Genomic DNA, 56124 nt, shown 5'->3' with positions numbered 1-56124 from the left:
GCGTTCATCGGCATGCACTGGCTGGGCTTCTCGATCAACGTGATCACGCTGCTGGCGCTGTCGCTGGTGGTGGGCATTTTGGTGGATGACGCCATCGTGGAAGTGGAGAACATCGTGCGCCACCTGCGCATGGGCAAGACGCCCTACCAGGCGGCCATGGAGGCGGCCGACGAAATTGGCCTGGCCGTGGTGGCCACCACGTTCACACTGATTGCGGTGTTTTTGCCCACCGCGTTCATGAGCGGCATTGCGGGCAAGTTCTTCAAGCAGTTCGGCTGGACGGCGTCGCTGGCGGTCTTTGCCAGCCTGGTGGTGGCGCGGGTGCTGACACCCATGATGGCGGCCTACATCCTCAAACCCATCGTGGACACGCACAAGGACCCGCGCTGGATGACGGTGTACCTGCGCTGGGCGGCCTGGTGCATCAAACACCGCTGGATAACCTTCATTGCCACAGCAGCGTTTTTCATCGGTTCGCTGGCGCTGATCCCGCTGCTGCCCACGGGCTTCATTCCGGCCGATGACAACTCGCAGACCCAGGTGTACCTGGAGCTGCCACCTGGCGCCACGCTGGCCCAGACCCGCGCCGTGGCCGAGGATGCGCGCCAACGCATCGCCAAGGTGAACCATGTGCAAAGCGTGTACACCACCATCGGTGGGGGCTCGGCCGGTGGCGATCCGTTCATGGGCAGCGCCAATGCCGAAACGCGCAAGGCCACGCTCACCATCTTGCTGGCCGAGCGCGGCGACCGGCCGCGCAAGCAGGGCATCGAGAACCAGATCCGTGCAGCGCTGGAGACGCTGCCGGGCGTGCGCAGCAAGGTGGGCCTGGGGGGCTCTGGCGAGAAGTACGTGCTGGTGCTCTCGGGCGACGACCCGCAGGCGCTGACCTCGGCCGCGCTGGCGGTCGAGAAGGACCTGCGCACCATCCCGGGCCTGGGCAGCATCTCTTCCACCGCCAGCCTGGTGCGCTCCGAGATCGCGGTGCGTCCGGACTTTGCGCGCGCCGCCGACCTGGGGGTGACCAGCAGCGCGATTGCCGAAACGCTGCGCATTGCGACCGTGGGCGACTACGACGTGTCGCTGCCCAAGCTCAACCTGGCCTCGCGCCAGGTGCCGATCGTGGTCAAGCTGCAGGATGACGCGCGCAAGGACCTGTCGCTGCTGGAGCGCCTGTCGGTGCCGGGCAGCAAAGGCCCAGTGATGCTGGGCCAGGTGGCCACGCTGGAGTTCAGCGGCGGACCGGCCGTGGTGGACCGGTATGACCGCGCGCGCAATGTCAACTTTGAGATCGAGCTGTCAGGCCAGCCGCTGGGCGACGTGACGAAGGCGGTCGAAGCGCTGCCCTCCATCCAGAACCTGCCGCCGGGCGTGCGCCAGATCACCATTGGCGATGCCGAGATGATGGGCGAGCTGTTCGCGAGCTTCGGCCTGGCCATGCTGACCGGGGTGTTGTGCATCTACATCGTGCTGGTGCTGCTGTTCAAGGACTTCCTCCACCCGGTCACCATCCTGGCGGCGCTGCCGCTGTCGCTAGGCGGGGCGTTCGTGGGCCTGCTGATCGCGCAGAAGAGCTTCTCGATGCCCTCGCTCATCGGGCTGATCATGCTTATGGGCATTGCCACCAAGAACTCCATCCTGCTGGTGGAATACGCGATCCTGGCGCGGCGCGAGCATGGCATGACGCGCTTTGAGGCACTGATCGATGCTTGCCACAAGCGCGCACGGCCCATCATCATGACCACGCTGGCCATGGGCGCGGGGATGATGCCGATTGCGCTGGGCATTGGTGCGGCGGATGCCAGCTTTCGCTCGCCCATGGCGGTGGCGGTGATTGGCGGGCTGATCACGTCCACGCTGCTGAGCCTGCTGGTCATCCCCGCCGTGTTCACGGGGGTGGATGATCTGGGGCAGTGGTTTGGTCGCATGCTGCGGCGCTTGCGGGGTGCCCACCCGGTGCCCGCCCCAGAGGCGCCCGCTACACCCCCAGCGGGATGATGGAGACCGGTGGTTGCTTGAAAAAGCAGGCAATCCCCGGGGTTGCCCCGGCTTAGCCGGGCGTGTGGCCGTTAGATAATGTAACGACCACCATGAACCTCGTCAGCCTGAACATCGAATCCATCCAGCTGGGCCACCCTCTGCCGTTTGTGCTGCGGGGTGCTGATGGCGTGTTGCTGGCGCAAAAAGGCTATGTCATCCGCACCCGGGAAGAGCTGGCCAAGATGGTGGGCCGGGGGCGGCAGCTGTGTGTGGATACCGATGAGTCCGGTGACAGCCACCGGGCCTATCTCGCGCAATTGCAGCGCATGCTGATCGCCGACACCAACCTGGGCGAAATTGCCGCGATGAAGATGACGGCGGCCGACGACGCAGGAGGGCGGGGCCGCACTGGCAAGACGCTGCCTGACTGGCCCGAACTGCAGTTGCGTGCCACACAGTTGCTGCGTGCACCTTCGCCCGCTGATTTTGGCGGGCGCTTCCAGACGCTGCACGACGAGCTGGCCCGCCACTGCGAGCAGACGCCCGACGCGACGCTGCTGGGCCTGATTTACCTGTCTGCGCAGGAAACGCGCATGTACAGCGCCACGCATTCGATGCTGGTGTGCTGTGTGTGTATGGTGGTGGCGCGCGAGATGCTGCGCTGGCCCGCCTCCCGCGTGCAGCAGCTGGGCCACGCGGCGCTCTCTATGAACATAGCTATGTCCGAGCTGCAGGACCAGCTGGCCCAGCAGACCCATCCGCTCACCGCCCAGCAGATTGCGGCGGTCGAGAGCCACGCGGAGCGTTCTGAGGCGCTGCTGCGCACGCTCGGCGTGGCCGACCCGGTGTGGCTGGAGGCGGTGCGCTGCCACCACCACCGCACCCCCGGCCCGCTGGCCAAGAAGACGGAGGCCCAGCAAATGGCCCGCCTGCTGCAGCGTGCCGACATTTTTGGCGCCCGCATGGCACCTCGCGCGGCCCGGTTGCCCATGCCCGTCACGGCGGCCATGCAGGCCAGCTACTACGACGAAGAGCACCAGGTGGACGAGGCTGGTGCTGCGCTCGTCAAGACCCTGGGTGTATACCCGCCCGGGGCCTTCGTGCGGCTGGCCAGCCAGGAGGTGGGCGTGGTCGTTCGCCGGGGCACCACGGCCACCACGCCCAAGGTGGCGGTGGTGACCAACCGTGAAGGCATGCCCACGGGCGAGCCCATTCCGCGTGACACCGGCATGCCCCCCTGGAAGGTCACGGGCGTGGTGGCTTTCAAGGACGTGAGAGTCAAGTTCTCGCTGGACCGTCTGCTCAACCTGGTCTGACCCCGCGCCGGGCTGCGGGCGCATCCCCCCACCTGCAGTGGGTGGGCTGGCACAGGCCCACGCCACCCAACGGCGCCCAGCGCCACTGGCGGGCAGCTTGTGCCCAGAATTCTCCCTCTCTTGCCACCACGACGGCAAACCTTCAGCCGTGCGACGCCTGTCGCCCCGTTCCCGTGCGCGCCCGCAATACCCCTTTCTTTTGCAGGACTTTGAATCCGAGCGGTTCGCATTCTCGTAAACCAATCAGTCCAAATAAAAACTCATGTGGACAAAAAATGATGGAATGGTTAAATTGCCCATACCCACTGCGATCCCAAGTCCTATGAACACCTCTAACAGACGCTTTCTTTCGGCCGCCAGCCTTCTGCTGCTGGTCGCGGTGGCGGTCGGCTATGCCCCCCCGGTCCGCGCGGCGGGTTCCGAAAGCTGCCCGGCCACGCTGCAGCACACGTTTGCGAGGTTGCAGGACGAAAAGCCTCAGTCGCTGTGCCAGTACAGCGGCAAAGTGGTGCTGGTGGTGAACACGGCCAGCTTCTGTGGCTTTACGGGCCAGTACAAGGGGTTGGAGGAGCTGTACGCCCGCTACAAAGACAAGGGCCTGGTGGTGCTGGGCTTCCCGTCCAACGACTTTGCCCAGGAAAGAGGCAGCAACAAGGAGATTGCTGACTTCTGCGAAAACACCTTTGGCGTGAAATTTCCGATGTTTGCCAAGAGCAGCGTGAAGGGCCCCGAGGCTTCGCCGCTGTTCCAGCAACTGGCGCAGCTGTCGGGCACAGCGCCGCGCTGGAACTTCCACAAATACCTGCTGGGCCGCGACGGCAAGCTGGTGGACAGCTACTCCAGCCTGACCGCCCCAGACAACAAGGGCCTGGTGCGGGCCATCGAACAACAGCTGAACCAGCCTGTGCCCCGGTGACCGCCATGACTTCTTTACATTTCTTGAAAAAAAATACAGTGAGCCTCTGGAACTTCGCCAGCGTGACCCCACTCTATCCATTGCGCAAGACGATTGCGCAGCGTACAGTTTTAACGTTGCGAAGCCTTTCGGGCCCCCGGGTTCCGACTGACCTCCTGGAGCGCTTCTCCTCCCTCCCTCTCTTATTCGTTTCGGGACGCTTCGCAACCTTTTTATTCCGTGCACCGGCCAGAGGGAGCCGGTCATGAAAATCGCCATCATCGGCTCCGGCATCTCGGGGCTCTCGGTCGCGCACCAGCTGCGCGGCCAGGCGGACATCACACTGTTTGAGGCAGGCGACTACTTCGGCGGGCACACCCACACGGTCGATGTCACGCTACCCGATGCCTCGGGCACCCCCGTCACCCACGGTGTGGACACCGGCTTTCTGGTGTTCAACGAGCGCACCTACCCCCACCTGATCCGCCTGCTGGCCGAGCTGGGCGTGGAGACCGCCAAGTCGGACATGTCGTTCTCGGTGCAGGTGCCGGGCGCCCTGAGCGGCCGTGGTGGTGGCCGCGCGCTGGAATGGAGCGGCACCAACCTCAGCACCGTGTTTGCCCAGCGCTCCAACCTGGTCAACCCGCGCTTTCTGGGCATGCTGCGCGACCTGCTGCGCTTCAACAAGCTTTGCACGCGCATTGCCGAAAAGCAGGCCGAGGCCGCGCTGATGCAGCCCCTGGGAGACTTCTTGCGCGAGCACCGCTTTGGCGACGCGTTCCGCGACTGGTACTTCTTGCCCATGCTGGGTTGCATCTGGAGCTGTCCCACCGACCAGATGCTGAAATTCCCCGTGGCCACCATGATCCGGTTCTGCCACAACCACGGCCTCATCCAGGTGAGCAACCGCCCGCAGTGGTGGACGGTGTCCGGTGGCGCACGCCACTACGTGGACAAGATCGTGGCTGGCATTGCCGACAAGCGCCTGAACACCCCCGTGCGCCTCATCGAGCGTGACGCCGCCGGTGTGCGCGTGGTGACTGCAGGCCACACCGAGCACTTTGACAAGGTGGTGCTGGCCACCCATTCGGACCAGTCGCTCGCCCTGCTGGCCCAGCCCACGCCGCACGAGCGCGCGGTGCTGGGTTCCATTCGCTACCAGGCCAACCGCGCTGTCCTGCACACCGATACGTCCGTGCTGCCCGAGCGCCGCGCCGCCTGGGCCGCGTGGAACTACGAACGTGCGCCGCAACGCAGCCGCGAGTCGGCCCGCGTGTGCCTGCACTACCTCATCAACCAGCTGCAGCCCGTGCCCTTTGCCCAGCCGGTGGTGGTGTCGCTCAACCTGGTGCGCGACATTGCACCCGAACAAGTGATCGGCAGCTACGAATACGCCCACCCGGTGTTCGACATGGCCGCCATCCGCGCGCAGCAGCAGGTGGGCAAGCTGCAAGGGCAGCAGCACACCTGGTTCTGCGGCGCCTGGACGGGCTACGGCTTCCACGAAGACGGCCTCAAGTCCGGCCTGGCCGTGGCCGAGCAACTGCTGGCGGCCCTGCCAGCGCCTTTGGCGGAGGCTGCGTGAGCCACGCCGCAGCCCCACCCGCAGCGCCCCTCATCGGCTTCGGCCAGGTGCGCCACACGCGGCTGCGGCCCCGGCGGCATGCGTTTGCCTACCCCACGTTTTTTCTGATGCTGCCCATGCGCAGCCTGCCCGGCCTGGGCAGCGCGCTGGCTGTTAACCGGCGTGGCGCCATCAGCTTCCATGATGCGGACCACGGCGACGGCCGCAGCGCCGCGCAGGGCGGGGCGCTGGCCTGGCTGGACGAGTTGCTGCGCACCGAAGGCATCACCGACGCCACGGGCGAGGTCTGGCTGCACAGCTACCCCCGTGTGCTGGGCTACACCTTCAAACCCGTGAGCTTCTGGTACTGCCACCGTGCCGATGGCCACCTGCGCGCCATCGTGGTGGAAGTGAACAACACCTTTGGCGAGCGCCACTGCTACCTGCTGGATGCGCCGCAGTACGGCGTGGAACAGCAGGCACGCAAGGTGTTCCACGTGTCGCCGTTCTGCGAGGTGAGCGGCGGTTACCGCTTTCGTTTCATGCGCACCGAGGCCGGTGCACAGGACGCAGGCCGCACCGTGGTGCGCATCGACCACGACGACGACACCGGCCCCCTCATCCAGACCAGCGTGAGCGGCACCCTGCAGGCCATCACCGCACAGACCCTGCGCCAGGCGCTCTGGGGCTACCCCGCCATGACGCTGGCCATCATTGCCCGCATTCACTGGCACGCGCTGCAGCTGTGGCTCAAGCGCGTGCGTTTCCACCGCAAGCCCGAGGCGCCTGCATCCATCGTGACCCGCTGAATTCCATGACGAACGAGAACGCCGCCATGAACTCCACCACCGCCCCCCGCACCGCCCTGGCCCTGCCCGCTGGCACCCCGGCTGCCGCCCGCACGGCGCTCAAGCTGCTGCAGCGCCTGCAGCATGGCCACCTCACGGTGCAGCTGCCCGACGGCACGCTGCAGCACTTCGGCCACGGTGATGGCCCCTCGGCGGCCATCACGCTCAAGAACTGGAACGTGTGCAGTGCCGCACTCCGGTCGGGCGACATCGGCTTTGCCGAGAGCTACATCGCAGGCGACTGGACCACGCCGCACCTGACCGACCTGCTCAAGCTCTTCATCGCCAACCGCCAGCAGGTGGAAGGCGTGATCTACGGCACCTGGGCCGGGCGTCTGCTGTACCGCATCAAGCATTTGCTCAACCGCAACACCCGCGCCAACAGCCAGAAGAACATCCACGCCCACTACGACCTGGGCAACGCGTTCTACGAACTCTGGCTGGACGACACGATGAACTACTCGTCCGCCTGGTTCGAGGGTGATGCAGGCGGCGACATGCGCATTGCCCAGCACGCCAAGGTGCGCCGCGCGCTGCGCATGGCGGGGGTGGAGCTAGGTGCCCGGGTGCTGGAGATTGGCTGCGGCTGGGGTGCGCTGGCCGAGATGGCGACGGTCGAGTTTGGCGCAAACCTCACGGGCGTGACACTCTCCACCGAGCAGCTCGCGTTCGCGCAACAGCGCATGGTGCAGCAGGGCGTGGCGCCATACGCCGACCTGCGCCTGCAGGACTACCGCGACATCCAGGACGGTCCGTACGACGCGATCTGCTCCATCGAGATGGTCGAGGCCGTGGGCCGCGAGTACTGGCCCACCTACTTCCAGTCGGTGCACCGGCTGCTCAAGCCCGGTGGCAAGGCCTGCATCCAGAGCATCGTCATCGACGACAGCCTGTTCGAGCGCTACATCAGTTCCACGGATTTCATCCAGCAGTACATCTTCCCCGGAGGCTGCCTGCCGTGTCCGCGCGAGTTCCGCCGAGAGGCCGAGGCGGCAGGCCTGCGCGTGGTCGACGAGTTTGCGTTTGGCCAGGACTACGCCGAAACCCTCAAGCGCTGGCGCGAGCGCTTTCTGGCGCAGCGCACGCAAATCCTGCAGCTGGGGTTTGACCAGCGCTTCCTGCACATCTGGGAGTTCTACCTGGCGTACTGCGAAGCGGCATTTGCGATGAGCAACATCGACCTGGTGCAGTACACGCTGGTGAAGGATTGAATGCTATGAAAAACATAGCTATTACCGCTTTATGGATAAGCGCTGGAGCCTTTTTTTATTCAAATTCCGCTATCGCGCAGGCCGTGCCAATGGCCCAGGCGGCAGAGTCGGCCACCGCCACGCCCCTGTCAGGCGTGCGCCTGGCGGGCCAGGGCGTGCTCCGGTTTCTGGGCTTCGAGATCTACCGCGCCCGCCTGTGGGTGCAGCCCGGCTTTGACGCCGACAACTACGGCGCCCAGCCGTTGGCGCTGGAGCTGACCTACCACCGCGACTTCACGGCCGAGGCCATCGCCAAACGCTCACTGGAAGAGATGCGCCGCGTGGGCAGCTTCACGCCCCAACAGGCCACGCGCTGGCAGCAGGCGCTGCAGGCCGCGTTGCCGGATGTGAAGTCGGGCGACCGCCTGCTGGGCATTCACCAGCCGGGCGTGGGTGCGGTGTTCAAGATGGCGGGGCGTGTCGTCGGTGAGGTGCCGGACGCCGAGTTCTCGCGCCTGTTCTTTGGCATCTGGCTGTCTCCGCAGACCTCCGAACCCGGGCTGCGCCAGGAATTGCTGGCCGCCACCCGCACTGCAGGCCAACCATGACCTCCACGCAGCCCATCCGCGCCAGCGCAGGCCTGGCCTATGGGCTGCTGGGCCTGCCGCTGGCGTTTGTGGCGCTGCCGCTGTATGTGCTGCTGCCCAACCACTATGCGCGCGAATTTGGCATGCCCCTGGCCACGCTGGGCTCGATGCTGCTGGCAGCGCGGCTGTTTGATGCGTTCACCGACCCGCTGCTGGGCCGCCTGTCTGACTACCTCTTCGGCCGCTCGGTGCGCGCCGTGCTGGCGGTGGGCGCGGTGTCGGCGGTGGTGCTGGCACTGGGGCTGACCAGCCTGTTCTTTCCCCTGGTGCGCGGGGCCGATGCGCTCATTGCCTGGGCACTGGTGGCATTGCTCATCACTTACACCGCCTATAGCCAGCTCAGCATTGCACACCAGTCCTGGGGCGCGCGCCTGGGCGGCGACGAGCTGCAGCGTGGCCGCATCGTGGCCTGGCGCGAGGGTGCTGCACTGGCCGGCGTGGTGCTGGCATCGGTGCTGCCCGCGCTGCTGGGCCTGCCGGTGATGCTCAGTGTGTTTGCCATCACCCTGCTGCTAGGCTGGTGGGCCTGGACCAGAGCCCCGCGCCCCGCAGCGCATGCGGGTGTCGCCGTGGCCGGTGTGTACCGCCCCCCGCAGCGCGCCAGCCTGTGGCGGCCCTGGGGCCGCCCTGCCTTCCGCCGCCTGCTGGCGGTGTTCATGCTCAACGGCATTGCCAGCGCCATACCGGCCACGCTGGTGCTGTTTTTTATTCAGGACCGGCTGCAGGCCCCGCCCGCGCAGGAGCCCATGTTCCTCGCGGCCTATTTCGTGTGCGCTGCGCTGTCCATCCCGCTGTGGCTGCGTGCCGTGGCGCGCTGGGGCCTGGCGCGCACCTGGTTGGCGGGCATGCTGCTGGCGATTGCCGTGTTTGTGTGGACTGCGTTTCTGGGCGCGGGTGATGTGGTGCCGTTCCTCGTCGTCTGTGCGCTGTCCGGCGTGGCCCTGGGCACCGACCTGGCCCTGCCCAGCGCCTTGCTGGCTGGCGTGATTGCCGCCGAGGGCGACAGTGGCCAGCACGAGGGCGCGTACTTTGGCTGGTGGAACTTTGCCACCAAGCTCAACCTGGCACTGGCGGCAGGCCTGGCGCTGCCCCTGCTGGGATGGCTGGGCTACAGCCCCGGAATGCGAAGCGATGACGGTTTGCAGACCCTCGGCCTGGCCTATGCAGTGCTGCCCTGCGTGCTCAAGTTCACCGCTGCGGCCGCGCTCTATCTCCTCATCCTGCGCCGCCCGCGTGGCGCGGCGATTGTCTGAATTCGAACCGACCAAGGCCCACCACCATGATGCAAAGACGTCTCCTCCTTTCGGTCGCTGTGGCCGCACCCGTGGTGTTGTCTGGCTGCGCCAGCCAGAACCTCGATGGCTACGCCAGCGAAAAACCGGTGCTGGACCTGGCCCAGTATTTCAACGGCAAGATCGACGCCTACGGCATCTTCCAGGACCGCAGCGGCCAGATCGTCAAGCGCTTCACCGTGGTCATGGACTGCAGCTGGAAAGGCAATGAGGGCGTGCTCGACGAAGCCTTCACCTACTCCGATGGCACCACCCAGCGCCGCATCTGGCGGCTGACGAAGCATGCCGACGGCCGCTACACCGGCACCGCCGACGATGTGGTGGGCACGGCCAACGGCCAGACGCGTGGCAACGCCTTCCGCTGGAACTACACGCTGGCCCTGCCTGTGGATGGCAAGGTCTACAACGTGGACCTGGACGACTGGATGTACCTCATTGACGACCGCGTGATGCTCAACCGCGCCACCATGAGTAAGTTCGGATTCCGCCTGGGCGAGATCACCCTGTCCTTCACCAAACGCGCACCATGAGCCTCAATCCTCCCCTGCGCGACTGGCATGGCCGCCGGGCCTGGCTCATCGGGGCCAGCAGCGGCATTGGCCGGGCCACAGCGGCTGCGCTGCATGCGCGCGGCGCGCAGGTCATCGTGTCGGCGCGCAGTGGTGATGCGCTGAACGCCTTTGCCCGGCAGCACCCCGGCAGCACGGCGCTGGCTTTTGACACCGCCGAACCGGCACAGGTACAGGCCGCCGCCGCGCAGGTGCTGGCGGGTGGTGTGCCCGATATGGTGTGCTATTGCGCGGGCTACTACCGCGACATGCGCGCCACCGACTTCGACCTGGACGTGATGCTGCGCCACGAGCAGATCAACTACAACGGCGTGCTGCATGTGCTGGCTGGCGTGTTGCCCGCCATGCTGACCGCAGCGCAGGCCGGGCGCCCGGGCCATGTGAGCCTGATCAGCAGCGTGGCGGGCTTTCGGGGGCTGCCCAAGAGCCTGGCCTATGGCCCCACCAAGGCGGCCCTCATCAACCTGGCCGAGGCGCTCTACCTGGACCTGCATGACCTGGGCATGGGCGTGAGCGTGATCAACCCGGGCTTTGTGGCCACGCCGCTCACGGCGGGCAACGACTTCACCATGCCGGCCCTCATCTCACCCGAAGCTGCGGCGGCTGCCATCGTGCAGGGCTGGGAGCGGGGGCATTTCGACATCCACTTTCCCAAGCGCTTCACGCGGGTAATGAAACTGCTGCGTGTGCTGCCGTATCGGTGGTACTTTCCGGCGGTTCGCAAATTCACAGGTCTTTGAACGGTATGCACCCACCGGAAACCACGATTGCTACGGAAGAAGCCGTTACGCGCGTCATTGCGTTCTTTGAAAACCTGTCGCCCGCCGATGTGGCGACCATCGGCCAGTTCTATGGGCCTCAGGCGCGCTTCAAGGATCCGTTCAACGAGGTCGTGGGCGTAACTGCCATCCAGGGCATTTTTGCCCACATGTTCGAGGCACTGGAGCAGCCGCGTTTTGTGGTCACGGGCCGCGTGGTGCAGGGGCAGCAGTGCTTTTTGACCTGGGACTTCCTGTTCGCCTTCAAGGACTTCCACAAGGGCGTGACGCAGACGGTGCGCGGCGCCTCGCACCTGGTGCTGGACGAACAAGGCCTGGTGAGCTTGCACCGCGACTATTGGGACGCCGCCGAAGAACTGTACGAAAAACTGCCCGTAGTGGGCGCGCTGATGCGCTGGCTCAAGAAGCGCGCCAACAGCTGATCGTTGGCCGCTGACGCTTTGACGCGTTGGTCACGCCAGGGTCTTGATGCGCGGGTGTCCGGGCAGCGGCACGGCGCGCTGCAGCACCCCCTCCGCCAGCCACAGCGCACTGTTCCACGCGCGTTGCGCCACATAAGGCAGCGGCAGCTGCTGGTAGTCGTCGTTGAAAACCTCGAAGCTGTAGTCGCCCTGGTAGCCCATGCCATCGAGCGTGCGCACCAACTCGGCCAGCGCCTGGCTGTGCACGCCCTCGCCGGGGAACACGCGAAAGTGCCGCGCGGTCTCGATGCGCTCCTGTACCGTGCGGGTCTCCTGCCACATGAAGTCTGACAGCTGCACCAGATAGATCTTCTCGGGGTCCACATCTTCCAAGGCCGAGAGCGGCGTGCTGGTGGCGAACTGGTGGTACGAGTCGATGGCCAGACCGAGGTTGGGGCAATCGGCCTGCTCCACTGCGGCCCAGGCCTGGTGCACTTCGTTGATGTGGCGGCCCCACGAGAGGCCTTCAAACGCCACACGGATGCCATGGGGCAGCGCCAGCAGCGCAAGCTTGCGCAGGTCGCGCGCAATCGCCTCGGCATCGGCCGTGGCGTGGGATGAGGTGGAGCTGCAGGCCAGCAGCACGGGCGCGCCCAGGTCGCGCGCCATCAGGATCATCTGCTTGGCAATGTCCACCTTGTAGCTGTGCAGGTGGCCCGACAAGCCCTCGAAGTCGCGCAGCACCTGAAAGCCCGTCACGCGCAGGCCACTGTTGCGCACCGCGTGCACAGCGGCTTCGATGCCCTCAGGATGGCCCACGATGTCGCGCGCGGCCAGCATGATCTGGCCGAAGCCGGCGGCTTTCACGGCGGCCAGCTTGGCCTCCAGTGGGCCCGCCAGGCTGATGGTGTCCATGCCGAAATCGGCGACGTTGCGTTGCATGGTGGATTGGCGCATGGGCGGTCTCCAGGCTCAGCGGGCGTCGAGCACCAGCTCGAAGCTGGGCGATGCGGTGTCGGCGCGCGTGAGGGCACCGCGCGTGCCGGTGTGCACGCCCGTGGGCGACTCGACAAACTCCACGCCGCGCGCACGCAGCGCTTGCACCGTGGCCAGCACGTCGGGTGTGCCAAAGGCCACGCGCTGCAGCAGCTCCTCGGGGTCGGCATCCAGCGCATCGACCAGCGGTTCAATCAGCTGCCAGTGCAGCGTGCCGCAGGGGCTGGCCAGGATGCGGCCATGGGTGAGCACGCCAAACGACTGGTCGGGTGCCAGCTCGGCAAAGCCGAACAGCTCGCTGTAGAAATGGAGCCAGTCCGCCGCGCGGCCCAGGCCGATGTATTGCACCACGCCAAACAGATGCAGACCCTGCAGTGCGGGCGGGCGCGGGCTGACGGTCGGGATGGGCACAAAGTCCACGTCGTAGATCGAGAACTCCTTCCAGCGGTCCACAAAGTAGATGCGGCTCGCGCCCACGCCGTGGATGGCGGGGATGTTCAGCTCCATCACCTCGACCTCGGTGTGCACGGCCCACGCGCCCAGTTCCAGCACGCGGCGAAATGCTGCGGCTGCATTGCCCACGCGGAAGGCGATGGCGGCCAGCACCGGTGTTTCCGTGAGTGCGGGCGGCGCATGCACACCGGTGCGTTCGGTGTCCTGGTGCGCGTTGACGATGATGTTCATGTCACCCTGGCGGTACAGCAGCACTTCGCGCGAGCGGTGGCGCGCCACGGGCTGAAAACCCATGCGCTCCAGCGCCTGGCCCAGCGCCTGCGGGCGGCTGGTGGCGTATTCGATGAACTCGATGCCCTGCAGGCCCAGGGGGTTGGGCATGTCGCCCAGCGCTTCGCGGGTGGCCACCATCGGGGTGCTCATGGGTTCAGCTCCTTGTGTTGTCGTGCGCGGAAGGGGTCAGCTGGCGCTGCTGACCAGGCGGCGGAAATGCGCGTCCATGCGCGCCGCATCCGGGGCCTCGCCGGTGAACAGCTCAAACGCCCCCACGGCCTGGCCCACGGCCATGCCGCCGCCGTCCGATACCCGGCAGCCCAGCGCGCGCGCAGCCTGCACCAGGGCGGTGTCGAGCGGGAAATACACGACTTCGGACACCCACATCGCGGGGCGCAGCAGGCCCACGTCCAGCGGCAGGCCGGGCAGCTTGTCCATGCCCGTGGGCGTGGCGTGGATCAGCCCGGTGGCGTGGGCCATGGCCGAGCGGATCTCACCGGCCTCGGCGCGCGCGCCGTAGAGCGCATTCACGTCGGCGGCCAGTTGTGCGGCGCGTTCAGGTTGTGCATCGACGATGCTCAGATGCTGTGCACCCAGGCGCAGCACTGCGTGTGCAATCGCAGCGCCCGCGCCACCCGCACCCAGCAGCACCACGCGGCGCAGGTCAGCGCCGGGCAGTGCGCGGGTAAAGCCCCAGGCCCAGCCCGATCCATCGGTGTTGTGCCCTACCAGTTGTCCGTCGCGGATGACCACCGTGTTCACGGCGCCCATGGCGCGCGCTTCCTCGGACAGGCTGTCGAGGTGAGGGATCACGGCCTGCTTGCAGGGGTAGGTCACGTTGCAGCCCGCATAGCCCATGATGCGCGCCGCAGACAACAGCGTGGGCAGATGCTCCGCCGACGAAGCAGAGCGGTCCAGGTCGATGAGCTGGTAGTGCAGACGCATGCCGTGGTGGCGCGCCTCTTCCTCGTGCAGGGCCGGCGACAGCGACTTCTGGATGCCGGCGCCGATCAGCCCGATCAGCACCTTGCGGGGGCTAGTGGAAGACATGGTGGACGTGGTGGGGATGACCGGGGGATCGAGGAGCTGGAGGCTCATGGGGCGGGCGGAATGCGGGGTGAGCGCGCTGCCGGGTTGGTGGTGTGTTCACCGCACGGCAGCGCAGGGGTTGCAGTGGTGGCTTACTTGCCGCCGCGCAGTTTGGCCAGCGTGGAATAGACCTCTTGCACGGTCTCGGCGCCCACCTTCTCGCTGTGTTTTTCAACGACGGGTTTCACCTTGGCGCGCAGCTTGTCCAGCTCGGCAGGCGAGAACTCGGACACCTGCATGCCCGCCTTCTTGAGGTCTTCGAGCGCCACGTTGGCCTGCACGCGCGACACGCCGCGCTGGAAGGTCGTGGCTTCGGCCATCGCGTCGTTCAGCGCCTTCTGGTCAGCGGGGTTCAGGCTGTCCCAGAACTTCTTGCTCACGATCACGGCCTGGGGGTTGTACATGTGGCGCGTGACGGTGAGGTACTTCTGCACCTCGGCAAACTTGGACGACAGGATGGTGGAGAACGGGTTCTCCTGGCCGTCCACGGCCTTCTGTTCCATGGCGGTGTACAGCTCGGGGAAGGGCATGGGCACGGCGTTGGCGCCCAGCGCGTTGAAGAGGTCGATGTAGATCGGCGACTGGATCACGCGGATCTTGAGTCCCGCAATGTCCTCGGCTTTGGTGATGGGCTTCTTGCTGTTGGTGAGGTTGCGGAAACCCAGCTCCCAGTAGCCCAGACCGACCAGGTTTTTGGCTTGCAGCTTGTCGAGCAGTTTCTTGCCGAAGGGGCCGTCGGTCACGGCGTCGGCCTCTTGGGGCGTGGCGAACAGGAACGGGAAGTCGTAGATGCCGAATTCCTTGGCCTGGGCCGACAAGATGCCCGCGTTGAGTACGGTCATCTCCACCGTGCCGCCCTGCAGGGCCGACACGGTCTGCAGGTCACCGCCCAGCGTGCCGCCGGGGAAGAGCTTGACGGCAATGCGGCCGTTGGTCTTGGCCGCCACCAGGTCGGCAAACTTTTGCGCGCCCTGGGCCTGGGGGTGGTCCTTCTGGTTCTGGAAGGCGAACTTGATGGTGCGCTCCTGGGCGTGCGCGGCGTGCAGCAGCGACGCGGCAACGAGGGCCGTGGCGAGCAGGGTTTTGAGCAGCTTCATGGAAATGTCTCCTTGGGTTTTAGGCGGGGCAGAAACGGGGCGGAAAGAAAAAGGCCGGGGCGCAGACGGGGGTCAACCACTCAACCAGCGCAGCGGCACCATGACGATGGAGGGGAACAGCACCAGCAGGAACATCACGGCCAGCTGGGCCAGCATGAAGGGCGTGACGCCGCGTGTGACTTGCGACATGGACATGCGCCCCACCCCGGCCACTACGTTGAGCACCGTGCCCACCGGCGGGGTGATGAGCCCGATGGCGTTGTTGATGATGAAGAGCACGCCGAAGTACACCGGGTCGATGCCTGCGGCCTTGACCACCGGCATCAGCACGGGCGTAAGGATGAGGATGGTGGGCGTCATGTCCATGGCCGTGCCCACCACCATGACCAACAGCATGATGGCGATCAGCAGCAGCGTTGGGTTGCCCATGAAGGGCTCCAGCATGCCGATGACCTTGGAGGGCAGGTCGGCCACGGTGATCAGCCAGGCGGACACCATGGCGGCAGCCACCAGGAACATCACCACCGCGCTGGTGCGGGCCGAGGCGCGGAAGATGTCGGCCAGTTGGTGCCAACTCAGCTCGCGGTAGACCACCATGGACACGAACAGCGCGTACACCGCAGCCACCACGGCGGCCTCGGTGGGGGTGAAGACACCCATGCGCAGCCCCACCAGGATGATGATGGGCAGGCCCAGCGCCCACACGGCTTCGCGCAGGGCCACGGCCAGTTCGGCACGGGTGGCCCGCTTTGGAGGCGCCACATCTTCGCGCCGCACGAGCCACCACCAGGTGAGGGCCAGCGCCACCCCCAGCAGGATGCCCGGCACGATGCCTGCCAGAAACAGCTTGCTGATGGACACGTTGGCCGCCACGCCAAAGATCACGAAACCGATGGACGGCGGGATCACCGGGGCGATGATGCCGGCCGACGCTATGAGCCCGGCCGAGCGCTCCTTGTTGTGGCCTGCTGCCACCATCATGGGCAGCAGCAGGGAGGCCAGCGCTGCCGCATCGGCCACGGCCGAGCCCGATACGGCGGCCAGGATCACCGCCGCCATGATGGCCACATAACCCAAGCCGCCGGGCACATGGCCGACCAGCGTGAGCGCCAGCTTCACGATGCGCTTGGACAGGCCGCCCACATTCATGATCTCGCCCGCCAGCATGAAGAAGGGCACGGCCAGCAGCGGAAAGCTGTCGGCGCCGTTGATCACGTTCTGCGCCAGGATCTGCGCATCGAACAGGTCCAGATGCCACATCAGCGCCACGCCGCTGATGAGCAGCGCAAACGCGATGGGAATGCCGATCGCCATGGCGAGCAGCAGGGAGCCGAGGAAGATGGTGACGGTCATGGTGGAGAGCCTGTGCGGAGGGTTCAGGGGCGGTGGCTGCCGGGCGCTTCGCGGGATGCATCGGCGCCCGCAGGGCGGTGCGCCAGGGCCGCCAGTTCTTCGCTCTCCTGCACCATGACCAGCTCGTGCTCAGCCAGCGGAACGAACAGGGTGCGCAGCAGGTCGTGCAGCAAGATGGCAATCCCCGACCCGCCCATCAGCACGCCGCTGGCGTAGAAGATGCCCACCGAGGCGCCGGTCACGGGCGCTTCGGTTTCCCAGTTGATGAGCATCTGGGCCCAACTGCCACTGAGCAGCAGCCACGACACATAAAGCATGGCGATCTGTGCCAGCACCAGGCAGGCCTTCTTGCCCGCAGCGGGCAGGCGCGACACCAGCGCATCCGTGCCCAGGTGGCCGTGTTCGCGCAGCGCGACCACGGCGCCCATGAAGGTCAGCCACACGAACAGCCAGCGCGAGAGCTCTTCCGACACCGTGATGCCGGAGTTCAGGGTGTAGCGCAGCACCACATTGCCAAATACCAGCACCACCATCACCGCCAGGCACAGGCCAGCCAGTACATCCAGCACGCGGGTGTATCCCCGCAGCACGCGGTCGGCCAGTGCAAACATGGTGTCTCCAGTCGTTGTATTGAAACGCTGAAAGAATTTTGTACGAACTGGTTAGTATTTGATCTAGGTGCAAACCCTGCATGGTTTGTCATGGCAGCACGCAGCCATGCACGGCGCGCGCGCAGGGTACTGATGAGGAGCTTTTTGACGCGGGCCGGTGTGCGCGCCCAGGCCGGGAGGGTCAGGGCCGCAGAAAGCGCACGATCATCTCGATGATCGATTCACGGCGTTGCGCCGTGGCGGCGGGGGTGTCGAGGGAGCGCTTGAAAATTGCGCCAAAGGTGTGGCGGTTGGCCTCGTTGAAGAAACACAGTGCCGAGATGGACATGTGCAGGTCCACCGGGTCCACATCGGGGCGGAACACGCCCGCCGCCACGCCACGCTGGTACACATCGCGCACGGCATGGATGACGGGGATGTTCAGCTCCTGGATCGTGGCCGACTTGCTGATGTACTCTCCCCGGTGCATGTTCTCGTTCATCACCAGGCGGATGAAGTCGGGGTTGGCGAGCTGGTAGTCCACCGTGAAGCCCACCAGCGTGCGCAGGGCCTCCTCGGGCGCCAGGTCTTCCAGGTGCAGTTCCGATTCGATGCGCCGGATGCGCCGGTAAGCATCCTCCAGCACCGCCACATACAGACCTTCCTTGCTACCGAAGTAGTAGTAGATCATGCGCTTGCTGGTGCTGGTCAATGCCGCGATCTCGTCGATGCGCGCCCCAGCCAAGCCCTTGTCCGCAAACTCTGCCGTGGCTACCTGCAGGATGTTGGCCATCGTGCGGTCGGGGTCGTTGACGCGCACCCGGTCCGCCCCGGGCGTGGTGGCGGCCTCGCGCGCCGCGCGCTGGCGGGTGGCCCGCACATCGCCGGGTTTCGGAGGGTTTTGAACCATTTCGTTCATAAGCGCCCAAGCATACGGCAAGCCAGGCGCAGGGGGTTCAAAAAACCAACGCCCGCTCTCGCTGGCCGCTCAGGACGGCTTGGTATCGGCGAAGCTCGGGCGCAGCATCAGCTTGTCGAGCAGCTTGCCCAGGTTGGGGTACTCGCTGCGCCAGGCGATGTCGGGGAAGCGGAATTCCAGCCAGCCCAGGGCGCAGCCCACGGCGATGTCGGACAGACTGAGGTGGATGCCGCTGCAATACGGCTTGTCGCCCAGGCCCTGGCTCATGGACTTGAGGCCGTCGTTCACCTTGATCAGCTGGCGGTCGATCCAGGCCTGGCTACGCTCGCTGTCCTTGCGGTGGGCCCAGGTGGCTTCCAGGCGGGCCAGGATGGCAGCATCCATCACCCCATCGGCCAGTGCCTCCCAGGTCTTGACCTCGGCGCGTTCGCGGCCTTGCGACGGGATCAGCTTGCCCACGGGCGACAGGGTGTCGAGGTATTCGACGATCACGCGGGAGTCAAAAACGGCCTCGCCGCCTTCCATCACCAAGCAGGGCACTTTGCCCAAGGGGTTGGAGGTGGAAATATGGGTGTCGTCTGCCCAGACGTTTTCTTGCACGAACTGGTAGTCGAGCTTTTTCTCGGCCATCACGATACGTACCTTGCGTACGTAGGGGCTGGCGGTGGCTCCGATCAATTTCATGGTGTGTCTTCCAGGGCGCGGGGTAGGCTGAACGATTCGAGATTGATTCTATCGGCAGCTGCCCGCCCGCAAGCTGACGGCTGCGTGGCGCTTACACACCACGCCTACAATGGCGCGCCATGAGCCTGTCCACCATTACCGCCCTGTCGCCGCTTGACGGCCGTTACGCCAGCAAACTTGCCGCCCTGCGCCCCATCATGAGCGAACACGGCTACATGCACCGCCGTGTGCAGGTGGAAGTGGCCTGGTTCATTGCCCTGTCGGATGCCGGTTTCGCCGAGTTCAAGCCCCTGACCACGGGCGCCCGCGCCTATCTGCTCGGCCTGATCAAGAACTTCTCCGAAGCTGACGCCGCCGCCATCAAAGAGATCGAAAAAACAACAAACCACGACGTCAAGGCCGTCGAATACTGGATCAAGAGCAAGTTTGAGGCGCGCCCCGAGCTGGAAAAGGCCTCCGAATTTGTGCACTTTGCCTGCACCAGCGAAGACATCAACAACACCAGCCACGCGCTGCAGCTGCGTTCAGGCCGCGACCAGGTCATCCTGCCGGGCCTGGACCGCATCGTGCTCAAGCTGCGCGAAATGTCGCACGCCTTTGCCGACGTGCCCATGCTCAGCCGCACGCACGGCCAGACCGCCAGCCCCACCACCGTAGGCAAGGAAATGGCCAACGTGGTGATGCGCCTGCAAACGGCCTGCGAGAAGATTGCCGCCGTCAAGATCATGGGCAAGATGAACGGCGCCGTGGGCAACTACAACGCCCACCTGTCCGCCTGGCCTGAGTTTGACTGGGAAGCCTTCAGCAAGAAGGTCATCGAGACGCCCGAACCGCTGGGCCTGGGCCTTACCTTCCAGCCCTACTCGATCCAGATCGAGCCGCACGACTACATGGCCGAGCTGTTCGACGCCGTGGCGCGCGCCAACACCATCCTGATCGACCTGTCGCGCGACATCTGGGGCTACGTGAGCCTGGGCTACTTCAAGCAGCGCCTGAAGGCGGGCGAGATTGGTTCCAGCACCATGCCGCACAAGGTCAACCCGATTGACTTTGAAAACGCCGAAGGCAATCTGGGCCTGGCCAACGCGCTGCTCAAGCACCTGTCTGAAAAGCTGCCCATCAGCCGTTGGCAGCGGGATCTGACCGACAGCACCGTGCTGCGCAACATGGGCGTGGCCCTGGGCTACGCGGCGCTGGCTTATGCCTCGCTGTTGACCGGCCTGAACAAGCTGGAGCTGAACGAAGAAGCGCTGGCCGAAGACCTGGATGCTTCGTGGGAAGTGCTGGCCGAGCCCATCCAGACGGTGATGCGACGCTTTGGTGTGCAGGGCGCTTACGAAAAGCTCAAGGAAGTCACGCGCGGCAAGACCGTGACGGCCGAAGCGCTGCATGGGCTGATTGCCTCGCTGGAAATCCCCCAGGCTGAAAAAGACCGCCTGCTCGCGATGACTCCGGGTAGCTATGTGGGCAAGGCCGCCGAACTGGCACGAAGGGTGTGACCCCCCGGAGGCGCTGCGCGCCTTCCCCCCGAGGGGGATGCAACCCGTGGCCCGGCAAAGCCGGTTCCACGGTTGCGCTGGCTTGGGCACCGCCAGTTGCGTGCGCTGCCGGTCTTTTGAGATATTTTTTTGCCTCTGGCGCTTTTCCGATAAGCGACGGCAGCTATCAATTTAATAGTGAGGCTGCATGGCCATCAAATCCACCATCTTCAAGGCGAACCTCCAGATCGCCGACATCGACCACGGCTACTACGCTGACCACGCCCTCACGCTGGCGCGCCACCCCAGCGAGACCGACGAGCGCATGATGGTCCGGCTGGCTGCTTTGGCCATCCAGGCGCACCAGCTCAACGACCTCTGCAACGGCGACGCCACGCTGGCATTTGGTGCGGGGCTGTCGGACCCGGATGACCCGGATGCCTCGCTCACCGACTTTACCGGCCGCAAGCGCGTGTGGATTGAGGTGGGCCAGCCCGAAGACAAGCCGCTCACCAAGGCCTGCAGCAAGGCCGATTCTGTGATCGTCTACTGCTTCAACCACGCCTCAGAGATCTGGTGGAAAGGCATCGAGACCAAACTGTCACGCCTGGAAAAGCTACAGGTCTGGCGCATCCCCACGGAGGCATCCCAGGCACTGGCGCAGCTGGCCGAGCGCAGCATGCAACTGCAGGCTACGGTGCAGGAAGGCGCGATCACCCTGAGCAGCACGCAGGGCAGTGTGCATGTGGAGCCCGTGCGCTGGAAGTGACTGGAATACTGGTCAAAATGGCCTCTGGCGCTTGATGGATAAGCGCTAACAGCTATCAATTTGGTAGTTTCTGACTCAGTCTCGTGGCATGAGCGCGCCACACTGCCAGCACTGCTCGAATCCGCCTTCGACCGTCTCGCCGCACTGGCATGCCCAGCGGCGCTGTGGCAAATCCTGAAGCTCCTGCAGCAGCGCGCGTGCGCGGGTGGCGTGTTCGTCGTAGTCCAGCCAGATTTCGGGCAGGCACTGGTCCGGCGGCAGGTGCCCCGCCGCGGCACCCAGATACTGGCGCTGCACGGAGGCCGTCATGCCCGCTTCGCACAACAAGTCCGCCCACAACGTGGCGATGGCGATGTTCGGGGCTTGGGTGAGGCGCAGCATGGGCCCACCATAGCCGTTTGACCGCCGGGCGTACAGCCCCCGTATGTTTGCAGCTTGCGAGGCGGGGCGACGTGTTGAAAAGAAAAGGAGCGGGTTACGCCGCGCCCGCTGGCGCCGGCGCTTTGGAAACCCCTTCGGCCGCCCGTTCTGCATAGCGGTTGAATCGCCACGCAGAGTGCTCCAGCGTGATGCGTCGCCACACCGCGCGTTTTTCGGCAGGGCCCATCGCGGGCCAGAACTGCACTTCGTCAAACGTGCGCCCACACCCCTTGCACAGGTCGTCGCCCTGGCTGGTGGAGCAGATGGCGATACAGGGCGTGTCGGGCGTGGTGCCGTACCAGGCATGCCAGGCATCCAGGGCATCCGGGGGCAGGCGGTCTTCTTCCACTACGTCCTCGCGCCGGAACACCATCTGCGCATAGACCTCTGCCAGCGCGCGGATCTCCGGGGCCAGGGAGACTCCGTCGGGCGAAGGCACCCGGCTGCGCCAGTGGTTGATGGCAGCTTCGATGTCGGTGATGTGGATGGCGGCCATGGAGGTTTGAGCGAAGGGGCTGGATCATAGCCGCGTGGACAAGGCAACCCTGGCAAAGGTGTTTTGCAGGGAGCTTCGGCCCCTTTTTGGCAGCCTTAGAGGGGCGTGTACGCAATAACCACAATCGTGCTGCCCTTGCGCGACCGTGCGGGCGATGTTCCAATCGACGCTTCGAAGGGGAGTAGCTCCCGACTTGCATTCCGGCATTGCCAAATTTTGGTGCGTGGGGGCGCGAGGCATCGGAACCGTCGTCAGTACGAAGCGAAACATCGCTTCCGGCGGTCCGGGTTCAGCGCATACCGCAAGGGCGCCGGGCTGAGCAAGACCTTTGATGGGCCCGCTGGGGCTGATCAAGGCCGTCCTTTCGTTGCTTGCCCTGTCAGGGCAGTCCTTGATCCCCCGACCGCAGGCCCTTTATCCCTTGGGTGGACTCGGCGCTACAGTGGCGGCGAACTCCCCCTTCGCGTGTATTGATACTGAGGAATTTATGGACTTTTTGGCTTCGCCCGAATTCTGGCTCGCACTCGGCCAGATCATCATCATCGACATCTTGCTGGGCGGCGACAACGCGGTGGTCATCGCGCTGGCCTGCCGCAAGCTGCCTCCGGCCCAGCGTACCAAGGGCATCATCTGGGGCACTGCCGGGGCCATTGTTCTGCGTGTGATCCTGATCGCCTTTGCGATGACCCTGCTGGCGCTGCCGTTCCTCAAGTTCGTGGGCGCGCTGTTGCTGGTGTGGATTGGCGTCAAACTGCTGGCTCCCGATGAAGAGGGCCACGGTGACGTGCAAGGCAGCGACAAGCTGCTGGCCGCCATCAAGACCATCATCGTGGCCGACTTGGTGATGAGCGTGGACAACGTGATCGCCATTGCGGGCGCTGCGCAGAATGCGGGCGAGCACCAGTTCCTGCTGGTCGTGTTGGGCCTTCTGATCTCTATCCCGATCATCGTCTGGGGTAGCCAGCTGGTCATCAAGCTCATGGAGCGTTTCCCGATGATCATCACGGCGGGCGGCATGCTGCTGGGCTGGATCGCTGGCGGCATGCTGGTGACGGACCCTGCTTTCTCGAACCCCGACAAGTGGCAGTGGATGCTGAAACTGCCACAGACAGACATGATCAAGTACGGTGCCAGCGTGGCGGGTGCGCTGCTGGTTCTGCTGGCTGGCAAGATCATCGTTGCGCGCCGCGCGGCGGCGGCACCTGCCGAGCAGCAGGGCTAAAGGCAGACATACGGAACCGACCATTGCAAAAGGGGGCTTTATGCCCCCTTTTGTCCTTGGTCCTCAATGGGAGTCGGTATGGACAGAGTCATCGTGTATGTGGACGACGCGGTTTATGCGCAGCAGGTGCTGGCACCTTTGTTCGCGCGCGACGCGGCTGCCAGAACACAATGGGTGCTGGTGGCCTGCGCGCCACGGATGACCCATCGCATCAGCAAGTGGGTAAGCCACAGCGCCCGTGAAAACTGGCGCGCCAAGTGGGCTGACAAGCTGTTTGCCCAGATCCTTCCCGTGCTGCGGGTGCCCACGGACAGAGTGACCACTGTACTGGCCAAGGGGCCGCTGGCGGAGCTGACCGATCAGTTGCAGGCTGCAGGCGCCTCCGTGGCCCAGGTGGTAGATGCGCGCCGGCCCAAGACGGATTTGGCACAGGAGCCTGCGCCTGTGCGCCCGGACAAAGGCTGGTCGCCAATGCCAGGAACGCTGGGCAGCCTGCTCACGGGTTGCGGAGCGTTGTGGATGCTGGCTTTCGAATAGGCAGTCAGCGCGGGGGGCTGACTGCCAGGGGCTTGGCTCCCGTTTTGCGCATTTCTTGGTTCCCTCGGCCGGTGCTATTCTCCGGCCATGAAACTCCTCCTGAAATGGCTTCTCAGCGCTGCATCGCTGCTGTTTGTGGCCTATGTCTACAGCGGTGTGGAAGTGCAGAGCTTCACCTCCGCGCTGATCGCGGCCTTTGTCATTGGCCTGTTCAACGTGGTGTTGCGGCCCGTGCTGGTGGTGCTGACGCTGCCGGTCACCATCGTCACCGTCGGCCTTTTTCTCTTCGTCATCAACGCGCTCATGTTCTGGGCCGCCGCCAGCGTACTGGACGGGTTCCACGTCAATGGCTTCGGCGCGGCGCTGCTCGGGTCGCTGATCTATTCGCTGCTGGGTGTGCTGATTGAATCAGCGCTCGGCGGCCTGTTCGCGAAGAAGTGACTCCATCGCGCGCAGCCGGGTGTCGATGATGGACGCTTCAATGTGGTCCACCTGCGGTCCACCCCGCCGTGCCAGATCCTGGCCCGCCTTGAAGCGGTCTACCGCAGCCGCATAGTCATAGCGCGCGGCGTGGGCCTCTGCCTCGGCGCGCACTGCGCGCAGTGCCTGGCCTTGAGCCTGCCAGGTGGACGCCAAAAGCTGCCACGCCGTCGCATCCCGGGGGTGCGTGGCCACCCAGGTCTGCAGGGCGCTGGTTCCTTCACCAGCGCGCCCGGCGCGCAGCAAGGCCTGTGTGCGCAAAACCAGTTCAGGGCGCCGGTTGCTGCTGCTGCCGCTGCTGGTGTTGTTCGCATCGGCAGCCAGTGCGTTGACAGCGGCCGCAGCGTCGCCTGCTGCCAGTTCGATCTCGGCGGCGAGCAGCTTTGCCAGTCGGTGGGCCGCGGCATCATTGCGCACCAGGTCCTCCAGCTTCTTTGCGGCAGCGCGTGCACCTGCAGCGTCTCGAAGCTGGTTGCTGCCCAGCGCAGCCGCGTACAGCACGCCCACGCGCCGGGAGGCGGGCAGGGCTGCAAAACCGGAACCTTGCGGCTCGGCAATCCACTGGCGCAAGGTGTCCACGCCGGGGTTGGCCAATACCCGGGCACGCGCTGCAACCATGGCGTGTTCCAGGGTCGATGGCACTGTGGCCGCTGCGGCAGCCTCTCCGGGCGGAAGGCGCGAATGCATGTCTGCCATGCGCTCGGTGGTCAGCGGGTGGCTGCGCAGATATGGCCACGAACCGTTGTCGTTGAGCCGGTTGGCCTGCTGGAGCTTGTCAAACATGCTGACAAAGCCCTGCGGCGCGAACCCGGCAGGAGCCATCAGGCCGTAGCCAATACGGTCCGCCTCCCGCTCCATATCGCGAGAAAAGTTCAGCTGGTTCTGCATGGCCAGCGCCTGTCCCCCCACCACCAGCGCCTGCGTGGCGCCCGGATTCTTGCTGGCCGCCAGCGCGCCCAGAATCATCGCCCCCAGCAGCAGGGGCGTCTGCTTGCTTTGCTGGGTGATGAGGCGCGAGATGTGGCGCTGGGTGACGTGGCTGAGCTCGTGGGCCAGCACCGAGGCCAGCTCGTCGCGGGTGGTAACGACCCCAATCAGGCCAAGGTGCACGCCCAGATAGCCGCCCGGCAACGCAAACGCGTTCACCGTGCGGTCGCGCCCCAGCAGGATCTCCCACGCGAAGCGCTCATCCAGCTCTGGCGAGAGCTCCCCACGCGCCTTGGCGGCAGCCATCAAAGGGCGCCAGATACCTTGCACATAGTCGGCAATGACGGGGTCGTCGATGTAGTCGGGGTCTCTGTAGAGTTCGCGGATGATGCGGTCACCCAGGCGGCGCTCGGCGCTGGTGGTGAGGTCGCTGGGGTCGCCGAGGGTGGGCAAGGCCGTCTGGGCACTCGCCACTGGTGCGTACAAAATGCTAATTGCTATAAAAATTATAGCTATTAGCGCTTTCTGAAAAAGCGCTACAAGCCATTTTTGTTGAAATTTTTGCACGAAGGTCCTTTGTCCACCCTCAGGGCCATGCACATGCGTTGCCCTGTACGGCTAACGCCTTATGATGCCTTCGCCCCAGAAACGTTTCGCTCCATTGTCCATGTCCACCCCCGCCTCACCCCTCACCCACTTCGATGCCCAAGGCCAAGCCCACATGGTGGACGTTGGCGCCAAGGCCGCCACCCACCGCGTGGCCGTCGCCACCGGCCGCATCGAGATGCAGCCGGAAACCTTGGCCTTGATCGAATCTGGGACTGCCAAAAAAGGCGACGTGCTGGGAATTGCACGCATTGCAGGAATCATGGCGGCCAAAAGGACGAGTGATTTGATTCCGTTGTGTCATCCGTTGGCGCTCACCCGCGTGGCTATTGAATTTGAAGCGACTAGCACCCGTCAGGTGGGCGCTATCGGCATATTTTGCTCTGCTACGGTAGAAACTGTGGGTCCCACCGGCGTGGAGATGGAAGCCCTGACCGCGGTCCAGGTAGCCTTGCTCACCATCTATGACATGTGCAAGGCCGTTGACCGGGGCATGTCCATCCACGATGTGCGCGTGGTGGAAAAGCATGGCGGGAAATCGGGGAGTTTTGTGGTTGGCGTGGCGGGCTGAGTTGTTACCGAGGCATTCGCGCCATCAGAAAAATCCATCAACGCGGGCGTAAGACACGGGCAAGGCAGATGCTTTGTGAAGCAAAACTACCCAATCAGAGCTACGCCCCGCTGTCAGCGGCAGCCAGAGCAGATCGGACTCAGGGGATTTAGCGGCTCGTACTGCAGCGTCTATTCGTTCTGCATCTGCTGGACGATTTGCTCTCAAGACGGCTATTGAACGCCCCGCCTTCAGCACTTCCGGAACCGACAGATCATATGTTTGCCACCAGTCCGGCCGCAGCGAAGGCTCCAGCCCTTTCAGTGACAGGTCGATGCTTTCCATCATCTCCTGATTGTCTTTGGGTTGCCGGATGCCTACGAGTACTGGCCCCGTCCAGGGGAGCTTATGAAGGCCCTTGACTGCAAGCTCCAACTGGGCGGGGTTGATTTCCGACGCCGAAACCAAGCGGATCCGGTCCACCTCGAACACCAAGCGTACTGGCCGGGTGTCCGTCACGGTGCTCATTCCGTAGGTCAGCGCTGCAACCTGCACCAAACCGACTAGTGACATGTCTAGGGTCAGTTCTTTTGCCGACTTAGCTGGATTCCACAACACCAGGGTCAGCAACGGTCCGCACACCACGTCCACCCCTATTACCAACCAAAACAGTTCACGGCCTGACACGATTTCATAGAACGGCCAGGGATACCAAACATAAAAAACCAGAACTGCGGCCAGCGTCGCTACCAAGATGGTCACGAGCAAGTGTGTGGCCGCAGCCTTCAAGGCCGCCCGGTAGCGGATACGCATTGGAGAAAAATAGGCCAACATCAAACGTAAAGAATGCAAACCCCTATAAACCACAGCCGCATATCAGAGGGGATAGCGGCAATTGGCCGGCACGTAGCGGAAGGCGGACGTCAAGGCCACTCCACAACCCCACACTACAGGAGCTCTTGCGGCTAGCGGCGCAGCAGGGACCGCCGCGTTACTCACCGTACCGCTGCCGGGGGTCAGAACCAGCGGAGTCCCCAATACTGAACCCACGCCACCCCCAAAGCTGATCGTAATGCGGCCTTCGGGCAACACGGGCGCGGCGACATCGGCGATGGCGCCAATGGCAATCGAGGTGACATGTGTGCCTGGGGTGTATTGGAAACCATAACTGCCCGCCACCGGGGCGCCTGTGCCGGGGTAGGGCAAGATGCCACCGCTTGGCACTGTAAAGAACGAATCCACCACCGCCGTCTTGGCCGTGCCTGCCAGGCTAAGGCCTTCCGTCACCCGGGCACGAATGGTGTAGTCTTGATACATGGGCAGAGCCACCGCCGCCAAAATGCCGATGATGGCTACCACGATCATTAACTCGATCAAAGTGAATCCCGATTGAAGGTGCTTTTTCATGCCCTCTTCCTCCATACAGCCGAAGTAGCACTTGACTTGAATGAGTGACGAATGAAAGCACAGCGGCATTCAAATGTGTTTCGCCAAAAAAAAGGCCGCACAAGGCGGCCTCTCTCATCTCGTCAATATTAGAGATTGTTAAAGCGGCAGTTTGCCGGAACATACTTAAAAGATGCGGTGGCAGCAATGCCGCAACCCCACACAACTGGAGCACCTGATACCAAAACGGCAGACGGCACGGCGGAATTGGTGACTGTGCCAGAGCCGGGGGTCAGCACCAGTGGGTTGCCCAGAGTGGTGCCAAGGGTGCCGGCGTAGGTAATGGTGATCCGACCAGAAGTGGCTGTGGGCGCAGCGACGGGAGTTGCCGCAATTGCAATCGTCGCCACATTGGTGCCGGCGGTATATTCATACCCATACGTTGTGTTACCAAGCGCGGGAGCGGTAATCGGACCGACGCCTGCATAGGCTTCAATAGTACCTTGCGTGGTATTCGCAAATGTTTCCGCAACTGCCGTCTTCGCGGCCGATGCCAAGCTCAGGCCTTCAGAAACCTTGGCGCGGATGGTGTAGTCTTGGTACGCAGGCAGCGCCACGGCAGCCAGAATACCGATGATGGCCACAACGATCATCAGTTCGATGAGTGTGAAACCCTTTTGCAGATTACGCTTCATAAGAAACTCCTTGGAGGTCGATTGCAATTAACAACCTGCAGAAGAATTCTCCAGGTGTGATCTGGATACAGCATTTCTCGTGCCAGCTGGATGCTCCTGCAGGCACCGGTCTCTACCCTTCATGAACCCGGCTCGCTGTATGGTCACATACGTCAATATCCGGTTGCAGCAGACTATAAGTGACATTTTTGTCCTGTCACGACTGTCGCTAAGTGCATATTTGGTTGCAAGCTGTGCGGGATTTGTCATTGAGGCAGAGCGGCCCACGAGAGGGCGGTGGCGCGAAAGACGCTGGCTACAAGGTGAATTCCTGCCCTGCCTGTAACCACTGAATGCTGAATGGGGAACTCTCGTCCGAAGGTTTGGCGGCCTCGTCTGCGAGCAGCTTGCGTATCTCGCCCATGATGACCTCCGTTTCAGCCGGCTTGGTGTGGGTGATGTACACCTGACAGCCCAGCTGTTCGCACAAGCGCAGTTCTGCCAGCAGCGTCCGTGGCGACAGGTGCAAGCTACGCCGGGCCAGTGCGCTTTCACGTTCGCTGAATGCGGTTTCCATGACGAGCATGGAAATGGGCAGCTGGTTCACACGCTCCCAGAAGGCCGGGTTTCGTTCAGTGTCGCCGCTGAAGACCCACCATCCTTTGAGTCCCTGAACGGCGTAGCCCACGGCGGGCACGGTGTGGACGGCCGGAAGGGCCTCCACGACCACTCCAGCGGTGGTGCATTGTTCGCCCACATTGAGCGGACAAAACCGCATGAATGGACAGTCTGCCGACGGGATGCACGAGAAGTCGGGCCAGATGATGTTGTTGAAGATGTGTGTGCGCAGCACCTCAATGGTCGGCGGCAAAGCGTGAATGTGTACAGGGGCTTGGCGAAGCGACGACACGGCATCGAGCATCAGCGGCAGCGCTGCAATGTGGTCCAGGTGTGAATGCGTAAGAAACACGTGGTCGATCTTGCGCATCTCGTCCAATGTGAGGTCGCCCACGCCTGTACCGGCATCGACCAAAATGTTGTCGTCGATAAGGAACGAAGTGGTCCGGCAATCTTTGGCGATGGCTCCGGAGCAGCCCAGCACACGAACCTTCATGGGCCAACCTGTCTATTTGGTGTCGAAATTGGTGGCGCCGTCCCATCCGGGGTTAACGCTCTGCCCTTGCAAGGTTTGTACTCGGGCGGCATACAGTTCGTAGAGGGTGGAGGGCGCGGTAGTTTGCTGTAAGTTCACCAGCAGTTTGCCGCATTGTGCCCAGTCCTGGGCGCGATAGGCGTCCAGGAAGTGTTTCCATATGGACAATTCCTCCACTTTGCGCGGCATTCCGGTCTGCAGCGGGGCAACTGGCGAATATATAGCCACAGCCTGGGCTTTGCCCTTGACGCGCACTAGGTCCAGCTCTTGCCAGATGAAATCCGGTGCCTGGGCATGGGTGGATTCACTCACCACGGTGCGCACGCCATAGTGTTTGGACAAGCCTTCCAGGCGCGATCCCAAGTTCACCGCGTCGCCGATGACCGTGTAACTGCGTCGGATGTCCGAACCCATGTCGCCCACGCACATGGTACCGGTATTCAGGCCAATCCCGATACCAATCTCGGGGAGCCCGCGCTCTCGGTGCAACAGGTTGATCTGCTCTACCGCACGCTCCATGTCCAGCGCTGCCTGCACTGCCAGTTGCGCGTGTTCTGCGGTGGGCACCGGCGCTCCCCAAAACGCCATGACGCAGTCCCCCATGTACTTGTCGATGGTGCCCCGGTGGCTGCGAATGATGTGGGTCAGCTGGCTGAACACGTCGTTGAGCAGGGCTTGCAGCTGCAGGGGCTCCATCTGCTCCGACATGGCGGTGAAACCCCGCATGTCGCAGAACATGACGGTCAGTTCGCGGCTGGTGGCCTGCATGCTGTAGTTTTCGGGCTGCTTGACCATCTCGTCCACCAACTCGGGTGGCACGTAGGTGCCGAACAGTGCGGCCAGTTCCCGCTTGGATCGGCTTTCCACAAAGTAGCCGTAGACCATGTTGAGCGCGAATGCCAGTACCGCCATCACGATTACCGTCGCCAGTGGCATTGCCAAGCCTTGGGCGAGATAAAGCCACAGGTTGAGGCCTGCCAGCGCTGCAACCACCCCCAGGCTGAGAAGCACCGCGGAGGTGGCTGACAGCGCGGGCAGGGCAACGGAGAGTAAAACACCTGCGCAGAGCAGTTGTGCAGCGTCAAAGCCTACCGCGTAGTCCGGTCGCACGATGCTTTTGCCATCGAGAAAGGCGGACAGCATGTTGGCGTGGGCTTCCACGCCGGGATAGGTTCTGCCAACGGGGGTCACGCGCAGGTCGAGCAGGCCTGGGGTTGTCGAGCCCACCAGAACCAATTGGCCTTGCAGGTTGTTGGCTGGCAGTTTGCCCTCCAGAACGTCTGACGCGGACACGTAGCGGAATGACCCGCCATTTACATCACCAGGGCCGCGGAAGGGGATCAAGGTTGCAAGCCGTGTGTCCACCGGTAGCGCGAAATCGCGGCCATCCTGGCGTAGCACGATGCTCTGAAGTATGTCGTGCTTCCCTTCTGGATTGGCATGGGCGTAGTGGGGATGGATTTCCGGCTGGTCGAGCAGGGTACGGTACATCGCCAAGGCCAAGGATTCGTAGTACTTTCCCTGATGCTCCGCCAGCAACGGTAGGGATCGGACGACGCCATCGTCATCGGTGATGGAGTTGAAGAAGCCCGCAGCGGGCACGGCGTGCGCCAGCTCTTCAATATTGCTGCCGTAACCTCCCCAGGTGGTTGCCAGCAACGGTAGGCCGCGAAGTCTTTCTGCGGGCAAGGCGGGTGCTGGCAAAACACCTTTTGTTCTCCCGTCCCGGTCACTGGTGAAGTAGTAGCCTAGAACCGCAGGTCGGCCTTGCAGAGCGTGGGCAAAGAGTGCGTCGTAGTCAAGAGTGGGAGCCAGGCGCGCCAGTTGTTCCTTGAAGCCTGTCTGCGCCCGCAAAGGCCCTTTGGCCAACCGCTCCAGGTTTGCGAGGCCTGAGCTTCCGTCTGCTTCGGCGAAGAGGACGTCGAACCCCACCAGCGCGACCTGTTGCCGTTCAAACAGCTCTTGCGTCAAAGCAGCAAGCTTGTCCCGTCCCCAAGGCCAGTGCCCCACCCTATCAAGGCTTTTTTCGTCAATATCAACGATGACGATACGCTCATCCAGGGTCCGCGGCATGGTCGCACGCAGCCGGGTGTCGTAGATGATGTTTTCGAGCCGCTCCAGCACCTGGAGATGAAGGGCGCCTGAAATGTGCAGCAGTGCAAACGCTAACGGAATCAGGGTGACTGCCGTGCGGCGAGCGTGCCGTCGGAACAGATGCAAGAGTCTGGATTGCATGGGTTCCGGCGACAAGGTCGGCAGATAAATTGCCAGCTGGGGCGCGAGGCCCGGGTGCGGCCGTCAGCTTTGTTCGAACTGCATTTCCGTACCTGCCAACTCCAGCCGATCACCGTGTTTGAGAGGTACAGGAGATGTGCCGATGGAAGCACCATTGAGCAGAGGCATGTCGGGGCCCTCGACATGGGCCAGCACAAAGCCCTGATGCCGCTTGGTAATGGAGGCCACAGCAACGCCAGGTTTGCCGATGGTGGTAACCACCTTTTGCAGCGACACTTCCCGCCCCGCAGCGGCACCAGACATCACACGGATGACCCCGGAGATGGGCGGGGCAGTGGCAGCACCCAGCGGGGCAGGCCGGGATGCCGTGCCCAACGGAGGCACCATTCCCGGTTTGAAGATCATGGTCTTCTCGAAGTTTTGCCCTTCAGCCTCGTGCATGAAACGGATCTTGTACTTGCCCACCTCAACGGTGTCGCCATTGCGCAGTTCCTGGCGCTTGACAGCCTTGGCGTTGACGTAGGTGCCGTTGGTGCTCCCCAGGTCTTCAATTTCCACATCCTGGCCTGCCATGTGAATGACGGCATGTTCGCCGCTCACGGCGAGGTTATCGATCACGATGTCGTTGTAAGGGCGGCGGCCGAGCGTAGTGCGCTCTTTGGTCAGTTGCACTTCCTTGATGACAACCCCGTCGATTGAAACGATCATTCTGGGCATGATCCACTCCTGATGTGATGAGTAATTGTTGTAGTCGGCGCCACTTACGCGGCCCCTAGCAATCGGGACATAAGGCCGCGTTTCTTGCCCCCCGCAGCCGCTTGCACCAGCAGTACGCTGACGTTATCACGCCCACCGTTCGCATTGGCAGTGTCGATGAGCAATGTGGCTTTTTCCTCCAAAGGCAGTGGTGTTCGCACCAGTTCCGCCAAGTCAGAGTCAGCGACCATGTCCGTGAGGCCGTCTGAACACATTAGGAACAAGTCATTGGGGGCCACCTGAAACTCGTTGACTTCCATCAGGACATTGGGCTCTACGCCCAGCGCACGGGTAACGAGATTGCGGTTGGACGACAGCGCGGCTTGCTGCGCTGTAAGCAGGCCGGCATCCACCTGTTCCTGGAGCCAGGAGTGGTCACGTGTGATCTGCTGCAGGGTGCCATCGCGCAGGCGATAGCAGCGGGAGTCGCCAATATGTCCGAGGATGAGGCGGCTGCCGTGGAAAACCCCGACCACCAGGGTGGTGCCCATTCCCGCATATTGGGGGTTGGAAAGCGAGGCACCCAGAATGGCATGGTTGGCGTTCTCGACGCAGATCTCCAGGGCTCGCCGCACGTCGGTCGATTGGGGAGTGCTGCCGGCCTGCCCCAACCAGCGGGCCATCTCGGTGCGGATGAACGTGGTGGCCATGCCGCTTGCCACTTCACCAGCGTTGTATCCGCCCATGCCATCGGCGAGGATGGCGACCTGAGCATCCCGGTCGACCGCCACCGCATCTTCATTGTTGGTGCGCACGCGGCCTTTGTCGGTGCGTGCGAAAAATTCGTAGGTCATGGATGTTGGGGCGAGCGTCATCGGGCGCCTGAAATCGGCGGGGATGCCGCGCCCCGCCCAGCGGGTTGCTCCATCACGGTTCTCTGAAAATCCGCCATTTCATGCCCTGTTGCATCGCGGTCCGCATCATAGACGACTGCTCCCGGCTCCGGCGATCCCGCCTGTCCGGCTGCCACGCCCGCCTGCCGCAGGTCGGCGGCAAATTGCCGGCCCGTCTGGTACCGGGCCTCCGGGCGTTTCTGAAGGGCCTGGGCCACCACGCGCGCCGCGGCGGGGGAAAGCTCGGGGCGCAGTTGCCGAATGTCGGGCGCCTCCGTGTTGGCGATTTTGTGCATCAGCTCCGTCATCGACTCCCCGCGCAGCGGCAGCGAGCCCGTCAGCAGCTGAAACAACGTGACACCCAATGAGTAGAGGTCTGACCGGCCATCTACCTTCTTGCCTGCGAGTTGTTCCGGTGACATGAAACTTGGGGTTCCCAGAACCAGTCCTGTGCGTGTCTTGCTGGAATCCGTGATGCGTGCAATGCCAAAATCCGTCACCTTCACGGCATCCGTGGCGGCGTCGAACATGATGTTGGCAGGCTTGATGTCGCGGTGCACCACGTTGTGTGCGTGGGCGTAGTCCAGCGCCTCGGCAACGCGTGCTCCGATGGAAAGCACCGTGGCCACCGGTAGAAGATGCCCAGCATGGCAGGCCCGCGCCAGGTCTGCGCCCTTGAGGAACTCCATGGCGATGTAGGCCAGATCGTGTTCCTCGCCAGCATCAAAGATCGTCACGATGCAGGGGTGCTGCAGGCGCCCAGCTGTTTCTGCCTCGCGAAAGAACCGGGCTCTGGCGTCGATGAGTGCGTCGCCCTCGAACTCTTCGCCGAGCGCCAGGGTCTTGATGGCAACCACGCGTCCAATCTTTGGGTCTCTTCCCTGGTAGACCACGCCCATCGCCCCTTTGCCAATCTCCCTGTCTATCTGATAGCGGCCCAGCATCGGTATGCCGGTTGCGGCATCACCTGGCAGGCGCGGCGCTGGGGTGGGGGGAATCGATGCGGGTGTGCTGGACGGGGCGCCAGTTTCCTTCTGCAAGTGCGCCCGCACACGCTTGTACCGTGCATGGGCATCCTTGTATCCCTTGTTGTGCTGCAGGATGTGTTTGTAGACGGACTTGGCCTTGGCAAAGTTGCGCTTGCGCTCAAAGTCTTGAGCCAGGTGGTACAGGTTGTCCATCAGTGCATCGCTGGGCGGCACTCGGCGCAAGCGCTCGAAGGCCATGTCCAATTGGCCCTGCCCTTGCAGCGCAAGCCCCATCATGCGATCGGTTTCGGCGGTTTCCGCTGATGGGGGCGTACCTCTTGCGCTGAGCTTGCCCAGCACGGCAAAGGCTGTGATGCCTCCCAACAAAGCCAGCACGCCGGGCGCCAAAGGAATCCAGAGCCCTGCGTAACGCAGCAGGCCCCACTCAGTGGCGACGAGCAGGAGCAGGAGCCCTGCGCCAAGCACTCCCCCGGCTGGACGAGAGAGTCTCGGAAGGGCCAGCGCAACAAAGAGCAATGCTCCCAGTGCGCTGCCCCAGGACGCCGTCCATGCCCACTCAGGCCGTTGCACCCCGAGGCCCAGCCTTATGGCGGACAGCGTTTGCGCCAGTACCTCCACGGGATACATCGTGCGCGTGCTGGACTGGACCCACGGGGTGACCAGCGCGTTGCTTGTCTCACCCAGCAGTACCACTTTGTCCTTGAAGTCCTGTGGCGGAATCTTGCCGCTGGATACCTGGACAAAAGACACCACAGGGAATGCGGAGGCACCGTCCGGCGCCGCGTGAAATCGCGGGTGCATCACCGCCGAACCGTCGGTCACAACGTGCAGCCCACCCATGCGAATGCCCTGAGGCTCCGTCTGAACCCGCAGTTCGTTTTGGCCCAGGTGCAGACTGTGCCTCGCCGCAAGCAAGGCCAAGGAGGGCACGCCGACGTCGTCGTACCGCAGCAGAAGGGGAATGCCGCGAAGGTGACCATCTTCGTCCAGGGCGACCGAAAGATGACCAACGCCTGCCGCCACCGAACCGATCTCAGCGACCGGGTTTTGCGCCGATGTGGCGGGGATCGCAAAACTCGCAGGGTTCGGCAAAACGCTGCGGTGCGCATAGGCGGGCAGCGGCGTGCGGGCACCGCCCGCCAGGGTGTAGCGCGAAGCCAGGAATACGTTGCCGGCCCGTTGGATGCTGGCGGCCAGGCGCGCGTCAGAATCCAGAGCTTTCTCCGCCTCGTCTACGGTGCGGCTCAACTCCGTCGCCAGCGGGGATGTGTCCCCCGCCCGCGCCATCGTGTCCCGCATTTTGCGAAGGTAGGCAAGGCCACGGTCGGACTGGGGTTCGGCAAAAGACGGGGTCAGGACGATAGTCTTGGCGCCAGCCGCCGAAAGCTGATCGATCAGCTTGGCGTAGACATCCCGTGACCAGGGGCCGTTGCCCAAGCTTTCAAGGCTGGCATCGTCGATGCCGATGATGGCAATTTCAGGCAGGGGGCCTGGCGTGTGGATGCTGGTCGCAGCGTCATACACGCGGTACTCCAGCCACTGGAACACACCCGTGGCTGCGCACAGTGCAACCAGCACCGCCGCAGCCAATGCGCCCCGCAAACCATCGGTACGCCACATGCCAAGCCACCGCCCCGAGGTTGTTCGTCCCACTTGCTGATATTCCACTCTCTGTATTGAGAGCTGTTCAAAGCAATATTTAAGCCGGGGCGCCAGGGGGCTTGGTGTGACCCCTAACCGCGTGCGACGGGTGGTTCATCGAGGATTCGATGGCGGTTCTTGTCGGGGCAGGCAGGATGCGTGAATCGGGTGTGCCATTTTTGTCACCCGAATGCGACGAGCCACCCAGGCACACTTTGGTCTTCCCATGCAAAAAGCGCCCGGAACCTTGGTTCCGGGCGCTTTTTTTGGGTACGCCTTCCTCTGCGAGCCCTCAAGCCCGAGGTGTCCGCAGTGACGCGGACGGGCGCAGCGAGATTTACTTCAGCTGGGCCTTGAGCAGCTTGCCCAGTTCCGAAGGATTGCGGGTGATGATGAAGCCCGACTCTTCCATGATCGCCAGCTTGGCATCGGCCGTGTCGGCGCCGCCAGAGATCAGCGCGCCAGCGTGGCCCATGCGCTTGCCGGGAGGGGCCGTGACGCCAGCGATGAAGCCCACGATAGGCTTCTTCATGTTGGCCTTGCACCACTGGGCGGCTTCGGCTTCGTCAGGACCGCCGATTTCGCCAATCATGATCACGGCATCGGTGTCTGGATCGTCGTTGAAAGCCTTCATCACGTCGATGTGCTTGAGGCCGTTGATGGGGTCTCCACCAATGCCCACGGCGCTCGATTGACCCAGACCGACTTCGGTCAGCATGGCCACGGCTTCGTACGTCAGCGTGCCCGAGCGGGACACCACGCCGATACGGCCCTTGCGGTGGATGTGACCGGGCATGATGCCGATCTTGATTTCGTCAGGCGTGATCAGGCCAGGGCAGTTGGGGCCCAGCAGCAGCGTCTTCTTGCCGCCAGCGGCTTCCTTGGCCTTCATCTTGTTGCGCACCATCAGCATGTCCTTGACCGGAATGCCTTCGGTAATGCAGATGGCCATGTCCAGGTCGGCTTCGACGGCTTCCCAGATGGCATCCGCAGCGCCTGCTGGAGGCACGTAGATCACCGACACGGTGGCGCCGGTCTGCTGGGCGGCTTCCTTGACGGAGGCGTAGATCGGGATGTTGAAGATCGACTCGCCCGCCTTCTTGGGGTTCACGCCCGCCACGAAGCAGTTCTTGCCGTTCGCGTATTCCTGGCACTTTTCGGTGTGGAACTGGCCAGTCTTGCCCGTGATGCCCTGGGTGATGACCTTGGTGTCTTTGTTGATGTAGATCGACATGTGTGTTCTCCGGGCTTACTTGACGGCAGCAACGATCTTGGTCGCAGCTTCGGCCATGGTGTCTGCAGCGATGATGGGCAGGCCAGACTCGGCCAGCATCTTCTTGCCCAGCTCTTCGTTCGTGCCCTTCATGCGCACGACCAGCGGCACGTTCAGGTTCACGGCCTTGCAAGCGGTGATCACGCCGGTGGCGATGGTGTCGCACTTCATGATGCCGCCGAAGATGTTGACCAGAATGCCTTCGACCTTGGGGTTCTTGAGCATGATCTTGAAGGCTTCAGTCACCTTCTCGGGGGTGGCACCGCCGCCCACGTCCAGGAAGTTGGCGGGCTCGCCGCCGAACAGCTTGATGGTGTCCATGGTGGCCATGGCCAGGCCGGCGCCGTTCACCAGGCAGCCGATGTTGCCATCGAGGCTGATGTAGGCCAGGTCGAACTTGGAGGCTTCCACTTCGGCCGGATCTTCTTCGTCCAGATCGCGGAAGGCCACGATTTCGGGGTGGCGGAACAGGGCGTTGGCGTCAAAGTTGAACTTTGCGTCCAGGGCCATCAGGTTGCCCTTGGAGTCGCAGTTCAGCGGGTTGATTTCCACCAGCGACGCGTCGGTGTCCATGTAGCATTTGTAGATCTTGGCGAAGATGTCCACGGCCTGATCGATCGAGGCACCGGTCAGGCCGATGGCTGCTGCCACTTTGCGGCTCTGCGCTTCGGTGATGCCGGTCAGCGGGTCGATCATCTCGGTGACGATCTTCTCGGGCGTGGAGTGGGCCACTTCCTCGATGTCCATGCCGCCTTCGCTCGAAGCGATCAGGGCGACCTTTTGCGTGGCGCGGTCGGTGACCAGCGACACATACAGTTCGTTCTTGATGTCCGCACCGTCTTCGATGTACAGGCGGCGAACCTTCTGGCCCTCAGCGCCCGTCTGGTGCGTGACCAGCTGCATGCCCAGGATGTCGCTGGCGCGTGCCTTCACGTCGTCAATGGTCTTGGCAACCTTCACGCCGCCGCCCTTGCCACGGCCACCGGCGTGGATCTGGGCCTTGACCACCCACACGGGGCCGCCGAGCTTCTGGGCTGCTTCAACGGCTTCTTGCACCGTGAATGCGGGAATGCCACGCGGAACGGGCACACCAAAATTGCGCAAGATTTCCTTGCCTTGGTATTCGTGAATCTTCATGAGGTCTCTCTCAGGGAAGGGTGGTAGTTACCCGTTTACCATGAACAGATGTCTGGCCGCGGGCTTGGGACATGGCAACCCGCGACTGTATCATGTTGCAATGCACCATCCTTGTGCCTAACTTACACCCTGGGCTGGGCTGGTAGCCTTCCCATCCCCCCTTTTCTCTTTTCTATTCCGGCAGCCGCTGCCGCCTTTTTTGCAGGAGCACCTCCATGTCCAAAGTCTTTATCGATGGCGAAGCCGGTACCACGGGCCTGCAGATCCGTGAGCGCCTGCAGGCCATGCCGCAGATCGAGCTGGTCAGCATCGCGCCCGAGTTGCGCAAGGACCCGGCCGCCAAGCGCGACCTGATCGCGGGGGTCGACCTGGTGGTGCTGTGTCTTCACGACGATGCAGCGCGCGACACCGTGGCCATGGTGGACGAGATCGAGCGCAGCTCGGGCCGCAAGGTCAAGGTGATCGACGCCAGCACGGCCCACCGCACGGCCGATGGCTGGGTGTACGGGTTTCCAGAACTCGCTGCATCGCAGGCGCAGGCGGTGCGCGACGCCACCCGTGTCTCCAACCCCGGCTGCTACGCCACGGGCGCGATTGCCATGCTGCGCCCGCTGGTGGACGCCGGCCTGATCCCTGCGGACTACCCTTTGAGCCTGCCTTCGGTGTCGGGCTACTCCGGCGGCGGCCGCACCATGATCGAAGCGTACGAGGCAGGCACTGCAGCGCCGTATGAGGCCTACGCCCTGGGCCTGACGCACAAGCACATTCCCGAGATCCTGCGCTACACCGGCCTCACACGCCGCCCGGTGTTCATCCCCGCCGTGGGCAACTTCCGCCAGGGCATGCTGGTGCAGTTGCCGCTGCACCTGGACCTGCTGCCCGGAGCCCCCAAGGCCAGCGACCTTCACGACGCGCTGGCCGGTCACTACAGCCGCACCAACACGCCCGAGCAGTGGGTCAGCGTACTGCCGCCCACCGATGATTTGAAGCTCGCCGCCGACACGCTGACCGACACCAACAAGCTGGAGCTGCGCGTGTTTGCCAACGAGCAATACCGGCAGGCCGTGGTCATTGCGCGCCTGGACAACCTGGGCAAAGGTGCCAGCGGCGCCGCAGTGCAGAACCTGCAGCTGATGCTCGGTCTCTGAACCGCTACGGGTTTCCCCACCCTCCTGTCTGCCCGGCAGGTTTTCGACGCGCCAGACCTGGCGCGTTTTTTCTATGGGCGTCCCCGGCGGAATCGTTTAAGCTGATTCCAGACCGCTGACCACGCCAGGCCCACTGGCGCACGCCGTATGTTTGGGGGGGGCTGATGGGTTTTCCACTGTCTTATGACATCGTGGCGCCGCAGATGCGGTCGCTGCAGAAGCTCGAAGCTGCGTTGCAGCGCCTGGATCTTCGCTGGGAGGTCATCGACACCACTGCACGCATCGTGTGCCCGGCCGAGGCGGCGGGTTTCCTGCATACCCTGGACCAGACGCGCACCGCATTCGCCACGCTGGCGCAGGAGATGGTGGAGCACATTGCCACCACCCACCTGAGCAACCGCATGGGCGACCTGGCGTCCCGCGCCCAGGTGGCCATCGATATTCTGGTGCGCAACCTTTTCGAGCGCACGGCCGATGTCGGCTTCATCGCCACCGATGGACCGCTGGTGGCTTTTGTGGAGGCTGCGGGAGTCGAAGGCGACCCCGATGCCGCCACGCTGCTGCGCCAGCGGTTGCAAGAGTACCGCGCCAAATACACCGTCTATGACGACATCCTGCTGCTGGATGCATGTGCCCATCCGTTGCTGGGCCTGCAAGACCGGCAGGTGACCGAGACCTTGGTTGTGCAGGAGCCCTCGTGGTGGCGGGGTGCGATGGACAGGCCCGGCTATGGCGAGCACTACGGTGCCTCGGACTGGTATCCCGGCGAAGGCGATCTGCTGCTGTATGTGCACCGCGTTGTATCGGCGCAGGGGCGCGCCTGCGGGGCCGTGGTGCTGCGCTTTGGACTCCATTCCGAGCTGGAGTCGATCTTTGCCGACCTGCGCGACCCCGAGGACCGCGTGGCGCTGCTGCTCGTGGATGGCAGTGATCGTGTCATTGCGTCCAGCAAGCCCGCTGAATTCTCGGTGGGCGAGGTCCTGGCCACTGGCTCTCTGCAGTCGCTTGACGCCCGCCCTTGCACCCACCGGGGCCACGACTACCTGGCGCAGGCGCGCACCACCCGGGGCTACCAGGGCTACCAAGGCCTGCCCTGGCGGGCGGTGGCGCTGGTGCGGCTGGATGCGGCGTTCAAGGGCGAGCAAGGTATGCAGGAGTCTGCAGGGGGCGGTGGCGCGCCGGCGACGGCTGAGGCGGCGCGCATGGAGGTGGATGATCCCATGCTGCGCGTCATTGTGGAACGCGCCCGCGCCATCGAAGAAGGGCTTACCCGCGTGATCTGGAATGGCAAGGTGGCCGAATCGGCGGTGAGCGCAGGCTCGTCGATCCATGCCGTGTTTGACCAGATCGGGCGTACGGGCAAGGACACCATTGCCGTCTTCGACGGTGCCATCCAGGAACTGCGCGGACTGCTACTGGCAGGGCGCCGCGCCGAGATGAAGGCCCATGCCGGCCTGGCGGTCCGCATCATGGACCGCAATCTCTACGAACGTGCCAACGACTGCCGCTGGTGGGCGCTGTCCGAAGAACTGGCCCATGCGCTGGGTGACATCCAGGCGCGGGGCGTGCCCGGGCAATCAGCCGCTGCAGCACAGCGCGCGGCACAGATCCTCGCGCACCTCAACAGCCTCTACACGGTGTACCGGCGCGTGGCGCTGTTTGACCGCCAGGGGCTCGTGGTGGCCGTGTCCTGCGATGCCAACACGCTGCCCGCCGACCTGAAACTGGATGCCGACCTGGTCCGGCGCACTCTGGCCTTGCAAGGTTCGCAGGCCTACGTCGTGTCGCCCATGCAGCCGCAGGCGCTGGCCGATGGGCTGCCCGCCTATGTGTACTGCGCCGCGCTGCGCGCTGCGCCGGGCGGCCCGGTGGTGGGCGGCATCGCGCTGGCCTTCAACTGCGCCATCGAGCTGAAGGCCATGCTGCGCGACGCACTGCCGCAGGGCCAGGGCATGCGCGGCTTCTTCACCGATGCGCAGGGGCGCGTGCTGGCCAGCGCAGACGAGGATGGCATGGATGCCGCTCAGGGCGGTGCGCAACCTGTATTGCCTTTTGTGGCGGATATTGCACGGGCCGCAGTGCCACCAGCGGCTGCAGGGCGGCAGCCCGGGCAAGGCGCACGAACGTCCTCTGCGGCGACTGCGTCTGTCCTGCCCGCCACCGCGCAGCGCGTGCACTGGCAAGGGCGGGACTATCTGGCGGGTGTGGCGGTCAGCACCGGATACCGGGAATTCAAGCGCGACGATGGATACCGGGAACCCGTGTACTCCGTATTGCTGATGCCCGTGCAGCCCGCCGTGGTCAGCGGCGGTGCCCTGGCCTTGCCGCAGTCATCTGTGCAGGGGGCGGGCGGCAATGTGCGCCGCTATGGTGTGGTGGCCTGTGGCGCCCTGCTGCTGGCCATTGACAGCATGCACGTGCAGCAGGCCATGTCGGCCGCGCGCCTGGTGCAGGTGCCGGGCCCGGCGCAGCTGGCCGGCATGCTGGAGATTGCCCACGAAGGCGGCACCCGCATGGCGCCCGCCTATGACGCCTGCCGCATTGCGGGCCTGTCTGCATTGGCCGACCCTCGGCGGGCCGTGGCGGTCGTGGTCAAGAGCCAGGGCCGCCCGGTGGTGCTGTTGGTGGAGCGTCTGGTGGGCGTGGTGTCGCAGGACAGCGTGCACCCTGTACCGGGTAGCGTGTCCGCACATGCCCCATGGATCACTGGCATCCTGAGCGACCGAGGCTCGGGCCAGGCCATCGTGTATGTGGTGGACCCCAATGGCCTGGATGCCCGGTGGGTACCCTTGCCACCCGAGGTGCTTGCGGCACCCTCAGCCAGCAGTACTGTTGCAGAGTTGACAACGCAGCGCTGACCGGGCCTGGCCTGGCCTAGCTTGCGGACGCTGCCTGGTTGGGTCAGGTGGCGCCAGGGTCTTCGTCATTCGTGTCGCCGTCCGTATCGCCACCAATGGCTTTCTGGATGGCATGCATCGTGAAGCCGCGTGCCATCAGGAAGCGGACCTGGCGCGAGCGTTCTTTCATGTCCAGCGGCACCTGGCCAAACTTGCGCTGCCATACCTCTCGGGCACGCTGCACCTCGGTGGCCAGCAGCGGGGCCGTGGCCTCGCGCACCAGCTCATCGGCCACTCCCCGGTTGCGCAGTTCCCGAACGAGGCGGGCTGCACCCAGGCGGGGGCCACGGCGGTGCACCAGGGATTGGGCCGCGCGCTGGTCGCTCAGCCAGTCCTGCTCCACCAGCAGGTCCAGCAGGGCGGCCAGCTCCTCGGGGCTCTCTGCATGGGGCGCCAGCTTGGCGGCCAGCTCGCTGCGGGAATGCTCCCGCTGGCTTAGCAGGCGCAGGGCCCGGCCCTTGAGCGAGAGCGTGGTGAACCCCATGAATCTATTTGCTTCAAATTTGATAGCTGCTAGCGCTTGCCAATCAAGCGCTAGAAGCCAATTTTGCTTGAAACTTCGGAGTTCACTCGTCCGCAGTGGCGGCAGGGGCCTGCAGTGCGCCAGGCAGCAGCGCAATGCCCAGGCCTTCGCGCACCTTGTTCTCGATCTCGCGGGCGAGGTCGGGGTTCTCGCGCAGGAACTCACGCGCGTTGTCGCGGCCCTGGCCGATTTTTTCGCCGTTGTAGGCGTACCAGGCACCGCTCTTTTCCACGATCTTGGCGGTCACGCCCATGTCGATGATTTCGCCCTCGCGGCTGATGCCCTCGCCGAACAGGATGTCGAACTCGGCCGTCTTGAAGGGTGGGCTCACCTTGTTCTTGACCACCTTGACCTTGGTTTCGTTGCCGATGGCTTCGTCGCCCTTCTTGATGGTGCCGGTGCGGCGGATATCCAGGCGCACGGAGGCATAGAACTTGAGCGCGTTACCGCCGGTGGTGGTTTCGGGCGAGCCGAACATCACGCCGATCTTCATGCGGATCTGGTTGATGAAGATGACCATGCAGTTGGTCTTCTTGATCGTGGCGGTGAGCTTGCGCAGCGCCTGGCTCATCAGGCGGGCTTGCAGACCGGGCAGGGCGTCGCCCATCTCGCCTTCGATTTCGGCCTTGGGCGTGAGCGCAGCCACCGAGTCCACCACGATCAGGTCCACGGCGCCGGAGCGCACCAGGCTGTCCACGATTTCCAGCGCCTGCTCGCCGGTGTCGGGCTGGCTGATCAGCAGGTCGGACAGCTGCACACCCAGCTTCTGGGCGTACTGCACATCTAGCGCGTGTTCGGCATCCACAAACGCGCAGGTACCGCCCAGCTTCTGCATCTCGGCAATCACCTGCAGCGTGAGCGTGGTCTTGCCCGACGATTCCGGGCCATAGATCTCGACCACACGGCCACGGGGCAGGCCGCCCACGCCCAGCGCGATATCGAGGCCCAGCGAGCCGGTGGAGACAACCTGGATGTCCTCGATCACCTCACCTTCACCCAAGCGCATGATCGTTCCCTTGCCAAACTGCTTCTCGATCTGGGCGAGCGCAGCGGCCAGGGCCTTGGCCTTTTCGGTGTTCACGGGCAATGCGGGGTTGGTGCCTTTGACTGCGACGTCCATGAGAAACTCCTTGAAAAACAACAGGTTGGATGCTTGCATCGCTCTGCGGTTAATCACAGGCTGGATGCTTGAACAGTAGTTTATGCGAGCTGTTGCAAGGTCTTCAAGGATAATTTGGTCAGTTTGCCTGACAATTCGGTGATGCCTGATTCGCCCCTTCCATCCCCTGTCGAAGACGGGTGGCGCCAGACCCACCTGGGTCGCCTCTTCGGCCACGCCATGCGGCGTTTTGACGCGCGCGTGCTGCAGCTCATGGCGCACAACGTGGAGGTGCCGCTGGCGCTGTCCAACCTGGCGGCGCGCGACCAGGTGACGGCCGCGCATGTGCACATCACCCGGCACCTGGCCTTGCAGGGCGACCGACTGACCGACCTGGCCCAGCGCGCGGGCATGACCAAGCAGGCCATGGCCAACCTGGTGGACCAGTGCGAGGCCTGGGGCCTGGTCACGCGCGAGGCCGACCCGCTGGACGCGCGCGCCCGCCGCGTGTGTTTTACGTCCACGGGGTTGGCCTGGCTGCAGGCGTTTCGCGATGCTGTGGCGCAGGCGGAGGCCGAGTTCCGGGCCGAAGTGGGCCATGACGTGGCCACTGTGGTGGCGATTGGGCTGGAAGCCTATGCGGGCGGCGATGGGGCGGGCATGTTGATGCGCTGAACCCGGCTAGTCGGCTGTACCCGTTGCGGTTGCTGTTGCCGTTGACACCTGGGCCTGCGCCACTGCCACCAGCTGGTCAGCGTCAATGCCCATGGCACGCAGCGTGCGTGCCGCCACGCCGTGCGGCATGGTGGCCACCGCTGCCACCACGTGGGCGCCCAGAAGGGGGCCGCCCTGGCTCTTGCGGGAGCGCGCCAGCGTCTGCATGACCTCCTGGCCCGATGGCTGTGCCCGGTAGAGGCCCGGGGCCGGTGGCGCGAGGGCTGGCGCCTGCGGCAGGGTTGCATCCAGCCCCACGCTGCGTAGCGCATCGCGGTACTGCTGCTCGATCGCATCCCGCACGGCGGCGGGTGCGACGCCCATGCTCTCCAGCGCACGCCGGGCCGACCCATCGGGAAGGTCGATGGCGGCCAGCAAAAAATGCTCTGCCCCCGGTGCGGCTTGGCCGCTTGCGCGGGCATGTGCCTCGGCGCCGGTGCACAGGCGGCTCAGGGTGCGCATGCTCTGGAAGCGGTGCTGCAATTGGCGAAACATGGTGATAACTCCTTCTCAAGAACGGGGGCGCTGTGGGGCCTGGGGCATGTGGGGTGACAGGCGCTTGTGCGCTGCCTGCTTGCTCACGCCCAGGGCCTGGGCAATCTGTGCCCACGACCACCCTTGCTCCAGCGCCGCAGCCACGGCGGCAGCTTCCAGCCGGTCGGCCATCAGCCGCAAGGCGACTACGGCAGCCAGCGCGGCCTCGGGGTTGTCGGGTGAGGGGAGTGCGGGTGGCGCTTGCATTCGTCAACTATAGTTGACGAATATCTCTCTCGTCAACCCATGTTGACGACGGCCTGTCGTCAGCAAGGCGTCACCGCGGAACGAGCGCGATCGGCCCTGCACCCGGTGTGGGTGGCGAAAGCACTGTCTCACCCCCGGGCGATTCACACGCCAGCAACCACTGTCGAAAGCACTGCAGCGCCTGCAGCTGCGTGCGGCCCTCGGGGTAACAAAACCAGTAGCCCATGTCGCTGCGGAAGCCGCCGCGCAGCGGATGGTCGGCAAGGGGCTCGCGCACCAGGCCCGCCGTGATTTCATCCTGCACCAAGCAGCGCGGTACCAGCGCCAGGCCCATGCCGGCCATCACCGCGCGGATCATGGTTTGGAACTGGTCGAACTGCGGCCCGGCCAGCGGGTCGATGAGGGCCTCCACCCCGTGTGTCTCGCTCCAGCGCAGCCAGGCCTCGGGCACCGTCACGTGGCGCATCAGTGTGTGGTGGGCCACATCGCCTGGCGTGTCGATGGTCCAGTCGGCCACGCGGGTGCGCGGGGCGATCAAGGCCACCTCGTTGCCCGTGATGTAGTGCGCGTGTGCGCCGGGCCAGTGGCCTTCACCGAACAGGATGGAGCAGTCCAGCTCGGGCCGCTCGAAGTCGTAGCTGTGCACGTAGGGCACGAAGTGCAGAGTGACCTGCGGGTGCAGCTGCTGGAACTGCGGCAGGCGCGGGATGAGCCACTTGGCCGCAAACGTGGGCAGACTGGACAGGTGCAGCGCCCCGCCACCGTCGTCGCTGGTGATCAGCTCCAGGGTGGCGGCCTCCAGCTGCGCCAGCACCGCGCGCACGGCTTTCTCGTAGCGTTCGCCCGCGGGCGTCAGCGCCAAGCGCTTGCGGCTGCGCTCAAACAATGCCACGCCCACCCAGCCCTCCAGCTCCTTGACCTGCTTGCTGACCGCGCTTTGCGTGAGGTGCAAGGCCTCGGCAGCGCGCGAGACGCTGCCAAACCGCGTGACCATGGAAAACGCGCGCAACAGGTGCAAAGGGGGCGACAGCCGACGAAGGGAGGACATGGTTGTTGGATTTAATCATTCCAGAATGGAATGTTATCAGGCGTATCCATTGCTTGGCGGTTGTGTATGCCTCACTTAACCTTGTGGCTCCTTATAAGAGAAGAACCCATGCAACGCCGTCACATGCTTTCAGCGCTGGCCGCTGTATCTTTCGTTCCTGGAATGTCCTTGGCGCAAGAGGTCAAGCCTCTGCGTATCATCGTGCCCTTTCCCCCCGGCGGGGCTACCGACATCACCGCCCGCAGCTTGCAGGAGTCACTGGCCCGCATCCTCAAGCAGCCCGTGGTGCTGGAAAACCGGGGCGGCGCAGGCGGCTCCATCGGCATGGCTGAAGTGGCGCGGGCCCCTGCGGACGGTTTGACACTGGGCGTGGCCACGCTGTCCACCCACGGCGTGAACCCCGCCGTGTACAGCAAGCTGCCTTACGATCCGATCAAGGACTTTGTGGGCGTGACCGAGATCGTGAAAGCGCCCGGCGTGGTGGTGGTCAACCCGGCCGTCCTGCCCGTCAAAGATCTCGCCGAGCTGGTGAGCTATCTCAAGGCCAACCCCGGCAAAGTGGCTTATGCCACTCCGGGCAACGGCACCATCGGACACATGTGGGGCGAGCTGTTCAAGCGCAGCGCAGGTGTCTCCATGGTTCAAATCCCTTACCGCGGTGCGGGTCCGGCCATCAACGACGTGCTGGCTGGCCAGGTGGGGGTGTACTTTGACCAGGTGGCTTCCTCGCTGCCCCACATCAAGGCTGGAAAGCTCAGGGCGCTGGCCGTGTCGTGGCCGGTGCGGCTGGAAGTCCTGCCCGATGTGCCCACCTATGCTGCGGTGGGCTACAAACAGGCCAACGAGCCCTCCTGGTTTGGCATGGTGGCCCCGGCGGGGACGCCCGCCGCGGCCATAGACCGCATCCAGCAGGCCGTGGCCCAGGCCCTCAAGGAACCTGCCGTGCGCGAGCGCCTGGCGGGTCAGGGCCTGTACCCCTCCGGTACAACCTCCAAGGAATTCACCGCACAGATCGCCCGTGAGATCGAGAAAATGAAGGGTGTTGCCGCCTACGCCAAGGTGGTGCTCGATTGAACCCACACCGGGCCCGCGGGCCCGGTGGCCATAGCCGGGGAAGACCGTCACAGGGATAACCATGGTCTTCGCCCGGTCTGGACGGCTAGGCCAGCCGCCCCATTTTGCGCACACTCTGCCTATGCATTCAGCCTTGAAACTGATCCACCACCGCTTTCAGCACGCCCAACCGGGAGCCACCGGTTCACCCGGGCAGGCCACGCAACCATCTGCCACCGTCACTGCGGTGTCCGGCAGTACACCGCTGGTGCTTGACTCTCCCCACAGCGGCACTCAGTACCCCGCCGACTTTGGCTCCGCCCTCGCCTTGGCCACCCTGCGCAGGGCAGAGGACACCCACGTCGAAAAAATCTACGCCTTTGCCCCGGCGCTGGGCGTGGCCTGGGTCGAGGCCCACTTCCCCCGCATCTACCTGGATGCCAACCGCGACACCACCGAGCTGGATACCAGCCTGATCGACGGCGAATGGACAGACCCCATTTCCACCGACCCCAAGGTGCTCAGCAAGGTGCGCCTAGGCAAGGGCCTGATCTGGAAGTTCACCGACGAGGGTGAGCCCATCTACCACCGACAGCTCACCGTGGCCGAAGTGCGTGCGCGCATCGACCAATGCTGGCGCCCCTACCACGCGGCAGTGGCCCAGGCCATCGATGCCGCCCATGCGCGCCACGGCTACAGCATCCACCTCAACTGCCATTCCATGCCCGCCGTGGCCGGGCGCTTTGCCACCGAGTTTCCGGGGCTGAAGCACGCCGACTTCGTGGTGGGCGACCGCGACGGCACCACGGCCAGCCCCTCGCTGTCCGCACTGATCTGCGATCACCTGCGCGCGTGTGGCTACAGCGTGGAATACAACCACCCCTACAAAGGCGTGGAGCTGGTGCGCCGCTATGGCAACCCTGCGCAGCACCGCCACAGCATCCAGGTCGAGATCAACCGCAAGCTCTACATGGACGAGCGCACGCTGGCGCAGGTGCCCGAGGGCATGGCGCGGCTGCAGGCCGACCTGCAGGCGCTGGTGCGCAGGCTGCTCGCGCACGATCCGCGCTGACGGGGGCGAGCCGCTTTCAGAAACGCTTCTCAGGCCAGCAGTACAGAAACGCTTTCGTACAGCAGCGCGATGCTGTCCTCGGTGGCGATGTTGCTGTGCGCAAAGGCGGCGCGCGACCCGTCCATTGCCACCAGCGACAACGCCTGAAACCCGCCGGTTTCGCCCGTGTGCAACAGCCAGCCTGCGCCCTGCATGGCGTGCGTGATCCACCCCAGCGCATAGCGGTTTGCAGGAGCGCGTGCCAGGTCTTGCAGCCCCTGCACATAGCTGCGGGGCAGGGGCGTGGCGCCGCCCCTGAGGGCGTGCAGGTGCCATTGCAGCCACAGGGCGTCGTCCCGCGCGGTCAGGCTCACGGCGCCGGCTGGGTTCAGGATTTCCAGCCATGCGCGCTCGGGCGCCCCGGCCAAGCTTTGGGGCTGTAGTTGCCCACCTTCCAGTGCATGGCCTGCGGGCTGGTCGCTACCCCTTCGCAAAGGCTCGCCGACGAACAGGGAGATGCCCAGCGGCTGGGCCACGCGCTGGCGCAGCAAGTCTGCCCAGTCCTGCCCCGTGGCGGCGCGCAGCATGCGGGCCGCAAGCGCATAGCCAGCGTTGGAGTACGCAAAATCCGGGTCGGCCCCCGTGCCCCGGACAGGGGCCTGGCGCAGCAGCCACTGCAGGAAGAAGTCCTCCACTTCGGCGGGCTCTTGCAGTCGGGTGAGCACGTCGGTGCCCACTTCGCCGAGGAACATCGCCACATCCTCCGGTTTGTTGAATGCCATCACACCCGCACGGTGGTCCAGCAATTGCCGCAGCGTGACACTCTGGTAGGCGGGCAGGGCCTCGCGGGCCAATCCGGGCAGCGTCTGCGCCAGCGTGCTGTCCCAGCGCAGCAGGCCCTGGTCCACCACGCTGGCGGCCACACACGCCGTCATGGCCTTGGTGTTGGAGCCAATTGCCATCAGGTCGCCGCGCTCCAGCGCGGCGGTGCCGCCCAACCTGCGCAGCCCGGCCACCGCCACCTGGGCGCGCGTGGAATCCGTCCAGCCGGTGGCCGCACCCACAACGCCTTGGGACACCAGCTTGCTGGCCTGCGACTGCAGGCGCTCCAGCAAGGCGTCAGCGCCATCATCGCTACCGCCGCCACAGGCGGTCACCAGGGTGCCCAGGCCAGCTGCGGCCAGCCAGCGGCGACGAGAAAGGATGGCGCCGCGCGCCGCAAGGAAATTCAGGAAGTTCATGGCATCTCGCAAAGAAAAGATGCCCGATTGTTGGAACGCGAACCTTGGGCCTACCCAAAGGTCTCAGCTGGCCAGCGCAGCGTGAAGCCCACGCCCCGGCCCTGCAGGCCCGTGCCGACAGTGACCCGCCCGCCCAGGTGTCCCATGGCCTGCTGCGCGATGGTGAGCCCCAGGCCGGAGCCGCTGCTGCGCGCGCGCGGCGAACGCCAGAACCGCTCGAAGACCCGTGCCTGCTCGCCGGCCTCGATGCCTGGGCCGTCATCGGCAATCCAGATCACCACATCGCCTGCCTCCTCGCCCACGCGCAACTGCACCGCGCGTCCGGCCCCCGGCCCGCAGCCATGCTTGAGGGCGTTGTCCAGCACATTGCCCAGCGCCGACCACAGCAGCTGGCGGTCAAAGGCCAGCACCCAGGTGTCGGGCCCTTCGAGCGACAGCTCCACGCCCATCTCATCCGCCCAGCGCATGCGCTGGGCCAGGCAGTCCTGCAGCAAGGCCATCAGGTCCTGCCGTTCGGCGCTGGGGGGCGGGGCTTCCTCCAGCGCAGCCAGCGTGAGCAATTGCTCGCTCAGGTGGGCCGCGCGCTCAACGGCGTGCATCAGCGCCTCGGAGGCCCGCGCCCGCGCGGGGCCCTCGGGCGCCTGGAGAAGCACGTGGGCCTGGGTGGCAATGACCGCCATGGGCGTGCGCAGCTCGTGGGCCGCGTCGTGCACCAGCGCCTTCTCACGTGCCAGATGGGCGCGCAGTCGGTTGAGCAAGTGGTCGAATGCCTGGGCCAGCCCGCGCAGTTCGCGCTCGGGCGGTAGGTCCTGCAGGGGGCGCAGGTCGTGGGCAGAGCGCGCCGCGATCTGGGCACCCAGCCGCGCCAGTGGGCGCAGGCCCGTGCGGACGGCCAGCCACAGCGGCAGTCCCACCAGGGGCAGCGCCAGCAGCACCGAGGCCGCGAGGTCTTCGCCCATGAAGCTGAGCAGGCGCGCGTCGGACAACAGGGGCTCTGCCACCAGCACGCGCCACGCGCCCGAGGTTTCCCACGCGGCCCAGTGCGGGCGCCCCGCAATCACCATCTTGGCGTGGCCGGACGGGCCGGCCAGGGCCACGGCGGGGAGGTCGGCGGCGCTGCTGTGAAACAGCTGCCCGTGCGTGTCCTGCAGCTGCAGCACGACTTTCTCGCCCTGCAGCAGTTCCACGTCCAGGCGCATGGCGTTGAACGTCTGTGCCGTGCCGCGCACCAGCGCGCGGGCTTCCACCGGGTCGGGCATGGAGGCCAGCGGCACTGCCAGCCCCTGTGCCAGCTGGCGCACGCCCGGGTTGGTGCCCATGGTCTCGTAGTGGGTGTAGGCCATCTGCGCCAGCAGCACCAGCCACACCAGCCCCATGGCTGCAAGCAGCGCCAGCAGGGTGCGCCGCGTGAGGCTGGGGCCCCACCAGCGGTTCCATGCGCCGTGTGCAAGGACAGGCCACTTCATGGCTGCAGCCGGTAGCCCACGCCGCGCACCGTGACCACGCGCTGGGCGCCAATCTTCTTGCGCAGGTTGGAGATATGCACCTCCAGCGTGGCGGCGTCCAGCGCATCGCCCAGCGGTTCGAGCCGCTGGGCGAGCACGTTCTTGGCGACCTCGGTGCCGGGCTCGCGGGCCAGTTCCACCAGCAGGCGGAACTCGCGCGGCGACAGGGCCAGCAGGGCGTCGCCCTGCCAGGCCTCATGTCGCCGGGGCGCAATCCGCAGTGTGCCCAGTGTCCATTCCTCGCAGGCCTGGCGGGCGCTGCGCCGCAGCACCGCGTGCAGGCGCGACAGCAGCTCGGGCACGTGAAAGGGCTTGAGCACATAGTCGTCCGCACCGGCGTCCAAGCCGTCTAGCCGGTCCTGCAGCGCCGTGCGGGCAGTGATGACGATCACGGGCACCGCGAGCCCCGCGCGCCGCCAGTGGCGCAGCAGCGCCATGCCCTGGCCGTCGGGCAGGGTCAGGTCCAGCAGCACGGCGGCAATCTCGTTGGCGTCGGGCACGGGCGGCGTGGCGGCCACGCTACGCAGCCATTGCACCGTGAAGCCGTCCAGCTGCAGGGCCTGCAGCAGCGCTTGTCCCAGGTCCAGATCGTCTTCAATGAGCAGGATGTGCATGGCGGTGATTGTCCCCGCCCAAGCTTGCACGAAACCAAAGACCAGGCGGGAGCCAGACGCCTAAAATCACAGCACAGGCGCGGCACCAGACCGCCGCCACCTCACCAGGAGACAACGCATGCGCATTCTCATTGCCGAAGACGACCAGGTGCTGGCCGATGGCCTGCTGCGCACCCTGCGCGCCTCGGGAGCCGTGGTGGACCACGTGGCCAGCGGCACCGAGGCCGATGCAGCGCTCCTGACCAACAACGAATTCGACCTGCTCATCCTGGACCTGGGCCTGCCCAAGATGCACGGGCTGGAGGTGCTCAAAAAGCTGCGAGGCCGAGGCTCCGCCTTGCCCGTGCTCATCCTCACCGCCGCCGACAGCGTGGAAGAGCGTGTGAAGGGCCTGGACTTTGGCGCCGACGACTACATGGCCAAGCCCTTCAGCCTGCAGGAGCTAGAAGCCCGCGTGCGCGCCCTCACGCGGCGGGGAATGGGCGGCACCAGCAGCGCCATCAAACACGGCCCGCTGGTGTACGACCAGGCTGGCCGCGTGGCCACCATCGACGGCAAGATGATCGAGCTGTCGGCGCGCGAGCTGGGCCTCTTGGAGGTGCTGCTGCAGCGCGCGGGCCGCCTGGTGAGCAAGGAGCAACTGGTGGAGCGCCTGTGCGAGTGGGGCGAAGAAGTCAGCAACAACGCCATCGAGGTCTACATCCACCGCCTGCGCAAGAAGATCGAAGGTGGCCCCATCCGCATCGCCACCGTGCGCGGCCTGGGCTACTGTTTGGAAAAGATTCCAGGTTGATATGAAGCACCCCCTGAGTCGCTTCGCGCCTTCCCCCTCTCCTTCGGGAGGGGGACGCACCCGATGGCCTGGCGGAGCCAGTTCCACGGGTGCACTGGCGTTGGCCGCGTCAGTTGCACATGCTGTGGACGGACATGACGTGCCGATTGAATACTTTAAAAATGATATCTACTAGCGCTTGATAGATAAGCGCTAGAGGCCAATTTCATTCAAAACCGCCACGGCGAACGCCTTGAAAATATTCCAGCGAGAGCAGCGATCCCTGTTCGGCGAAATCCTCGACTGGATGCTCACGCCGCTGCTGCTGCTGTGGCCCGTCAGCCTGGCGCTGACCTGGCTGGTGGCGCAGGGCCTGGCCAACAAGCCGTTTGACCGGGCGCTCGAATACAACGCCCACGCCCTCGCCCAGCTGGTGGGCGTGGCGGGCAACAAGGTGCAGTTCAACCTGCCCCAGCCTGCCAGCGAGATCCTGCGAGCCGATGAGTCCGACATCGTCTACTACCAGGTGCTGGGCCCCGGCGGGGAGTTCCTCTCCGGCGAGCGCGAGCTGCCCGAGCCGCCCGCCGACGAGGTGCCCATGTCCGGCGAGGTGCGCCTGCGCGACGGCGAAATGCGCGGCATTGAGATCCGCGTCGCCTACATCTGGGTGCGCCTGCCCTTGCCAGATACCCCCGTGGCGCTGGTGCAGGTGGCAGAAACGCGCGAAAAGCGCAGCGTGCTGGCCACCGAAATCATCAAGGGCGTGATGCTCCCGCAGTTCGTGATCCTGCCGCTGGCCGTGTTGCTGGTGTGGCTGGCGCTGGCGCGGGGCATCCAGCCGCTCAACCAGCTGGAGCAGCGCATCCGCGCGCGCAACCCCGACGACCTCTCCCCGCTGGACGACCGCACGGTGCCGCTCGAAGTGGCGCCCCTCGTTGCCTCGGTGAACGACCTGCTGCAGCGCCTGAACGACTCGCTGGCCACGCAAAAGCGCTTTCTGGCCGACGCGGCGCACCAGCTCAAGACGCCCCTGGCAGGCCTGCGCATGCAAGCCGACCTGGCCCAGCGCGAGGGCACCAGCACCGAGGAACTCAAGCGCTCGCTGCAGCAGATTGGCCGCTCCAGCATCCGCGCCACACACACCGTCAACCAGCTGCTGGCGCTGGCGCGCGCCGAGGGCAGCGGCGTGGGTTTTGCGCGCCAGCCCTGCGACCTGGCCCGGCTCACCATCGAGGTGGTGCGCGACTCGGTGCCCCGCGCCCTGGAAAAACACATCGACCTGGGCTACGACGGTGCAGAGCCGGGCTCGTCCGGCGTGATGCTCGACGGCAACCCCACGCTGCTCAAGGAACTGGTGCGCAACCTGGTGGACAACGCCCTCAACTACACCCCTTCCACGCCCGACAAGCCGGGCGTGGTCACGGCCCGCGTGCTGGCCGATACGTTTGGCCATGTGCTGCTGCTGCAGGTCGAAGACTCAGGCCCCGGCGTGCCCGAGGCCGAGCGCGAGCTGGTGTTCCAGCCGTTCTACCGTGCGTTGGGCAGCGAGGCCGACGGCTCCGGTCTGGGCCTGCCGATCGTGCTGGAGATTGCGCGCAAGCACGATGCCGAGGTCACCCTGGAAGACGCACGCCCGGGCCAGCAGCCGCCGGGCGCGCGCTTCAGCGTGCGTTTTGCCGCGCGCGATGAAGTGGCGGGCGGCTGAACAGCACTGCCCGAATACCGGCACGCCGCAGGGGCGATGCACTAGACCCCACCGCCCCGCACCGGGCTGCGGCATCATGCGACCTCTTTGACCCGAAGCTGCCACCATGACCCCATCACCCCGCCGTTTTGCCAACACCCACCCCGGCGTCGTCATTGGCAACTTCCCCTGGTACGAGATGGTGTGGCGCTCGCTGCGCGGCGATTTCAAACCCCGCTCGGACCCCGCCGGGGGTTATGAAGCCTTTGCCCGGCAGTGGAGCGCGCCCGTGGACCACGCGCGCCTGGCGCAGCGCCCGCAGGCACCGGTCGTCACCTGGCTGGGCCATGTGTCCATCCTGCTGCAGGTGGCGGGCCTGAACGTGCTCATGGACCCGACACTGTGCGGCTTTGCCGGGCCACTCGGCCGCTTTGGCGCACCACGCCGCGTACCGGCACCGCTGACCCCCGAGCAGCTGCCGCCCATCGACGTGGTGCTGATCTCGCACAATCACTACGACCACCTGTGCTACGGCACCTTGCGCCGCCTGCGCGACGCCGGCCAGTCGCCGCGTTTTGTGGTGCCCCGGGGCTTGGGAGACTGGTTCACCCAACGCGGCATGGGCCCCGTGACCGAGCTGAACTGGTGGGAACACACCGACATCGCCCCGGGTGTGCGGGTGCACTTCACGCCCGCCCAGCACTGGAGCCGCCGCACCCCATGGGATACCAACGCCTCGCTGTGGGGCGGCTACGCGCTGGAATGGGCGCGCCCGAACGCTGGGGACCCCTGGCGGTTTCTGTTTCCGGGCGATACGGGCTACAGCGACGACTTCAAGGCCATCCGCCAGCGCCTGGGGGCTGTGGATTTCCTGGCCCTGCCCATCGGCGCCTACCTGCCGCGCGATTTCATGAAACCCATGCACGTGAACCCCGAGGACGCCGTGCAGCTGATGCTGGATGTGGACGCCAAGCAGGCCATGGGCGTGCACTGGGGCACGTTCATGCTGACGCAGGAGGCGTTTGACCACCCTCCGCGCGACGTGGCCGCTGCACTGGCGCAGCGCGGCCTGCCGCAGGACCGGGTCTGGCTCATGCGCCACGGCGAGACGCGCGCCGTCCCGATGTGACAACCGGCGGCGCAAGCGATGGCCCCGCCATCGCAGCTGCTGCGGTCACGCGCAGTTGCGCAGCGTCTTGCCCGCCATGGCGCTGCGCAGCGCGTCGAACTGCGGGCGCAGTGCGTCGGTCACGGCGGGCAGGCGCAGCGTGAAGCCGGGGGACTCGGGCCGCTCCTGGATCACGCGGGCCGTGCGCACGCCCTTGTTGCCCAGGTTGGCCAGTTCGCGCTCTGCGGCCTCTTTGGACGAAAAACGGCCGAGCGAGAGGCCGTATTCCAGTGTGCCGCCTGCCCGATCGTGGTCTACCTTGCGGGCCCGCAGTTCGGCGCGTTTGCGGTCCAGCGTGTCCAGGTCTTCAAAGCGGCCCATGTAGACCATCCAGCGGCCCGGGATGGGCGTGGGCTCCAGCAGCCAGCT

General features: G+C 64.9%; 55 protein-coding genes (2 of these 55 cut by a window edge). 25 read left to right on the top strand and 30 right to left on the bottom strand.

Features of this window, described 5'->3' with window-relative positions; genetic code table 11:
* The 11 genes from KW832_RS16960 to KW832_RS16910 form a co-directional block, all read left to right on the top strand.
* Positions 1-1998, top strand: partial view of an efflux RND transporter permease subunit gene (locus tag KW832_RS16960; RefSeq protein ID WP_218300839.1) — the 3' portion only. Its footprint begins 1110 nt before the window's first position; only the last 1998 of its 3108 coding nucleotides appear in the window; its start codon lies off the left edge, out of view; the stop codon is at positions 1996-1998.
* A 92-nt stretch (positions 1999-2090) separates the two neighbouring features.
* Entirely contained in the window at positions 2091-3296 is a 1206-nt protein-coding gene (locus KW832_RS16955) for an HD-GYP domain-containing protein (protein ID WP_218300840.1), read from the top strand.
* Between the two features lie 322 nt (positions 3297-3618).
* A complete protein-coding gene (locus tag KW832_RS16950) occupies positions 3619-4212 on the top strand; it encodes a glutathione peroxidase (RefSeq protein ID WP_255577801.1) in 594 nt (197 codons plus the stop codon).
* A 244-nt stretch (positions 4213-4456) separates the two neighbouring features.
* Positions 4457-5776: an NAD(P)/FAD-dependent oxidoreductase gene (locus KW832_RS16945; protein WP_218300841.1), complete on the top strand. Its 1320-nt coding sequence runs from the start codon at positions 4457-4459 to the stop codon at positions 5774-5776.
* A complete protein-coding gene (locus KW832_RS16940; RefSeq protein ID WP_218300842.1) occupies positions 5773-6564 on the top strand; it encodes a DUF1365 domain-containing protein in 792 nt (263 codons plus the stop codon). The genes KW832_RS16945 and KW832_RS16940 overlap by 4 nt, the downstream gene beginning before the upstream one ends.
* 26 nt (positions 6565-6590) lie before the next feature.
* Positions 6591-7814, top strand: coding sequence for a cyclopropane-fatty-acyl-phospholipid synthase family protein (locus KW832_RS16935; RefSeq protein WP_218300964.1), 1224 nt, complete (start codon positions 6591-6593; stop codon positions 7812-7814).
* Positions 7815-7903: 89 nt separating this feature from the next.
* Entirely contained in the window at positions 7904-8401 is a 498-nt protein-coding gene (locus KW832_RS16930) for a chalcone isomerase family protein (RefSeq protein ID WP_121421602.1), read from the top strand.
* Positions 8398-9693: an MFS transporter gene (locus KW832_RS16925; RefSeq protein ID WP_218300843.1), complete on the top strand. Its 1296-nt coding sequence runs from the start codon at positions 8398-8400 to the stop codon at positions 9691-9693. The genes KW832_RS16930 and KW832_RS16925 overlap by 4 nt, the downstream gene beginning before the upstream one ends.
* Before the next feature lie 26 nt (positions 9694-9719).
* Positions 9720-10262 (top strand): DUF3833 domain-containing protein, encoded by a 543-nt coding sequence (locus tag KW832_RS16920; RefSeq protein ID WP_218300844.1) that lies wholly within the window; start codon positions 9720-9722, stop codon positions 10260-10262.
* Complete coding sequence (locus tag KW832_RS16915) at positions 10259-11041, top strand: SDR family oxidoreductase (protein WP_121508179.1); 783 nt, start codon at positions 10259-10261, stop codon at positions 11039-11041. Before KW832_RS16920 ends, KW832_RS16915 begins: the two co-directional genes overlap by 4 nt.
* 5 nt (positions 11042-11046) lie before the next feature.
* Positions 11047-11502, top strand: coding sequence for a nuclear transport factor 2 family protein (locus KW832_RS16910; RefSeq protein ID WP_218300845.1), 456 nt, complete (start codon positions 11047-11049; stop codon positions 11500-11502).
* Positions 11503-11532: 30 nt separating this feature from the next.
* Here the strand turns inward: KW832_RS16910 and KW832_RS16905 are convergent, their stop codons facing one another.
* The 8 genes from KW832_RS16905 to KW832_RS16870 form a co-directional block, all read right to left on the bottom strand.
* The gene (locus KW832_RS16905) at positions 11533-12438 is read right to left on the bottom strand and encodes a sugar phosphate isomerase/epimerase (RefSeq protein WP_218300846.1); all 906 of its coding nucleotides are present in this window, start codon (positions 12436-12438) and stop codon (positions 11533-11535) included.
* Positions 12439-12453: 15 nt separating this feature from the next.
* Positions 12454-13353, bottom strand: a complete 900-nt coding sequence (locus tag KW832_RS16900; protein ID WP_218300847.1) for a VOC family protein — start codon at positions 13351-13353, stop codon at positions 12454-12456.
* 36 nt (positions 13354-13389) lie between these two features.
* Positions 13390-14253 carry a shikimate dehydrogenase gene (locus KW832_RS16895; protein ID WP_218300965.1) on the bottom strand — a complete coding sequence of 288 codons (864 nt, stop codon included), beginning with the start codon at positions 14251-14253 and terminating at the stop codon, positions 13390-13392.
* 131 nt (positions 14254-14384) lie between these two features.
* On the bottom strand, positions 14385-15389 hold the full coding sequence (locus KW832_RS16890) for a TRAP transporter substrate-binding protein (protein WP_218300848.1): 1005 nt from the start codon (positions 15387-15389) through the stop codon (positions 14385-14387).
* A gap of 72 nt (positions 15390-15461) precedes the next feature.
* A complete protein-coding gene (locus KW832_RS16885; protein ID WP_121421594.1) occupies positions 15462-16742 on the bottom strand; it encodes a TRAP transporter large permease subunit in 1281 nt (426 codons plus the stop codon).
* A gap of 23 nt (positions 16743-16765) precedes the next feature.
* On the bottom strand, positions 16766-17353 hold the full coding sequence (locus KW832_RS16880) for a TRAP transporter small permease (protein WP_218300849.1): 588 nt from the start codon (positions 17351-17353) through the stop codon (positions 16766-16768).
* 181 nt (positions 17354-17534) lie between these two features.
* Positions 17535-18251, bottom strand: coding sequence for a TetR/AcrR family transcriptional regulator (locus KW832_RS16875; protein ID WP_218300850.1), 717 nt, complete (start codon positions 18249-18251; stop codon positions 17535-17537).
* 69 nt (positions 18252-18320) lie between these two features.
* Positions 18321-18935 (bottom strand): glutathione S-transferase N-terminal domain-containing protein, encoded by a 615-nt coding sequence (locus KW832_RS16870; protein ID WP_055394547.1) that lies wholly within the window; start codon positions 18933-18935, stop codon positions 18321-18323.
* A 119-nt stretch (positions 18936-19054) separates the two neighbouring features.
* On the opposite strand from KW832_RS16870, the gene purB reads away from it, so the two are divergent.
* On the top strand, positions 19055-20434 hold the full coding sequence (gene purB, locus KW832_RS16865; protein ID WP_121421591.1) for an adenylosuccinate lyase: 1380 nt from the start codon (positions 19055-19057) through the stop codon (positions 20432-20434).
* Between the two features lie 187 nt (positions 20435-20621).
* On the top strand, positions 20622-21182 hold the full coding sequence (locus KW832_RS16860) for a YaeQ family protein (protein ID WP_218300851.1): 561 nt from the start codon (positions 20622-20624) through the stop codon (positions 21180-21182).
* A 75-nt stretch (positions 21183-21257) separates the two neighbouring features.
* On the opposite strand, the gene KW832_RS16855 is transcribed toward KW832_RS16860, so the two are convergent.
* Both KW832_RS16855 and KW832_RS16850 read right to left on the bottom strand, forming a co-directional pair.
* Complete coding sequence (locus KW832_RS16855; RefSeq protein WP_055394551.1) at positions 21258-21563, bottom strand: hypothetical protein; 306 nt, start codon at positions 21561-21563, stop codon at positions 21258-21260.
* Positions 21564-21657: 94 nt separating this feature from the next.
* Positions 21658-22098: a DUF3717 domain-containing protein gene (locus KW832_RS16850; protein WP_055394553.1), complete on the bottom strand. Its 441-nt coding sequence runs from the start codon at positions 22096-22098 to the stop codon at positions 21658-21660.
* A gap of 487 nt (positions 22099-22585) precedes the next feature.
* Between KW832_RS16850 and KW832_RS16845 the strand changes: the two genes are divergently transcribed.
* From KW832_RS16845 to KW832_RS16835, 3 genes are all read left to right on the top strand, one after another.
* Complete coding sequence (locus KW832_RS16845; protein ID WP_055394555.1) at positions 22586-23320, top strand: TerC family protein; 735 nt, start codon at positions 22586-22588, stop codon at positions 23318-23320.
* Between the two features lie 78 nt (positions 23321-23398).
* Positions 23399-23857, top strand: coding sequence for a hypothetical protein (locus tag KW832_RS16840; RefSeq protein WP_218300852.1), 459 nt, complete (start codon positions 23399-23401; stop codon positions 23855-23857).
* Between the two features lie 87 nt (positions 23858-23944).
* Entirely contained in the window at positions 23945-24298 is a 354-nt protein-coding gene (locus tag KW832_RS16835; protein ID WP_055394559.1) for a phage holin family protein, read from the top strand.
* On the opposite strand, the gene KW832_RS16830 is transcribed toward KW832_RS16835, so the two are convergent.
* Complete coding sequence (locus tag KW832_RS16830) at positions 24266-25780, bottom strand: M48 family metalloprotease (RefSeq protein ID WP_218300966.1); 1515 nt, start codon at positions 25778-25780, stop codon at positions 24266-24268. The genes KW832_RS16835 and KW832_RS16830 overlap by 33 nt on opposite strands.
* A gap of 151 nt (positions 25781-25931) precedes the next feature.
* Between KW832_RS16830 and moaC the strand changes: the two genes are divergently transcribed.
* Positions 25932-26441: a cyclic pyranopterin monophosphate synthase MoaC gene (gene moaC, locus KW832_RS16825; RefSeq protein WP_218300853.1), complete on the top strand. Its 510-nt coding sequence runs from the start codon at positions 25932-25934 to the stop codon at positions 26439-26441.
* A gap of 24 nt (positions 26442-26465) precedes the next feature.
* Here the strand turns inward: moaC and tfpZ are convergent, their stop codons facing one another.
* The 10 genes from tfpZ to sucC all read right to left on the bottom strand — a co-directional run bounded on the left by tfpZ (position 26466) and on the right by sucC (position 38497).
* The gene (gene tfpZ, locus KW832_RS16820) at positions 26466-27254 is read right to left on the bottom strand and encodes a TfpX/TfpZ family type IV pilin accessory protein (RefSeq protein ID WP_255577799.1); all 789 of its coding nucleotides are present in this window, start codon (positions 27252-27254) and stop codon (positions 26466-26468) included.
* Between the two features lie 42 nt (positions 27255-27296).
* Positions 27297-27827: a pilin gene (locus tag KW832_RS16815; protein ID WP_218300854.1), complete on the bottom strand. Its 531-nt coding sequence runs from the start codon at positions 27825-27827 to the stop codon at positions 27297-27299.
* 128 nt (positions 27828-27955) lie between these two features.
* A complete protein-coding gene (locus KW832_RS16810; protein ID WP_218300855.1) occupies positions 27956-28501 on the bottom strand; it encodes a pilin in 546 nt (181 codons plus the stop codon).
* A gap of 295 nt (positions 28502-28796) precedes the next feature.
* On the bottom strand, positions 28797-29594 hold the full coding sequence (locus KW832_RS16805; RefSeq protein ID WP_218300856.1) for a 3',5'-cyclic-nucleotide phosphodiesterase: 798 nt from the start codon (positions 29592-29594) through the stop codon (positions 28797-28799).
* Positions 29595-29606: 12 nt separating this feature from the next.
* The gene (locus tag KW832_RS16800) at positions 29607-31868 is read right to left on the bottom strand and encodes a CHASE2 domain-containing protein (protein WP_218300857.1); all 2262 of its coding nucleotides are present in this window, start codon (positions 31866-31868) and stop codon (positions 29607-29609) included.
* Between the two features lie 63 nt (positions 31869-31931).
* On the bottom strand, positions 31932-32585 hold the full coding sequence (locus KW832_RS16795; protein ID WP_218300858.1) for an FHA domain-containing protein: 654 nt from the start codon (positions 32583-32585) through the stop codon (positions 31932-31934).
* A 44-nt stretch (positions 32586-32629) separates the two neighbouring features.
* Positions 32630-33418 (bottom strand): Stp1/IreP family PP2C-type Ser/Thr phosphatase, encoded by a 789-nt coding sequence (locus tag KW832_RS16790; RefSeq protein WP_218300859.1) that lies wholly within the window; start codon positions 33416-33418, stop codon positions 32630-32632.
* Between the two features lie 17 nt (positions 33419-33435).
* Complete coding sequence (locus KW832_RS16785) at positions 33436-36066, bottom strand: CHASE2 domain-containing serine/threonine-protein kinase (RefSeq protein ID WP_218300860.1); 2631 nt, start codon at positions 36064-36066, stop codon at positions 33436-33438.
* Between the two features lie 358 nt (positions 36067-36424).
* On the bottom strand, positions 36425-37321 hold the full coding sequence (sucD, locus tag KW832_RS16780) for a succinate--CoA ligase subunit alpha (protein ID WP_056056609.1): 897 nt from the start codon (positions 37319-37321) through the stop codon (positions 36425-36427).
* A gap of 15 nt (positions 37322-37336) precedes the next feature.
* Positions 37337-38497 carry an ADP-forming succinate--CoA ligase subunit beta gene (gene sucC / locus KW832_RS16775; protein WP_218300861.1) on the bottom strand — a complete coding sequence of 387 codons (1161 nt, stop codon included), beginning with the start codon at positions 38495-38497 and terminating at the stop codon, positions 37337-37339.
* Between the two features lie 215 nt (positions 38498-38712).
* Between sucC and argC the strand changes: the two genes are divergently transcribed.
* Positions 38713-39645, top strand: coding sequence for an N-acetyl-gamma-glutamyl-phosphate reductase (gene argC, locus KW832_RS16770; RefSeq protein WP_121421575.1), 933 nt, complete (start codon positions 38713-38715; stop codon positions 39643-39645).
* A 164-nt stretch (positions 39646-39809) separates the two neighbouring features.
* Positions 39810-42503, top strand: a complete 2694-nt coding sequence (locus tag KW832_RS16765) for a chemotaxis protein CheW (protein WP_218300862.1) — start codon at positions 39810-39812, stop codon at positions 42501-42503.
* A 43-nt stretch (positions 42504-42546) separates the two neighbouring features.
* Here KW832_RS16765 and recX read toward each other — a convergent pair whose 3' ends face one another.
* Positions 42547-43026, bottom strand: a complete 480-nt coding sequence (gene recX / locus KW832_RS16760) for a recombination regulator RecX (protein ID WP_176887505.1) — start codon at positions 43024-43026, stop codon at positions 42547-42549.
* A gap of 82 nt (positions 43027-43108) precedes the next feature.
* Positions 43109-44185 carry a recombinase RecA gene (gene recA / locus KW832_RS16755; RefSeq protein WP_121422935.1) on the bottom strand — a complete coding sequence of 359 codons (1077 nt, stop codon included), beginning with the start codon at positions 44183-44185 and terminating at the stop codon, positions 43109-43111.
* Between the two features lie 141 nt (positions 44186-44326).
* Here recA and KW832_RS16750 point away from each other — a divergent pair, with 141 nt between their 5' ends.
* Positions 44327-44839 carry a MarR family winged helix-turn-helix transcriptional regulator gene (locus KW832_RS16750; protein WP_218300863.1) on the top strand — a complete coding sequence of 171 codons (513 nt, stop codon included), beginning with the start codon at positions 44327-44329 and terminating at the stop codon, positions 44837-44839.
* 6 nt (positions 44840-44845) lie between these two features.
* Here KW832_RS16750 and KW832_RS16745 read toward each other — a convergent pair whose 3' ends face one another.
* From KW832_RS16745 to KW832_RS16735, 3 genes are all read right to left on the bottom strand, one after another.
* Positions 44846-45373 carry a Clp protease N-terminal domain-containing protein gene (locus tag KW832_RS16745; protein WP_218300864.1) on the bottom strand — a complete coding sequence of 176 codons (528 nt, stop codon included), beginning with the start codon at positions 45371-45373 and terminating at the stop codon, positions 44846-44848.
* A 15-nt stretch (positions 45374-45388) separates the two neighbouring features.
* Entirely contained in the window at positions 45389-45619 is a 231-nt protein-coding gene (locus tag KW832_RS16740) for a helix-turn-helix domain-containing protein (protein WP_121421570.1), read from the bottom strand.
* Between the two features lie 70 nt (positions 45620-45689).
* Entirely contained in the window at positions 45690-46667 is a 978-nt protein-coding gene (locus KW832_RS16735) for a LysR substrate-binding domain-containing protein (protein ID WP_218300865.1), read from the bottom strand.
* A gap of 108 nt (positions 46668-46775) precedes the next feature.
* On the opposite strand from KW832_RS16735, the gene KW832_RS16730 reads away from it, so the two are divergent.
* Both KW832_RS16730 and KW832_RS16725 read left to right on the top strand, forming a co-directional pair.
* The gene (locus tag KW832_RS16730; protein WP_218300866.1) at positions 46776-47741 is read left to right on the top strand and encodes a tripartite tricarboxylate transporter substrate binding protein; all 966 of its coding nucleotides are present in this window, start codon (positions 46776-46778) and stop codon (positions 47739-47741) included.
* A 121-nt stretch (positions 47742-47862) separates the two neighbouring features.
* Positions 47863-48792, top strand: a complete 930-nt coding sequence (locus KW832_RS16725; RefSeq protein WP_218300867.1) for an N-formylglutamate amidohydrolase — start codon at positions 47863-47865, stop codon at positions 48790-48792.
* A gap of 29 nt (positions 48793-48821) precedes the next feature.
* On the opposite strand, the gene KW832_RS16720 is transcribed toward KW832_RS16725, so the two are convergent.
* Genes KW832_RS16720 through KW832_RS16710 form a run of 3 tightly spaced genes read right to left on the bottom strand, consistent with a single transcriptional unit; the run spans position 48822 to position 52131 of the window.
* Positions 48822-50012 (bottom strand): serine hydrolase, encoded by a 1191-nt coding sequence (locus KW832_RS16720; protein WP_218300868.1) that lies wholly within the window; start codon positions 50010-50012, stop codon positions 48822-48824.
* 50 nt (positions 50013-50062) lie between these two features.
* Entirely contained in the window at positions 50063-51478 is a 1416-nt protein-coding gene (locus KW832_RS16715) for a HAMP domain-containing sensor histidine kinase (protein ID WP_218300869.1), read from the bottom strand.
* Complete coding sequence (locus tag KW832_RS16710; RefSeq protein ID WP_218300870.1) at positions 51475-52131, bottom strand: response regulator; 657 nt, start codon at positions 52129-52131, stop codon at positions 51475-51477. Before KW832_RS16710 ends, KW832_RS16715 begins: the two co-directional genes overlap by 4 nt.
* Before the next feature lie 118 nt (positions 52132-52249).
* On the opposite strand from KW832_RS16710, the gene KW832_RS16705 reads away from it, so the two are divergent.
* From KW832_RS16705 to KW832_RS16695, 3 genes are all read left to right on the top strand, one after another.
* On the top strand, positions 52250-52924 hold the full coding sequence (locus KW832_RS16705) for a response regulator transcription factor (RefSeq protein ID WP_055394601.1): 675 nt from the start codon (positions 52250-52252) through the stop codon (positions 52922-52924).
* Positions 52925-53156: 232 nt separating this feature from the next.
* Entirely contained in the window at positions 53157-54608 is a 1452-nt protein-coding gene (locus KW832_RS16700) for a sensor histidine kinase (protein ID WP_055394603.1), read from the top strand.
* 106 nt (positions 54609-54714) lie between these two features.
* Entirely contained in the window at positions 54715-55716 is a 1002-nt protein-coding gene (locus KW832_RS16695; protein WP_218300871.1) for an MBL fold metallo-hydrolase, read from the top strand.
* A 45-nt stretch (positions 55717-55761) separates the two neighbouring features.
* Here KW832_RS16695 and KW832_RS16690 read toward each other — a convergent pair whose 3' ends face one another.
* Positions 55762-56124: the 3' end of an SPOR domain-containing protein gene (locus KW832_RS16690; RefSeq protein ID WP_218300872.1), read on the bottom strand. 375 nt of this gene lie beyond the right edge of the window; 363 of the gene's 738 nt are visible here — the last part of the coding sequence; its start codon lies beyond the right edge, outside the window; the stop codon is at positions 55762-55764.

This window comes from Acidovorax sp. sif0632, from assembly GCF_019218805.1.
Lineage (GTDB): Bacteria > Pseudomonadota > Gammaproteobacteria > Burkholderiales > Burkholderiaceae_C > Acidovorax > Acidovorax facilis.
The sequence above is the reverse complement of the archived record's forward strand: the minus strand, read 5'-3'. Positions and strand labels throughout refer to the sequence as shown.

Bases quoted from the DNA above. Each gene is read 5' to 3' on its own strand.
- KW832_RS16955 (WP_218300840.1), top strand. From the start codon at position 2,091: ATGAACCTCGTCAGCCTGAACATCGAATCCATCCAGCTGGGCCACCCT.
- KW832_RS16950 (WP_255577801.1), top strand. From the start codon at position 3,619: ATGAACACCTCTAACAGACGCTTTCTTTCGGCCGCCAGCCTTCTGCTG.
- KW832_RS16945 (WP_218300841.1), top strand. From the start codon at position 4,457: ATGAAAATCGCCATCATCGGCTCCGGCATCTCGGGGCTCTCGGTCGCG.
- KW832_RS16935 (WP_218300964.1), top strand. From the start codon at position 6,591: ATGAACTCCACCACCGCCCCCCGCACCGCCCTGGCCCTGCCCGCTGGC.
- KW832_RS16930 (WP_121421602.1), top strand. From the start codon at position 7,904: ATGGCCCAGGCGGCAGAGTCGGCCACCGCCACGCCCCTGTCAGGCGTG.
- KW832_RS16925 (WP_218300843.1), top strand. From the start codon at position 8,398: ATGACCTCCACGCAGCCCATCCGCGCCAGCGCAGGCCTGGCCTATGGG.
- KW832_RS16920 (WP_218300844.1), top strand. From the start codon at position 9,720: ATGATGCAAAGACGTCTCCTCCTTTCGGTCGCTGTGGCCGCACCCGTG.
- KW832_RS16915 (WP_121508179.1), top strand. From the start codon at position 10,259: ATGAGCCTCAATCCTCCCCTGCGCGACTGGCATGGCCGCCGGGCCTGG.
- KW832_RS16910 (WP_218300845.1), top strand. From the start codon at position 11,047: ATGCACCCACCGGAAACCACGATTGCTACGGAAGAAGCCGTTACGCGC.
- KW832_RS16905 (WP_218300846.1), bottom strand. From the start codon at position 12,438: ATGCGCCAATCCACCATGCAACGCAACGTCGCCGATTTCGGCATGGAC.
- KW832_RS16900 (WP_218300847.1), bottom strand. From the start codon at position 13,353: ATGAGCACCCCGATGGTGGCCACCCGCGAAGCGCTGGGCGACATGCCC.
- KW832_RS16895 (WP_218300965.1), bottom strand. From the start codon at position 14,253: ATGTCTTCCACTAGCCCCCGCAAGGTGCTGATCGGGCTGATCGGCGCC.
- KW832_RS16890 (WP_218300848.1), bottom strand. From the start codon at position 15,389: ATGAAGCTGCTCAAAACCCTGCTCGCCACGGCCCTCGTTGCCGCGTCG.
- KW832_RS16885 (WP_121421594.1), bottom strand. From the start codon at position 16,742: ATGACCGTCACCATCTTCCTCGGCTCCCTGCTGCTCGCCATGGCGATC.
- KW832_RS16880 (WP_218300849.1), bottom strand. From the start codon at position 17,353: ATGTTTGCACTGGCCGACCGCGTGCTGCGGGGATACACCCGCGTGCTG.
- KW832_RS16875 (WP_218300850.1), bottom strand. From the start codon at position 18,251: ATGAACGAAATGGTTCAAAACCCTCCGAAACCCGGCGATGTGCGGGCC.
- KW832_RS16870 (WP_055394547.1), bottom strand. From the start codon at position 18,935: ATGAAATTGATCGGAGCCACCGCCAGCCCCTACGTACGCAAGGTACGT.
- purB (WP_121421591.1), top strand. From the start codon at position 19,055: ATGAGCCTGTCCACCATTACCGCCCTGTCGCCGCTTGACGGCCGTTAC.
- KW832_RS16860 (WP_218300851.1), top strand. From the start codon at position 20,622: ATGGCCATCAAATCCACCATCTTCAAGGCGAACCTCCAGATCGCCGAC.
- KW832_RS16855 (WP_055394551.1), bottom strand. From the start codon at position 21,563: ATGCTGCGCCTCACCCAAGCCCCGAACATCGCCATCGCCACGTTGTGG.
- KW832_RS16850 (WP_055394553.1), bottom strand. From the start codon at position 22,098: ATGGCCGCCATCCACATCACCGACATCGAAGCTGCCATCAACCACTGG.
- KW832_RS16845 (WP_055394555.1), top strand. From the start codon at position 22,586: ATGGACTTTTTGGCTTCGCCCGAATTCTGGCTCGCACTCGGCCAGATC.
- KW832_RS16840 (WP_218300852.1), top strand. From the start codon at position 23,399: ATGGACAGAGTCATCGTGTATGTGGACGACGCGGTTTATGCGCAGCAG.
- KW832_RS16835 (WP_055394559.1), top strand. From the start codon at position 23,945: ATGAAACTCCTCCTGAAATGGCTTCTCAGCGCTGCATCGCTGCTGTTT.
- moaC (WP_218300853.1), top strand. From the start codon at position 25,932: ATGTCCACCCCCGCCTCACCCCTCACCCACTTCGATGCCCAAGGCCAA.
- tfpZ (WP_255577799.1), bottom strand. From the start codon at position 27,254: ATGTTGGCCTATTTTTCTCCAATGCGTATCCGCTACCGGGCGGCCTTG.
- KW832_RS16815 (WP_218300854.1), bottom strand. From the start codon at position 27,827: ATGAAAAAGCACCTTCAATCGGGATTCACTTTGATCGAGTTAATGATC.
- KW832_RS16810 (WP_218300855.1), bottom strand. From the start codon at position 28,501: ATGAAGCGTAATCTGCAAAAGGGTTTCACACTCATCGAACTGATGATC.
- KW832_RS16805 (WP_218300856.1), bottom strand. From the start codon at position 29,594: ATGAAGGTTCGTGTGCTGGGCTGCTCCGGAGCCATCGCCAAAGATTGC.
- KW832_RS16800 (WP_218300857.1), bottom strand. From the start codon at position 31,868: ATGCAATCCAGACTCTTGCATCTGTTCCGACGGCACGCTCGCCGCACG.
- KW832_RS16795 (WP_218300858.1), bottom strand. From the start codon at position 32,585: ATGCCCAGAATGATCGTTTCAATCGACGGGGTTGTCATCAAGGAAGTG.
- KW832_RS16790 (WP_218300859.1), bottom strand. From the start codon at position 33,418: ATGACCTACGAATTTTTCGCACGCACCGACAAAGGCCGCGTGCGCACC.
- KW832_RS16785 (WP_218300860.1), bottom strand. From the start codon at position 36,066: ATGTGGCGTACCGATGGTTTGCGGGGCGCATTGGCTGCGGCGGTGCTG.
- sucD (WP_056056609.1), bottom strand. From the start codon at position 37,321: ATGTCGATCTACATCAACAAAGACACCAAGGTCATCACCCAGGGCATC.
- sucC (WP_218300861.1), bottom strand. From the start codon at position 38,497: ATGAAGATTCACGAATACCAAGGCAAGGAAATCTTGCGCAATTTTGGT.
- argC (WP_121421575.1), top strand. From the start codon at position 38,713: ATGTCCAAAGTCTTTATCGATGGCGAAGCCGGTACCACGGGCCTGCAG.
- KW832_RS16765 (WP_218300862.1), top strand. From the start codon at position 39,810: ATGGGTTTTCCACTGTCTTATGACATCGTGGCGCCGCAGATGCGGTCG.
- recX (WP_176887505.1), bottom strand. From the start codon at position 43,026: ATGGGGTTCACCACGCTCTCGCTCAAGGGCCGGGCCCTGCGCCTGCTA.
- recA (WP_121422935.1), bottom strand. From the start codon at position 44,185: ATGGACGTCGCAGTCAAAGGCACCAACCCCGCATTGCCCGTGAACACC.
- KW832_RS16750 (WP_218300863.1), top strand. From the start codon at position 44,327: ATGCCTGATTCGCCCCTTCCATCCCCTGTCGAAGACGGGTGGCGCCAG.
- KW832_RS16745 (WP_218300864.1), bottom strand. From the start codon at position 45,373: ATGTTTCGCCAATTGCAGCACCGCTTCCAGAGCATGCGCACCCTGAGC.
- KW832_RS16740 (WP_121421570.1), bottom strand. From the start codon at position 45,619: ATGCAAGCGCCACCCGCACTCCCCTCACCCGACAACCCCGAGGCCGCG.
- KW832_RS16735 (WP_218300865.1), bottom strand. From the start codon at position 46,667: ATGTCCTCCCTTCGTCGGCTGTCGCCCCCTTTGCACCTGTTGCGCGCG.
- KW832_RS16730 (WP_218300866.1), top strand. From the start codon at position 46,776: ATGCAACGCCGTCACATGCTTTCAGCGCTGGCCGCTGTATCTTTCGTT.
- KW832_RS16725 (WP_218300867.1), top strand. From the start codon at position 47,863: ATGCATTCAGCCTTGAAACTGATCCACCACCGCTTTCAGCACGCCCAA.
- KW832_RS16720 (WP_218300868.1), bottom strand. From the start codon at position 50,012: ATGAACTTCCTGAATTTCCTTGCGGCGCGCGGCGCCATCCTTTCTCGT.
- KW832_RS16715 (WP_218300869.1), bottom strand. From the start codon at position 51,478: ATGAAGTGGCCTGTCCTTGCACACGGCGCATGGAACCGCTGGTGGGGC.
- KW832_RS16710 (WP_218300870.1), bottom strand. From the start codon at position 52,131: ATGCACATCCTGCTCATTGAAGACGATCTGGACCTGGGACAAGCGCTG.
- KW832_RS16705 (WP_055394601.1), top strand. From the start codon at position 52,250: ATGCGCATTCTCATTGCCGAAGACGACCAGGTGCTGGCCGATGGCCTG.
- KW832_RS16695 (WP_218300871.1), top strand. From the start codon at position 54,715: ATGACCCCATCACCCCGCCGTTTTGCCAACACCCACCCCGGCGTCGTC.